The 57,671-nt window shown below is 43.1% G+C and carries 51 protein-coding genes (2 of these 51 only partly in view); 37 read left to right on the top strand and 14 right to left on the bottom strand.

From position 1 onward, the window contains the following. The 7 genes from walK to rlmH form a co-directional block, all read left to right on the top strand. On the top strand, positions 1-1,588 hold the 3' portion of the coding sequence (walK, locus tag M3593_RS14640) for a cell wall metabolism sensor histidine kinase WalK (RefSeq protein ID WP_251542430.1). It extends 239 nt beyond the left edge of the window; the window shows 1,588 of its 1,827 coding nt (coding positions 240-1,827); the start codon falls outside the window, past its left edge; the stop codon is at positions 1,586-1,588. Further along, a complete protein-coding gene (locus tag M3593_RS14635) occupies positions 1,585-2,898 on the top strand; it encodes a YycH family regulatory protein (RefSeq protein ID WP_251542432.1) in 1,314 nt (437 codons plus the stop codon). The genes walK and M3593_RS14635 overlap by 4 nt, the downstream gene beginning before the upstream one ends. Continuing rightward, complete coding sequence (locus tag M3593_RS14630) at positions 2,885-3,679, top strand: two-component system regulatory protein YycI (protein ID WP_251542434.1); 795 nt, start codon at positions 2,885-2,887, stop codon at positions 3,677-3,679. Before M3593_RS14635 ends, M3593_RS14630 begins: the two co-directional genes overlap by 14 nt. 6 nt (positions 3,680-3,685) lie before the next feature. After that, positions 3,686-4,480: an MBL fold metallo-hydrolase gene (locus M3593_RS14625; protein WP_251542436.1), complete on the top strand. Its 795-nt coding sequence runs from the start codon at positions 3,686-3,688 to the stop codon at positions 4,478-4,480. A gap of 170 nt (positions 4,481-4,650) precedes the next feature. Next, positions 4,651-5,889 carry a S1C family serine protease gene (locus M3593_RS14620; protein ID WP_251542438.1) on the top strand — a complete coding sequence of 413 codons (1,239 nt, stop codon included), beginning with the start codon at positions 4,651-4,653 and terminating at the stop codon, positions 5,887-5,889. A gap of 128 nt (positions 5,890-6,017) precedes the next feature. Beyond that, on the top strand, positions 6,018-6,179 hold the full coding sequence (locus M3593_RS14615) for a CxxH/CxxC protein (protein ID WP_251542440.1): 162 nt from the start codon (positions 6,018-6,020) through the stop codon (positions 6,177-6,179). A gap of 100 nt (positions 6,180-6,279) precedes the next feature. Further along, positions 6,280-6,759: a 23S rRNA (pseudouridine(1915)-N(3))-methyltransferase RlmH gene (gene rlmH, locus M3593_RS14610; RefSeq protein ID WP_251542441.1), complete on the top strand. Its 480-nt coding sequence runs from the start codon at positions 6,280-6,282 to the stop codon at positions 6,757-6,759. A gap of 410 nt (positions 6,760-7,169) precedes the next feature. Here rlmH and M3593_RS14605 read toward each other — a convergent pair whose 3' ends face one another. Further along, positions 7,170-8,042 carry a cation diffusion facilitator family transporter gene (locus M3593_RS14605; RefSeq protein WP_251542443.1) on the bottom strand — a complete coding sequence of 291 codons (873 nt, stop codon included), beginning with the start codon at positions 8,040-8,042 and terminating at the stop codon, positions 7,170-7,172. Positions 8,043-8,434: 392 nt separating this feature from the next. Then, positions 8,435-9,058 (bottom strand): DUF2238 domain-containing protein, encoded by a 624-nt coding sequence (locus M3593_RS14600; protein WP_251542445.1) that lies wholly within the window; start codon positions 9,056-9,058, stop codon positions 8,435-8,437. A 225-nt stretch (positions 9,059-9,283) separates the two neighbouring features. Between M3593_RS14600 and M3593_RS14595 the strand changes: the two genes are divergently transcribed. The 5 genes from M3593_RS14595 (at position 9,284) to M3593_RS24045 (ending at position 13,995) form a co-directional block, all read left to right on the top strand. Then, positions 9,284-10,132: an MBL fold metallo-hydrolase gene (locus M3593_RS14595; protein WP_251542447.1), complete on the top strand. Its 849-nt coding sequence runs from the start codon at positions 9,284-9,286 to the stop codon at positions 10,130-10,132. Between the two features lie 171 nt (positions 10,133-10,303). Beyond that, a complete protein-coding gene (locus tag M3593_RS14590; RefSeq protein ID WP_251542449.1) occupies positions 10,304-10,909 on the top strand; it encodes a prolyl hydroxylase family protein in 606 nt (201 codons plus the stop codon). Positions 10,910-11,139: 230 nt separating this feature from the next. Further along, entirely contained in the window at positions 11,140-11,697 is a 558-nt protein-coding gene (locus M3593_RS14585; RefSeq protein WP_144479385.1) for a hypothetical protein, read from the top strand. A 564-nt stretch (positions 11,698-12,261) separates the two neighbouring features. Continuing rightward, positions 12,262-13,761: a malate:quinone oxidoreductase gene (locus M3593_RS14580; protein WP_144479383.1), complete on the top strand. Its 1,500-nt coding sequence runs from the start codon at positions 12,262-12,264 to the stop codon at positions 13,759-13,761. A gap of 105 nt (positions 13,762-13,866) precedes the next feature. After that, a complete protein-coding gene (locus M3593_RS24045; RefSeq protein ID WP_285848014.1) occupies positions 13,867-13,995 on the top strand; it encodes a hypothetical protein in 129 nt (42 codons plus the stop codon). A gap of 715 nt (positions 13,996-14,710) precedes the next feature. Here the strand turns inward: M3593_RS24045 and ahpF are convergent. Then, a complete protein-coding gene (gene ahpF, locus M3593_RS14575) occupies positions 14,711-16,240 on the bottom strand; it encodes an alkyl hydroperoxide reductase subunit F (RefSeq protein WP_144479381.1) in 1,530 nt (509 codons plus the stop codon). Positions 16,241-16,253: 13 nt separating this feature from the next. Next, entirely contained in the window at positions 16,254-16,817 is a 564-nt protein-coding gene (ahpC, locus tag M3593_RS14570) for an alkyl hydroperoxide reductase subunit C (RefSeq protein WP_144479379.1), read from the bottom strand. A gap of 298 nt (positions 16,818-17,115) precedes the next feature. On the opposite strand from ahpC, the gene M3593_RS14565 reads away from it, so the two are divergent. From M3593_RS14565 to M3593_RS14555, 3 genes are read left to right on the top strand one after another with little or no spacing between them, the layout of a single operon-like run. Further along, the gene (locus M3593_RS14565) at positions 17,116-18,066 is read left to right on the top strand and encodes a heme-dependent oxidative N-demethylase family protein (protein ID WP_251542451.1); all 951 of its coding nucleotides are present in this window, start codon (positions 17,116-17,118) and stop codon (positions 18,064-18,066) included. A gap of 20 nt (positions 18,067-18,086) precedes the next feature. Then, a complete protein-coding gene (locus M3593_RS14560) occupies positions 18,087-18,518 on the top strand; it encodes a dimethylamine monooxygenase subunit DmmA family protein (RefSeq protein WP_251542453.1) in 432 nt (143 codons plus the stop codon). A gap of 16 nt (positions 18,519-18,534) precedes the next feature. Next, positions 18,535-19,494 (top strand): PDR/VanB family oxidoreductase, encoded by a 960-nt coding sequence (locus M3593_RS14555; RefSeq protein WP_251542454.1) that lies wholly within the window; start codon positions 18,535-18,537, stop codon positions 19,492-19,494. 62 nt (positions 19,495-19,556) lie between these two features. Here the strand turns inward: M3593_RS14555 and M3593_RS14550 are convergent, their stop codons facing one another. After that, positions 19,557-20,783 carry a dicarboxylate/amino acid:cation symporter gene (locus M3593_RS14550; protein ID WP_251542456.1) on the bottom strand — a complete coding sequence of 409 codons (1,227 nt, stop codon included), beginning with the start codon at positions 20,781-20,783 and terminating at the stop codon, positions 19,557-19,559. 413 nt (positions 20,784-21,196) lie between these two features. On the opposite strand from M3593_RS14550, the gene M3593_RS14540 reads away from it, so the two are divergent. Beyond that, positions 21,197-23,596 (top strand): S8 family serine peptidase, encoded by a 2,400-nt coding sequence (locus M3593_RS14540; RefSeq protein ID WP_144479371.1) that lies wholly within the window; start codon positions 21,197-21,199, stop codon positions 23,594-23,596. Between the two features lie 43 nt (positions 23,597-23,639). On the opposite strand, the gene M3593_RS14535 is transcribed toward M3593_RS14540, so the two are convergent. After that, complete coding sequence (locus M3593_RS14535) at positions 23,640-24,632, bottom strand: DUF3231 family protein (RefSeq protein WP_251542458.1); 993 nt, start codon at positions 24,630-24,632, stop codon at positions 23,640-23,642. Between the two features lie 130 nt (positions 24,633-24,762). Here M3593_RS14535 and M3593_RS14530 point away from each other — a divergent pair, with 130 nt between their 5' ends. The 4 genes from M3593_RS14530 to M3593_RS14515 all read left to right on the top strand — a co-directional run bounded on the left by M3593_RS14530 (position 24,763) and on the right by M3593_RS14515 (position 30,650). Continuing rightward, a complete protein-coding gene (locus M3593_RS14530; RefSeq protein WP_186326820.1) occupies positions 24,763-24,912 on the top strand; it encodes a hypothetical protein in 150 nt (49 codons plus the stop codon). A gap of 120 nt (positions 24,913-25,032) precedes the next feature. Continuing rightward, a complete protein-coding gene (locus tag M3593_RS14525) occupies positions 25,033-28,116 on the top strand; it encodes an efflux RND transporter permease subunit (protein ID WP_144479367.1) in 3,084 nt (1,027 codons plus the stop codon). Positions 28,117-28,872: 756 nt separating this feature from the next. Next, on the top strand, positions 28,873-30,048 hold the full coding sequence (locus M3593_RS14520; protein WP_144479365.1) for a ParM/StbA family protein: 1,176 nt from the start codon (positions 28,873-28,875) through the stop codon (positions 30,046-30,048). Between the two features lie 14 nt (positions 30,049-30,062). Then, entirely contained in the window at positions 30,063-30,650 is a 588-nt protein-coding gene (locus M3593_RS14515) for a hypothetical protein (protein WP_144479363.1), read from the top strand. A gap of 41 nt (positions 30,651-30,691) precedes the next feature. Here the strand turns inward: M3593_RS14515 and pepF are convergent, their stop codons facing one another. Beyond that, positions 30,692-32,509, bottom strand: coding sequence for an oligoendopeptidase F (pepF, locus tag M3593_RS14510; protein ID WP_251542460.1), 1,818 nt, complete (start codon positions 32,507-32,509; stop codon positions 30,692-30,694). A gap of 182 nt (positions 32,510-32,691) precedes the next feature. Here pepF and M3593_RS14505 point away from each other — a divergent pair, with 182 nt between their 5' ends. Next, positions 32,692-34,317, top strand: a complete 1,626-nt coding sequence (locus M3593_RS14505) for an ATP-binding protein (protein WP_251542462.1) — start codon at positions 32,692-32,694, stop codon at positions 34,315-34,317. 52 nt (positions 34,318-34,369) lie between these two features. Here M3593_RS14505 and M3593_RS14500 read toward each other — a convergent pair whose 3' ends face one another. Further along, positions 34,370-35,542, bottom strand: coding sequence for an MFS transporter (locus M3593_RS14500; protein WP_251542464.1), 1,173 nt, complete (start codon positions 35,540-35,542; stop codon positions 34,370-34,372). Positions 35,543-35,936: 394 nt separating this feature from the next. Here M3593_RS14500 and M3593_RS14495 point away from each other — a divergent pair, with 394 nt between their 5' ends. The 6 genes from M3593_RS14495 to M3593_RS14470 all read left to right on the top strand — a co-directional run bounded on the left by M3593_RS14495 (position 35,937) and on the right by M3593_RS14470 (position 40,214). After that, positions 35,937-36,398 carry a DUF2243 domain-containing protein gene (locus M3593_RS14495; RefSeq protein ID WP_144479355.1) on the top strand — a complete coding sequence of 154 codons (462 nt, stop codon included), beginning with the start codon at positions 35,937-35,939 and terminating at the stop codon, positions 36,396-36,398. 129 nt (positions 36,399-36,527) lie between these two features. Next, on the top strand, positions 36,528-37,655 hold the full coding sequence (locus M3593_RS14490; RefSeq protein WP_251542467.1) for an NAD(P)/FAD-dependent oxidoreductase: 1,128 nt from the start codon (positions 36,528-36,530) through the stop codon (positions 37,653-37,655). Positions 37,656-37,867: 212 nt separating this feature from the next. Further along, entirely contained in the window at positions 37,868-38,716 is an 849-nt protein-coding gene (gene ypfJ / locus M3593_RS14485) for a KPN_02809 family neutral zinc metallopeptidase (protein WP_144479351.1), read from the top strand. Between the two features lie 91 nt (positions 38,717-38,807). Further along, complete coding sequence (locus M3593_RS14480) at positions 38,808-39,305, top strand: cupin domain-containing protein (protein ID WP_251542469.1); 498 nt, start codon at positions 38,808-38,810, stop codon at positions 39,303-39,305. A 164-nt stretch (positions 39,306-39,469) separates the two neighbouring features. Next, the gene (locus M3593_RS14475) at positions 39,470-39,817 is read left to right on the top strand and encodes a DsrE/DsrF/DrsH-like family protein (protein ID WP_144479347.1); all 348 of its coding nucleotides are present in this window, start codon (positions 39,470-39,472) and stop codon (positions 39,815-39,817) included. Between the two features lie 16 nt (positions 39,818-39,833). Further along, complete coding sequence (locus M3593_RS14470) at positions 39,834-40,214, top strand: peroxiredoxin family protein (RefSeq protein ID WP_144479345.1); 381 nt, start codon at positions 39,834-39,836, stop codon at positions 40,212-40,214. Between the two features lie 588 nt (positions 40,215-40,802). Here the strand turns inward: M3593_RS14470 and M3593_RS14465 are convergent. Continuing rightward, a complete protein-coding gene (locus tag M3593_RS14465) occupies positions 40,803-42,059 on the bottom strand; it encodes a GGDEF domain-containing protein (RefSeq protein WP_144479343.1) in 1,257 nt (418 codons plus the stop codon). A 260-nt stretch (positions 42,060-42,319) separates the two neighbouring features. Between M3593_RS14465 and M3593_RS14460 the strand changes: the two genes are divergently transcribed. Then, on the top strand, positions 42,320-43,195 hold the full coding sequence (locus tag M3593_RS14460) for an SGNH/GDSL hydrolase family protein (RefSeq protein ID WP_251542471.1): 876 nt from the start codon (positions 42,320-42,322) through the stop codon (positions 43,193-43,195). Positions 43,196-43,319: 124 nt separating this feature from the next. Here M3593_RS14460 and M3593_RS14455 read toward each other — a convergent pair whose 3' ends face one another. Next, positions 43,320-43,697, bottom strand: a complete 378-nt coding sequence (locus tag M3593_RS14455; protein ID WP_144479339.1) for a VOC family protein — start codon at positions 43,695-43,697, stop codon at positions 43,320-43,322. Between the two features lie 413 nt (positions 43,698-44,110). Here M3593_RS14455 and M3593_RS14450 point away from each other — a divergent pair, with 413 nt between their 5' ends. Together M3593_RS14450 and M3593_RS14445 are read left to right on the top strand one after the other, a co-directional pair. Next, the gene (locus tag M3593_RS14450) at positions 44,111-44,644 is read left to right on the top strand and encodes a sigma-70 family RNA polymerase sigma factor (RefSeq protein ID WP_251542473.1); all 534 of its coding nucleotides are present in this window, start codon (positions 44,111-44,113) and stop codon (positions 44,642-44,644) included. Continuing rightward, positions 44,622-45,602 carry a DUF4179 domain-containing protein gene (locus M3593_RS14445; protein ID WP_251542475.1) on the top strand — a complete coding sequence of 327 codons (981 nt, stop codon included), beginning with the start codon at positions 44,622-44,624 and terminating at the stop codon, positions 45,600-45,602. Before M3593_RS14450 ends, M3593_RS14445 begins: the two co-directional genes overlap by 23 nt. A gap of 17 nt (positions 45,603-45,619) precedes the next feature. On the opposite strand, the gene M3593_RS14440 is transcribed toward M3593_RS14445, so the two are convergent. Continuing rightward, positions 45,620-46,156, bottom strand: a complete 537-nt coding sequence (locus M3593_RS14440; protein ID WP_251542476.1) for a dihydrofolate reductase family protein — start codon at positions 46,154-46,156, stop codon at positions 45,620-45,622. Between the two features lie 60 nt (positions 46,157-46,216). Between M3593_RS14440 and M3593_RS14435 the strand changes: the two genes are divergently transcribed. From M3593_RS14435 to M3593_RS14425, 3 genes are all read left to right on the top strand, one after another. Further along, the gene (locus M3593_RS14435) at positions 46,217-46,681 is read left to right on the top strand and encodes an HAD family hydrolase (RefSeq protein WP_251542477.1); all 465 of its coding nucleotides are present in this window, start codon (positions 46,217-46,219) and stop codon (positions 46,679-46,681) included. 472 nt (positions 46,682-47,153) lie between these two features. Further along, entirely contained in the window at positions 47,154-47,846 is a 693-nt protein-coding gene (locus M3593_RS14430) for a response regulator transcription factor (protein ID WP_144479329.1), read from the top strand. After that, a complete protein-coding gene (locus M3593_RS14425) occupies positions 47,824-50,058 on the top strand; it encodes a sensor histidine kinase (protein WP_251542478.1) in 2,235 nt (744 codons plus the stop codon). Before M3593_RS14430 ends, M3593_RS14425 begins: the two co-directional genes overlap by 23 nt. A gap of 18 nt (positions 50,059-50,076) precedes the next feature. Here M3593_RS14425 and M3593_RS14420 read toward each other — a convergent pair whose 3' ends face one another. Beyond that, positions 50,077-50,922: a hypothetical protein gene (locus tag M3593_RS14420; protein WP_251542479.1), complete on the bottom strand. Its 846-nt coding sequence runs from the start codon at positions 50,920-50,922 to the stop codon at positions 50,077-50,079. Positions 50,923-51,126: 204 nt separating this feature from the next. Between M3593_RS14420 and M3593_RS14415 the strand changes: the two genes are divergently transcribed. After that, positions 51,127-52,332, top strand: a complete 1,206-nt coding sequence (locus tag M3593_RS14415) for an MFS transporter (protein WP_251542480.1) — start codon at positions 51,127-51,129, stop codon at positions 52,330-52,332. A 43-nt stretch (positions 52,333-52,375) separates the two neighbouring features. Here the strand turns inward: M3593_RS14415 and M3593_RS14410 are convergent, their stop codons facing one another. Continuing rightward, complete coding sequence (locus tag M3593_RS14410) at positions 52,376-52,744, bottom strand: cytochrome-c oxidase (protein WP_251542481.1); 369 nt, start codon at positions 52,742-52,744, stop codon at positions 52,376-52,378. Positions 52,745-52,976: 232 nt separating this feature from the next. Between M3593_RS14410 and M3593_RS14405 the strand changes: the two genes are divergently transcribed. The 3 genes from M3593_RS14405 (at position 52,977) to M3593_RS14395 (ending at position 57,568) form a co-directional block, all read left to right on the top strand. Then, the gene (locus M3593_RS14405) at positions 52,977-55,268 is read left to right on the top strand and encodes a glycoside hydrolase family 65 protein (protein WP_251542482.1); all 2,292 of its coding nucleotides are present in this window, start codon (positions 52,977-52,979) and stop codon (positions 55,266-55,268) included. A gap of 559 nt (positions 55,269-55,827) precedes the next feature. After that, the gene (gene pgmB / locus M3593_RS14400) at positions 55,828-56,496 is read left to right on the top strand and encodes a beta-phosphoglucomutase (RefSeq protein WP_144479317.1); all 669 of its coding nucleotides are present in this window, start codon (positions 55,828-55,830) and stop codon (positions 56,494-56,496) included. Positions 56,497-56,668: 172 nt separating this feature from the next. Continuing rightward, the gene (locus tag M3593_RS14395; RefSeq protein ID WP_251542483.1) at positions 56,669-57,568 is read left to right on the top strand and encodes an NAD(P)/FAD-dependent oxidoreductase; all 900 of its coding nucleotides are present in this window, start codon (positions 56,669-56,671) and stop codon (positions 57,566-57,568) included. Positions 57,569-57,575: 7 nt separating this feature from the next. On the opposite strand, the gene M3593_RS14390 is transcribed toward M3593_RS14395, so the two are convergent. After that, a protein-coding gene (locus M3593_RS14390) for a hypothetical protein (protein ID WP_251542484.1) crosses the window boundary here: on the bottom strand, positions 57,576-57,671 show its 3' portion. The gene runs 81 nt beyond the window's last position; the window shows 96 of its 177 coding nt (coding positions 82-177); the start codon falls outside the window, past its right edge — the gene reads right to left on this strand; the stop codon is at positions 57,576-57,578.

The raw sequence follows: 57,671 nt of genomic DNA, 5'->3' as shown, positions 1-57,671 counted from the left end.
ACTGATTTTAAAAGATTATAGGGCCACTGATATTTCAGAAATCCGGGTAATCGACGGGAGCAGCTTTAAGATCCTTGGGACATCTAATTCTAGCAATCAGGGGCTGGTTGGCCAGAGGACACCTGATGCCATGATTAAGCGTTCAATCATCTTGGACGCAGACGAAGACGTAATCCAGCTGGATCGGAAAACGGGAGAGAGGGTTTGGGTTCTGTCAACACCAATCATGCATAATAGTGAAGCGATAGGTGCTGTCTATCTTGTAGCCCAGATTAATAATATTTTTGAGCAGATGAATGATATCAATAAAATCCTTGCTACCGGTACGGCTATTGCGTTGGTTTTCACCGCGATTCTTGGAATCTTACTGGCACAAACAATCACCAGGCCGATATCCGATATGCGCAAGCAGGCGCTGGCGATGACACGCGGTAATTTTTCCAGGAAGGTTAAAGTGTATGGCTACGATGAAATTGGTCAACTCGCGATTACTTTTAACAATCTGACGAAGAAGCTGCAGGAGGCTCAGGCCACTACGGAAGGCGAGAAAAGAAAGCTCAGCTCCGTTATTTCCTATATGACGGATGGCGTCATTTCAACTGACCGCAAAGGGCGGATCATCCTGATCAATGATCCTGCTGAGCAAATGCTGGGTGTTTCACGTGAAACAGTGCTTTCACAGCCTTTGGTTTCCGTACTTGGATTGGATGAAAATTATAGCTTTGAAGATTTGCTTCAGGAAAAAGACTCTATCATCCTTGATTACAGTACGAAACGTAAACCATTTATCCTTCGTGCGAATTTTTCGGTTATCCAGAAGGAAAGCGGCTTTGTAAATGGATTGATTGCGGTTCTTTATGATGTTACTGAACAAGAAAAAATCGATTTGGAAAGACGGGAATTCGTTGCGAATGTATCCCATGAATTGCGGACTCCGCTGACAACTATGCGCAGTTATTTGGAGGCATTGGCTGATGGTGCATGGCGTGATGAGGAGATTGCCCCGAACTTCCTGGAGACCACCAGAGGAGAAACAGAGCGGATGATCCGTCTGGTTAACGATTTGCTGCAGCTTTCCAAGCTGGACAGTGTGGATTACCGTCTTTCAAAAGAGTGGGTGGACTTTCCGGTGTTCTTTAACCGAATCATTGATCGGTTTGAAATGACAAAGGAACAAAATGTAGCCTTTGTAAGGGAATTACCCAGTGAAGCCATTTTCGTAGAAATAGACGAAGACAAAATCACCCAGGTGCTGGACAATATCATTTCCAATGCAATGAAGTACTCACCAGAGGGCGGGACGATTACATTTAAGGTAAAAGAACTGGATGATCAGATTGTCGCAAGTATCTCAGATGAAGGTGTCGGCATTCCTAAGGATAATCTTGATAAAATTTTTGATCGTTTCTACCGAGTCGATAAGGCCAGGACACGAAAACTTGGCGGGACTGGTCTTGGACTGGCGATTGCCAAGGAAATGGTCAATGCCCATGGAGGAAAGATATGGGCGGACAGTGTGGAAGGGAAAGGAACAACCGTTCAGTTCACTCTTCCTTATGACCGGAGTGCAGAGGATGATTGGTCATGACATATGAAAATATAAAAACTGTTATTTTAACATTTCTCGTAGCATTAAGTGGTTTTTTAACATGGAATATCTGGACTTATCAGCCGGCCTATGAGCTAGTCAATAATCAAAGGACGGTAGAAGAAGTGAATATAGCCACTCAGAAGGAACTGAAGAAAATAGTCAAGCCACATCAGGTTATTTATCATGTGGGAGGCAAGCAGTTTGGGTCTGTGGATAATGCTTATATTGATGGGGTTATTGGTGTTATTGCAAAGTGGAAGTATTTTGATGTCGAAAAGTATCCTGGACGGGTCACTGAATTTAATGAGAAAATCGTCCAGGGAGACAACACCGAAATAATTTTTCCAGATGAGGTTCCTATCGAACTCTATAAAAGGGTATTGAATATTAACGAAAAGGATATCCCGAAATTTGATTTCGACCGGATTATCATCAATTCCGAGACACAGCAAAAGCAGGAAGGAATTGTCTACTTTTATTCGCAAAAAAACCAGGAAGTCTATGTCAGCAATGTCAGTCCAACCTATATAAATGATTTTACTGACAAATTCTATGAGTCTTCCAGAAGGCTGACTTCGTATTTCCTTTATACGGTATCTGATATCAAGAAGATCTATTTACCAACTGAAAAAGTTGAGATGGTCATGCACACTTATTATCAAAATCCTCTGGATTCAGACCTGTTCAAAGAAGCTCTTTTCACAGATCCAAGCTTTGTACAGCGAAGCGTGGTGGATGGCATTGAGGAATATACCGATGATGCCAGCAAAATGATTGTGGATACGCAGACAAATATGATTAACTATGTGAATCCTGTCCGGAGTGGGGATTCGGTCATCGGTACGAACAATGTTTTACAGAAAAGCATTGAGTTTGTTAACGAGCATGGCGGCTGGACGGAATCGTACCGTTACGTGTATAAGGACGATTTTAGCCAGAATGTCCTTTTCCGTCTGTACAGCAAGGAAGGATATCCTGTATTCAATCAGATCGGCATGTCGGAGATTTACCAGCAGTGGAGGCAATCGGAAATCAGCCGATATGTACGCCCTGGATTCCATCTGGAGCTCCCTTTGAATCCAGAAGTCGTAACGAAAACACTGCCATCCGGTTATCAGGCACTTGATTATCTTCAGCGAAAAAAAGATTTTAAACCAGCTTTGCTGCAGAATATGATGCCGGGTTACTATATGACGCAAGGGCCAGAGAATTCAGTGATTCTTCTTGAGCCAGGATGGTTCTATCTGTATGACCAGGAGTGGCGGCAGCTTATATGGGAGGAGGAATTGAATAATGGATTGGAGTAGGATTAAGACAATCTTTATTCTGACGTTCCTCGTCCTCGATATTTACCTTGTATATCAGTTCATGAATACGAGGGATGCAGCACAGTATGAAATCCCTCAGGAAGCCCCGCTTGAGGAAAAACTGAAGAATGATGATATCAGCTACGGTGAACTTCCTGAGGCGAAAAATAAAGAACAATATCTTAGCGTAAGGGCAAAGGTATTCACCACTGAGGAAACAGAGAAGTTCAAGGGACAGTCTATCAGTCTCGGGGATGGTACATCAATTGAAGCCAAGCTCGAAAAACCGCTGAAATTGACGAGTAAATTCCAGCCCGCTGAACTGTCTGCCTTTATAAAAGCGAATATTTTTGCCGGAGAGCAGTATAAGTTCTGGAGCAAAAATGATGAGGCCGGAACGATTACGTATTATCAGGAGCATAACCAAAAAACGTTTTACTATAACAGCAATGCAAAATTGACTTTCTATTTTAATGAAGATCTTGAAGTGACTTCGTACAAGCAGACCTATTTGGAAATCATTGATGAACTTTCGGATGCAGAGGAATTGCTGCCGCCGCTGAGAGCGCTGGAAACCCTCTATAAAAAAGGTTTGCTTAAGCCCAAAAGCAAAATTACCGACTTTGAACTGGGATATTCCACGCTGGTATCCCTGACAGCTTCCCATGTGGTGACGCCTACTTGGAGAATTGAAGTCAACGGCAAGGAAAACCTGTTTGTACATGCATTCGAAGGTCGGGTCATCCCATTGACAGACGGAGAAAATAAAACGACGGAGTGAAGAGATATGAGTCTGCATTTTAGTGTTCTCGCCAGCGGGAGTACGGGAAATGCGATCTATGTGGAGACGGAGGGCCAATCCTTTTTGGTAGATGCCGGATTGAGCGGCAAACAGATGGAGGCTTTATTCAAGCAAATCGGCCGCGACATGAAAGACCTCTCTGGTATATTAGTGACGCATGAACATAGCGATCATATAAAAGGCATAGGAATCGTTGCCCGTAAATATAAACTGCCAATCTATGCAAATGAAAAGACGTGGAAAGCGATGGACGGATTGATTGGGGAAGTCCCGCTGGACCAGAAGTTTTCTTTTAACATGGAAAGTGTCAAATCATTCGGCGGATTGGACATCGAGTCTTTTGGCGTTTCACACGACGCAGCAGAGCCGATGTTCTATGTATTCCATAAAGACGGCAAAAAATTGGTGCTGATTACTGATACAGGCTATGTCAGTGACAGGATGAAGGGAATCATCTCGAATGCTGATGCGTATGTGTTCGAGAGCAACCATGATGTCCAGATGCTGCGGATGGGAAGGTATCCATGGAGCGTCAAGCGCCGGATCCTGAGTGATTACGGCCATGTTTCGAATGAAGATGCCGCAGTCGCAATGAGCGAAGTAGCAGGAGATCAAACTAAACGGATTTATCTTGCCCATTTGAGCAAGGATAACAATATGAAGGACCTTGCAAGGATGTCAGTCGCGCAAACGTTAGAAGGCAAGGGAATCATTGTAGGCGAACAGTTCGATTTGATTGACACGGATCCAAAGACTCCGACGCCTCTTACTGCCATTTAAAGCGTTTATGGAAATAGATTTATAGGTAAAGGAGTAAAGGCATGAACGGCGTCTTTACTCCTTTTTCAATTATTAAAAAGGCTTATGATTTAGAAATTATCATGACAGGTAGTATAATATTTTGTATAAAAATGATTGTATTTATTGGTCAATGAAAGGATTGGTGGACTTTGGGTTATTACGATGATCAGGATTATCAAGGCAGGTATAAACCGCAAAACGGCAGGAAAGGCGGCTTTTTCTGGGCCAGCCTGGCAGGCGCAGTCATTGGGGCGTTATTGGTGATTTTCTCGATTCCCCTGTTATCGAACTTGGATGTGCTGCCATATAAGATTCAACCAAATAATCAATCAGCCGTAACAGATGAACAGAAGTCTGAAGACGATAAAGAAGATATTACTGCGAAAAAAAATGTTTCGATTGATGTTTATTCCCAGATTACCGATGCTGTCGACAAGGCCGGAGATGCGGTTGTCGGCATCACGAATATCCAGGAAAGCACGAACTTCTGGGGACAAACCCAGGAAGCAGGCGGAACAGGGTCAGGCGTGGTTTATAAAAAGGCAGGAGATAAAGCCTATATTGTCACGAATCATCATGTTGTTGCAGAGGCTTCTGAGCTTGAGGTCAGCCTTAGCGACGGGACAAAAATCCCAGCCAAACTTTTAGGAAGCGATATTTGGACGGATCTGGCGGTGTTGGAAGTGCCTGCGGAACAAATAAAGGTCGTAGCTGAGTTTGGGAATTCTGAGAAGCTGAAGCCTGGTGAACCCGTCATCGCCATCGGAAATCCGCTGGGCCTTACTTTTTCAGGATCCGTTACTCAGGGAATTATCTCAGGCCTGGAGCGTGCCATTCCGGTCGACGTCAACCAGGACGGGACTCCTGACTGGCAGGCTGAAGTGCTTCAGACAGATGCAGCCATCAATCCTGGCAATAGCGGCGGAGCCTTGATCAATATCGAGGGACAGGTCATTGGCATCAACTCGATGAAAATTGCCCAGAGTGCTGTAGAAGGAATCGGATTATCGATTCCTATCAATTACGCCGCTCCCATCATTGATGACCTTGAGAAGACCGGTGAAGTGAAAAGACCATTCATGGGCGTCGAATTGGCTTCTGTTAATGAGATTTCATCCTATCATCAACAGAATACATTGAAGCTTCCTAAGGAAGTGAATTATGGTGTTGCGGTCAGAGGCGTTGAGCCGAATTCCCCAGCAGACAAGGCTGGCCTGAAGGAATATGATGTCATTGTCGAAATGGACGGCGAGGAAATTCGTGATGTCGTCGATTTGCGAAAGCATCTGTATAACAAAAAGAAGGTCGGCGACGATATGCAGGTCAAGTACTACCGAGATGGCCAGCTGCAAGAAACAACAATGAAGCTGGGCGGAGAAACTTTATAGTCGTTGTCAATAAAAACAGGAGGCGAAAGCTTCCTGTTTTTTATGTTAAAATGGTCCTTGTGGATAAATTTAATAATGAATTTAAGCAAATGATAATCTTATAAAAAGAAGCAGAAAGGAAGAGAAAAATGAAGTATTGCTGCGCTGAACATGTAGAGTTGGCACTGGATGAGGCAGTTGATGAGTTTGAAGCTGCGCCTCAATTAACGAAGATAGAGGTTGTTGATAAGTCGGGGTTTGTCTGTGGATACTGTGGACAACCTGCTATATATATTGTGGCGAACGAATGATCGCCTACTAAATGTGGATATCGGTGTGAATATGTGGATAACTATTGTGGATAGATTGTTTGTAAACTGTTTGTAATCTGTTTGTAAAGTGGGGATGCCTGTGAATATCTCAATCGTGACGGTTGGCAAATTGAAAGAAAAATACCTCAAACAGGGAATAGAAGAATATCTTAAACGACTCGGAAGCTACGCAAAAGTAGACGTTTTCGAAGTGCCAGATGAAAAAGCGCCGGAGGAATTAAGTGATACTGAAATGGCCCATGTCAAGCAAAAAGAAGGAGAGCGCATCCTCTCTAAAATTGGCCAGGATACCTATGTCATCGCCCTGGCCATTAACGGCAAGCTGAAATCCTCCGAAGAACTTGCAGACAGCCTGGACAAACTCGCCACCTATGGGAAAAGTAAAATCGCCTTTGTTATCGGCGGGTCTCTGGGACTGAGCGATGAAGTGTTGAAAAGGGGGGATGAACAGTTATCTTTTTCAAAAATGACCTTTCCACACCAGCTGATGAGGCTGATATTAGTGGAACAGATTTATCGTGCATTTCGGATTAATCGGGGTGAACCGTACCATAAGTAAATGAGGTTTTTTAAGAGCTGTCCAATAAGCCTTTTTGAAGTGAATTTATGCGAAATTGAAAAGCAGAAATGTTGTTAAAACAACGTTTCTGCTTTCGCTATTTCTGCATTTTTTGTTAAATCCCTTTTTAAACGAAAATTTATATACATCGGAAGTTTATATACGAATTATATAGAAATAAGTGAGGCAACTGTATGTCCAGATCACATACATATGTTTGGTAAGTATTCTATCGAAGTAAATTGTATTTGCTTTTAAGGGTTATTTAAAAGGAAAGAGTAGCCCGATGAATTTCGGTCGACATAAAAAAGTAATTCAAGAGTACATATGATACCTGCAGCTCAACATCCTTTTTCAAGTGTCCTAACTACAGCTATACAGGTTTCAATTAGGCAGTTCACTTTCTATTTCTACCACTTTTCAATTTGAATTGTCATATGATGCACGTTAAATTCATCATGAAGTAATGTTTGAATTTTACGCAATACGACCTGTTCATCTACATCTTGTCCTACGCTTACGTGACATGTTAATGATGGAAAATCAGATGTAATAGACCAAATATGAAGGTCCGTTACTCTTATTACTTCTTTTACAGATAATAATTTTTCTTCAATTTTGTCTTTATTTAAATCTTCTGGAGCACCTTCCATTAAAATATGAAAAGAGTCGCGCGTTACGCGATATCCACTAATAATAATTAAAATAGCCACAATGATACTAGCAATTGGATCGGCTAGATTCCATTGGAAAAATAAAATAAGTAATGCAGCTGTAATCGCGCCAACAGAGCCAAGAATATCACCAATAACATGTAAAAATGCACTCTTTACATTTAAATTTTCATTATCGCCTTGATTTAAAATAAATGCCGCCGCAATATTTACCACTAGACCGAGAACAGCTACTATTAGCATGCCTGTACTCGCAACAGTTGGAGGTGCTGAAAAACGTTTTACAGCTTCAAAAAAAATATAGATAGAAATTGCAATTAACGTTAAACCGTTTATAAATGCTGCAAATATTTCAAAGCGTCGGTATCCAAATGTTTTTTGCCCTGATACAGCACGTTGACCAATAATAAGTGCTGCATAGCTAAGCCCTAATGCCGCAGAATCACTCAGCATATGCCCTGCATCTGATAAAAGTGCCAGGCTATTTGTCATAAACCCGCCAATAACTTCAACAATCATAAATGATGTTATAAGTAAAAACGTCCACATGATTACTTTTCGATTGTTATTTTCGCTTTGTTGTTGCCCATGATTATTATAATGCTCCATAATTTGAATACACCTTCCTTGACCTATTATATCCATTTTAAATGATTTCATTTATAAAGCCATTGTTCCAGGCCCTGCGCATATCACTGATTAATGTTCAAGTTGAAAATCCATTAGCCTACGACAATGCTTTAGATAACTCGCATATAACAGGGGATTATGAAGACTAGCTAGCTGCAAATGAAGCTTCGTTGGTTTTATCTTGAAGTGCTGTATAAAAACTGCCTTTAGCCATGTTAGGGTGAACCTTACCATAAGTAGTTGAGGTCTAGATGTGTAAAATAGTAACAATGCCAAATAAGCCAAGTTATGAATAATAACTCGGCTTATTTGGCCATCTATCTTGTTGCTCAAATGTTGTACCTGGGTTATTTTAAATAGATATCAACCCATTATCTGGATCTTTCTAATTCTTTATAAAGGATTTTTATAATAAATAGCGAAAGAATGGAACCTACAAGTAAAAGTGCCATATCCCACTGGGCATCCCATATGTCTCCCTGCATCCCTAAAAAATCTTTTGTGACTTTCCCTTCTTTCCCTATTTTTGCACTTGCCCACTCAATGATTTCGTAGAAAGCCCCGATTGCTAGGGTTATACATAAAGCAATAAAATTTGTGGTTTTACTTTTCGATAAAGCCGTTTTCCTTAATAATATCTCTATTATCACTATCACAATAGACCCCTTAAGAAAATGACCAAACCGATCGTAGTGGTTTCTCTGTAAATCAAAATAATCTTTGATCCATGTAAAGAGTGGAACTTTTGAATAAGAATAATGCCCCCCTACAAACGTCAAAATGACAAGAAAGGTAATGATGACATAGGAAACAGTGGTGAGGCGAAACTGATTATATGTTAATACTAAAAACAGTATTGCCAATATTGAAGGTAAAACCTCCACCAACAAAACCATATATCCTTCTTCCGGTTTAATCAGGGACCAAATAAGTACAAGTAAAACAACCAATAACAAGAAAAAATGAATCGAAGAACTATTCATTTTATGTGACATTCAAATCACTCCATGAAAAACAAGTTGCATTTAGTATTTGCTTAACATTTATGTATTATAGAAAATGGGATGAGTTTTAAATTATATAACCTCATGTAGTAGATTGCAGTGAACTATACCATAAAGGATTGGAGTTTTATTTTTAAAAAAAGTGCAGTTGCTGAATGTCACAAATGGGCTAGGGAAAATTCACTAAATATAAAATAAAGAAGGTAGGAATCCTATATGCATTCAATAAACAAGATAGGCAATAGTTTTTGGTATATCACTCCAGTTTCGCTGACCGACCGGCCAATTTTAGGGATGGTTGTGGGCAAGAAAAAGACCTTAATGATTGATGCAGGCAACTCGGAGGACCATGCAAATTATTTTCTGGAAGAACTTTTAAAAAGGGGAATCCCTGATCCTGATATGGTCGTTCTTACTCACTGGCATTGGGATCATATTTTTGGGCTTTCAGCATTCCCTAAAATAGTTTCTATTGCTTCCAAAGAAACGAAACAAGAAATGGAGAAGCTAATCCCGCTTTCATGGTCAGATGAAGCATTAGATGCACGAGTTAGGGAAGGATCGGAAATTGAATTTTGTGCGAAAGCAATCAAGGAGGAATTCCCGGATCACAGGGATATTACCATTGTCTTGCCGGATTTAACGTTTGAAAAACGCGTTGAAATCGACCTTGGGGGTGTAACTTGCGTCGTACAGCACGTTGGAGGAGATCACGCTGCTGATTCAGTAGTCGTGTATATTAAAGAAGAAAAGATCCTCTTTCTTGGTGATTGTATTTATCCAGATATTTTTTCCGAAAAACAAAACTACACAATTAATGAAACGATGCGTCTTTTGAATGAATTAGAAGCATTTGACGCAGAAACATATATACTTTCGCATCAAAGGGCTATTTCGAAAGCTGAATTTAATAAGGAAGCTGCTAAGCTAAGAACCATTGCCAAATATACAGATAGTTGCCTTGGTGATCGGCAAAAAATCATTGAAGAATACGAAAAGCATGTAAAAAGGGAACTTACAGAAGATGAAATAGAAACAATTGCCGACTTTGTAAATGGTTATTAGATAAGGATTCGGTCAGCAATGTAGGTATGAATATCGTTACTGGACAAGAGAGTAGTAATTGTACTGCTCTCTTTTTTATTGAGTTATAGGGATGGTTCATTAAGTTATTCACATTAAACACTTCCATTACATAATTTAAAGAATAGATTAATTACAATGGAGGTGAATTTAATGAAGGAGCCGACTATTATGTACCATGATAAAAGCCCCTTTATAGCTTATTATGAAAATGTGCTAAACGAGGAAGAATGTAAAGAACTGATAGATTTAGCCAAAGGAATACTAAAACCGTCAGCTGTTGTCGGAGACTCGAAAAAGTCATTTTCAAGTGCACGGAAGTCAGAACATGCCTGGTTACATCACAATATCAACGAAAATGTTCTGCACATATCTGAGCGGATTGCTTCCATTGTAGGGCAGCCACTTAATTATGCGGAGAAGCTGCAAATTGTCAGATATCAACCTGGTGGTAAGTTCAATACGCATTTGGATACTTTTCAATCCTCTGGCAAACTTGGGAGAGAGTACTTACTTAAAGGTGGGCAACGAACCTATACAGCACTTCTTTACTTAAATAGTGTGGATGCTGGAGGAGAAACCTTCTTTCCTGCTCTTTCTCTCGATATTACCCCAATCCAGGGAAACTTATTGGTTTTTGAAAATTTTAGTAAAGAAACAAATCAAGTCCATTTACTCTCAAAGCATGGATCCCGTCCTTTAATAGCTGGAGAGAAATGGATTGCGACCCTATGGTTTCGAGAAAAACCACAGTATTGAATATAAACTATAGAAGAGATACTGTGTCAAAACAGTATCTTTAACTTTTTTTGCCATTTTTAAGGCGAAGAAGGAGTAGGCTATATGGAGACAATTGCTTTTATAATCATCATACCTGCCGGGTCCGTTAGATTACGTCGAATTATGTCAGCGCTTGGTATATAACCTCCATCTTTAGCGGAAACTTACTAAAAGAGGACTATTGCCTGTATGATTTGGGGGTTATTTCATTGAGTTACCAGGATTATTGGAAGCAAATAACTGAAAAAAATGATGAGATGACAAAGTTAATCTCCTCATATTGGCATCAATACTCCGATATGGGGAACTGGCAGTTCTGGATGGTTTTGGCTTTTTTGCTGCTGCCATTGATCTTATTGTATTTTTTACTCGATCGAAAAAGATTATTTGAGATTTTTTTCTTTGGTTATACGGTTCATATCCTATGGACATACGTCGAACAGGTCCTTGCAAATTACAGTCATTTTATTCATACATACTTTCTCTCGCCCTGGTTCCCTCCAGCTCTTAGTATGACAGCCTCTGCATTGCCAGTGGGTTTTTTGCTTGTATATCAATATTGTACGAATCATCATAAGAATTTTTATGTTTATTCCGCGTTGCTAAGCGCTGTTTTTGCATTTGTCTTTGCTTCTTTCGAAAAGTATATGGGTTTGGTGAAAATCGAGAGAGGCATGCATCAATTTTATATTTTTCTTATAGACATCGCTATTGCGTACACTGCTTATTGGTTTACAAAGTTTATGCTGAAATTCAGGGATAAATGAACGAGGAGTTAATCCAACTACAACCTCTAGCAGAAAGGCCGGTTCTCTTACGAATCCGTCCTTTTAATATAATCGGACAATCCCCTGGGAAATTCACGGAAGGGCAGTGGGAGCAGATAATGGAATACATAAACCTGTTGTTATAAACCAATTCAATTTTACGATTTCTGTTTTCAAACAGGATAAATTAAACTAGCTGAACTATTTTATATAAGTTCGGCCTTTTCTTTGTATAAAACCAAAATGTTTTTTCCTGACCAAGTAATCGCTGTAATCTATACCCTTATGCTTTTTGGAGCTCTAACTATAGTTCTGTTATTTCAATATAGGCTCTTAAAATTCCCTTTGTGTAAACGGGGATTTATCGGGCTTTGGCGGCCAATAAAACCGTTGGGAAGACTTCACACTTTTTTACAGTGGCAAAATAGTTTATAATTATCAGTAAATAGTAGAAATTTTAATCCTCAAATCATTATAATAGATTATGTTACGGTTTTAACAAAGGCAGAAGGTGTGTCCCAATCCGACGCGCCTACTCAAATATATGGGACAAGGAAGGATAAAATGAGCAACGTACAGAAAGCTACAGACGTTATCTTAATTGGTGCCGGAGTCATGAGTGCGACGTTGGGGTCATTACTGAAAGAGTTAGCACCAGAGTGGGAAATCAAAGTTTTCGAAAAACTTCCTTCAGCAGGTGAAGAGAGCTCCAATGAGTGGAATAACGCGGGTACTGGACATGCAGCCCTTTGTGAGTTGAACTATACACCTGAAAAACCTGATGGATCGATCGATATAACTAAGGCCATCAATGTAAATGAACAATTTCAGCTTACAAGACAATTTTGGTCTTATCTTGTAAAGAGCAATTTAATTCGCAATCCCCAGGATTTCATTAGGCCGCTGCCACATATGAGCCTGGTAGAAGGCGAGAAAAATGTTACCTTCTTGAAAAAACGATTTAAAGCGCTTTCAGCTATTCCGATGTTTGAGGGAATGGAGTACTCAGAGGACCCAGAGAAGCTCAAGGAGTGGATTCCTTTAGTCATGGAGGGCCGCACATCTAATGACCCGATTGCAGCAACCAAAATTGACTCGGGAACAGATGTTAACTTTGGCGCCTTGACGCGGATGTTATTTGAGCATTTGGAGAGCAAGAATGTTGAGATTAACTATAAGCATAGTGTGAAGGATATCAAACGTGCCAGCGATGGGACATGGGAAGTCAAGGTGAAAAACCTTGATAGCGGCAAAGAGGAACTCCATAAAACCAAGTTCGTCTTCATCGGAGGCGGTGGAGGAAGCCTGCCATTGCTGCAAAAAACAGGCATTCCTGAATCAAAGCAGATTGGCGGATTCCCTGTGAGCGGCTTATTCTTGGTTTGCAACAACCCTGAAGTTGTCGAGCGACACCACGCAAAAGTTTATGGAAAAGCGAAGGTGGGAGCACCACCGATGTCTGTGCCGCACCTGGACACAAGATTCATCGATAACAAAAAGTCCTTGCTGTTTGGACCTTTTGCAGGCTTCTCGCCTAAATTCCTGAAGACAGGATCTAATTTGGATTTGATTGCTTCTGTAAAACCGAATAACGTCATGACTATGCTTGCTGCAGGAATGAAGGAGATGGCTTTGACGAAATACCTGATTGAACAAGTGATGCTTTCCCATGAAAAGCGCATGGAAGAACTGCGCGAATTCATTCCGAACGCCAAGAACGAGGACTGGGGAGTCGTAGTCGCGGGACAACGTGTACAAGTCATCAAAGACACAGATTCCGGCAAAGGCACACTACAATTCGGCACAGAGGTCGTAAGTGCTTCGGATGGCTCTGTTGCTGCATTACTGGGAGCATCCCCTGGTGCATCAACTGCTGTAAACGTCATGCTTGAAGTGCTGGAAAAATGCTTCCCAGAAAAAATGTTCGAATGGAAAGATAAAATTAAGGAAATGGTCCCTTCGTATGGAGTATCTTTAGCGGCCAATCCCGAACTATTCCATGAAATCCATGAATCCACAGCACAAACGCTGGGATTGAGCGATAAAGAGCGAGTTTACAGCTGATTTATTTTAAATGGATAATAAATCAAAACCTTCAATCCAGGGTGGGATTGGAGGTTTTTTTGTTGGTTAGAGATTAATCAGGCATTTGCCTGGGAGGGGGGATAATTGGGATATACGTTCGTTATTTTGACAGGTTTGTGGGTGATGGGCGGAAAGTTGTCAAGAAAGCGTCGTTATTTTGACAGGTTTGCAGTTGATGAGCGGAAAGCTGTCAAGAATCCGTCGTTATCTTGACAGGTTTGCGGGTGAAGAGAGTAAAGCTGTCAAGAAACGGTCGTTATTTTGACAGGTTTGCGGGTGAAGAGAGTAAAGTTGTCAAGAAAGCGTCGTTATTTTGACAGGTTTGCGGGTGAAGAGAGTAAAGCTGTCAAGAATTTTGACAGGTTTGCGGGTGAAGATCGTAAAGTTGTCAAGAAACCCTCGTTATTTTGACAGGTTTGCAGGTGTAGAGAGTAAAGTTGTCAAGAAACCCTCGTTATTTTGACAGGTTTGCGGGTGAAGATCGTAAAGTTGTCAAGAAACCCTCGTTATTTTGACAGGTTTGCAGGTCTAGAGAGTAAAGTTGTCAAGAAAGCGTCGTTATTTTGACAGGTTTGTGGGTGATGGGCGGAAAGTTGTCAAGAAACCATCGTTATCTTGACAGGTTTGCGGGTGGCGAGCATAAAGTTGTCAAGAAACCCTCGTTATTTTGACAGGTTCGGAGATGGAGAGCGTAAAGCTGTCAAGAAAGCGTCGTTATTTTGACAGGTTTGTGGGTGAAGAGAGTAAAGCTGTCAAGAAACGGTCGTTATTTTGACAGGTTTGCGGGTGAAGATCGTAAAGTTGTCAAGAAAGCATCGTTATTTTGACAGGTTTGCGGGTGGCGAGCGTAAAGCTGTAAAGAAAACCTGTCAGCCCACAAAAAAAACCGCTCCACTGCCATCAATCCAGGCAGTAAAGCGGCTTCCTATTAGTTACGAATCAAGTAATCAAACGCACCTAATGCTGCGGTTGCACCTGATCCCATTGAAATGATGATTTGTTTGTATGCACTGTCCGTGCAATCGCCAGCAGCGAAAACGCCAGGCAGGTCTGTGGCACCTTGCTTGTCTACGACAATCTCACCGAAGCGAGTGCGTTCAAGCGTGTCACCGAGCCATTCTGTGTTTGGTACGAGACCGATTTGTACGAATACCCCTTGTAATTCAACATGGTGTTCTTCGCCTGATGCACGGTCAATGTACGTAATACCGTTCACTTTGTCAGTTCCGGTAATTTCGCTTGTTTGTGCGTTTGTCACTACTGTGACGTTTGGAAGGCTGTGCAGGCGATCTTGTAGAACAGCATCAGCTTTGAGTTCAGGATTGAACTCGATCACTGTTACATGCTTTACGATACCTGCAAGGTCGATTGCTGCTTCAACGCCAGAGTTTCCTCCGCCGATGACAGCTACATCTTTTCCTTCGAACAATGGTCCATCACAGTGAGGGCAGTAGGCAACGCCTTTGTTCTTGAATTCAGCTTCTCCTGGTACGTTGACATTGCGCCAGCGGGCACCAGTCGAAATGATGACAGTTTTACTCTTCAGGACTGCACCATTTTCAAGTTCCAGCTCGATAAGGTCTTTTTTCTCCAGGCGTGTGGCACGCTGAAGGTTCATGATATCGACGCCATACTCTTTCACATGCTCTTCAAGGCTGGCAACAAGCTTAGGGCCTTCAGTGTGCTTGACACTGATGAAGTTCTCGATGCCTAAAGTATCCATTACCTGGCCACCGAAGCGCTCAGCAACGATCCCTGTACGGATGCCTTTTCGCGCTGCATAGATGGCTGCACTTGAACCAGCTGGTCCGCCGCCAACAACAAGGACATCATAAGGATCTTTGTCCGCCAATTCGGAAGCATCTGGACCAGAACCCAATTTTGCAAGAATCTCCTCAAGGGACATACGTCCGCTTCCGAATGGCTCGCCATTCAGGAATACCGTTGGTACGGCCATGATATCCTTGCTTTCAACTTCTTCCTTGTACGCTGCACCATCAATCATGGTATGTGAAATGCCAGGATTCAAAGTGCTCATCACGTTCAAGGCTTGTACTACATCAGGGCAATTGTGGCAGCTAAGGCTGACATATGTCTCAAAACGATATTCGTCCTTGATCGCTTTAATTTGGTCAATGACTTTCTGATCAACTTTTGGCGCTCTGCCGCTGACCTGGAGCAGGGCAAGGACTAATGAAGTGAATTCATGTCCTAAAGGAATGCCCGCAAAAGTCACTCCAGTGTCTTCACCGACACGGTTGACACTAAAGCTAGGTGTTCTATTTAATTCGGCATGCTCCACTTTAATATGGGATGACATTGTTGCCAATTCATCGACTAAAGCCAGCATGTCTCGTGATACATCATCCGATCCTGCGCTAACTTTAAGCAGCACATCGCCCTCCATCATTTGAAGATATTGGGCTAATTGTGCCTTAATTTCTGCATCTAATAACATGGGAGTGTTCCCCTTAAATCTTTCCTACAAGATCAAGGCTTGGCTTAAGAGTTTCGCCGCCTTCTTTCCATTTAGCAGGGCAAACTTCGCCTGGGTTGTTGCGTACATATTGAGCTGCTTTCAGCTTGTTTACTACCTGGCTAGCGTCACGGCCGATTCCGCCTGCGTTGATTTCAACAGTCTGGATAACGCCGTCTGGATCGATGATGAAAGTTCCGCGCTCTGCAAGACCATCTTCTTCATTCAATACATCGAAGTTGCGAGTAAGTCTTTGAGATGGATCGCCAATCATGATGTACTCGATTTTGCTGATTGCTTCAGAGTGGTCGTGCCATGCTTTGTGAGTGAAGTGTGTATCAGTTGATACAGAATATACTTCTGCTCCCATTTCTTTTAATGTAGCATATTCGTTTTGCATGTCTTCAAGCTCTGTAGGGCATACGAAAGTGAAGTCTGCTGGGTAGAATACAACTACGCTCCACTTGCCTTTGAAGTTTTCTTCAGAAACAGTGATGAATTCTCCGTTGTGGAATGCGTTTGCTGTGAATGGTAAAACTTGAGTACCGATTAATGCCATGATTAATTTCCTCCTTAAAATGGTTGAATTATTTTTGAAATAGTTTTCCTGAATGAATTCAGTTAACTATTCGGTAAACTAGAATAATTCTAATACAGTAACGATTATTATATAAAACTTATTAAGTGTCAAGTGATAAACACCGGTTTTTAGTTCTTAATAATTATTTCAAAAAAAAGATAGATTTATACAGCATTGCACTAGATTAGCTTGTCCAACTTTTCCTTGTGTAATGAATTCCTCATTGAACTTCTGTATAGTAATAAGTAGATGAAAAATTCTGAAAAGGAGGAATTAGATGGTCTCTATTGAGAATAAGCACCCTTTTCCTTATCCTTTTGGTGAACAGGATGTATATAGATATTCTAACAATGCGGTACCATTAAATCCACCAATTGCCATCGAAGTGACAAAATCTTATTTAGAGGACATCAAGCTGAAGAGAGAATTGCTGATAAATCACCCCAAACGCTGTTACCACTCCATGCCACATACATTGGATGCCCAGTGGGAAGTGTTGGATTTAATCCTGCACCAGCTGGCCAGTTTCTATCCTGAGAACTACCAGCTTGTTGCAAACAATGACCATTGGATTTTCACTAACCAGTTAACAGGTGAGAATCATTCCTTCATATTTGGAAATCAGGCAACACTGGACGTTGAACCGCTGGATTTTGTCGGCCGGCATGTGCAGGAAGATTTGATCCTGATGATGCAGCGGGACGGGGATTTATTTCTGGATGCAGGTCAGCTCTGCTTTCCAGCCAATTGGTCGTTGTATTTTGATGCTGGAATGTCGTTCAAAGAAATCCATACGCCAATTCCCGGGTTCAAGTATGGATCACTTGATGAGCGCATTCTCCAGTTTTTAATGAGAATCGAGGCAGGCAGTCCATGGTGGAGGAAAAATTGGTCACTTATGGCAGGGGACCGGCTGGATACCTCGCTTGAAACATTCGCTGAATGGGGCAAGGCCCGAAAAAATGTGACAAAAGAAAATGCAGGTGAACTGGTCCACTTGCGGGTAGAAGTACAGAAACTTTTCCGGCTGCCAAAAAGCAATGGGATTTTATTTACCATCCATACACATATGCTGCCCCTTGAATCACTCATCCAGCATACCCCATGGCTAAAGCAATTTTCGGCAATCTTGAAGGAACTTCCTGAATTCATCGCAGAATATAAAGGTATTTCCTTGTACCGGAACTCGGTCCTTGAATATCTGGAGGTGGAACTGAAAAAGAGATGAGTGAAAGCAGCTTTAAAATAGTGAGTGGGAAAAGAAAATTCTTGTTTTGTACGGATTCGGGGGGTGCCGGGGATTTTTACGACCTTTTACAACAGGCATTGTCTGAAAAAATCCCTTTTGATTTTCATATTTTCGCTGAGGGACAGGAACCCATGCTGAAAACCTGGTTCTGCACGCAAAAAATGGGGACCTACCTATACATATCCGGTTCGGCGGAATTTGTGAAAATGGTAAAGGAGCTGGCATTTGAAACAGGTTTTTCCGAACAGGAAATACAGACTGCAACAAAGGTTTTTTTACCGAAAAAATTAATATGCTGTACTTGTCATGGCGAGAATGAAGCCTGGGAAAACCAGATTGTCATATGCAGGCTCTGTGGGCAGGAACTCGAGGTTTCGGATCATTATTCCCGCCGTTTGGATGCTTACTTGGGATATGTAACGATCAAATGAGACAGGGGGACTGAGATTGCAGCAGGGCAATACAATACAAGTACGAGTGAAATCTATAAAAATGGAAACGGAAACCATTAAAAGGTTCACCCTGGAAGCAGTGAACGGCGTCAAGCTCCCGCTCTTTGGCGGCGGCTCCCATATAATCACTTATTTGCCGCAGCCTTCAGGCATAATGGAAAGACATTATTCAGTTTTTAACCTTTCAGAGCCAGGTGTCATGGAGATCGCCGTACGTCTGGCCGAGCCTTCAAATGGCGGCTCCGCTTACTGGCATCATAGTGTCATTGAAGGGGATATTGTTAAGATCAGTTATCCGAAAAACCATTTTCCAATGAGTTTTCAAGCTAAACACCATGTTTTTTATGCAGCCGGCATTGGGATCACGCCTTTTTTATCAATGATGGCTGAACTCGCCGAAAAGAACCAATCTTTCGAGCTGCATTATGGAGCGAAAACAAAGGAACAATGCGCTTTTTACAATGCGTTAAGGGAACGTTATCCAGAGCAATGCTATTTTTATTTTTCAGAGGATGAGAATTCTAATAGATTATCTCCAGCTTCTCTTCAAGATCACCGGATTGGGACCCATGTATATTTTTGCGGGCCTGAAAACATGATTGAAGAATTCACCGAAACGGCAAAAAGCTATGGATATCCTTCTTTCAATATTCATTTCGAGCGATTTGCTCCATCCGAGAATAGAGAAGCCAGGCCATTTACCGTGACTCTGCAAAATAGCGGAATGCAGCTGGAAATTCCAAAGGATCGTTCATTGCTGGATGTGATCCGTGAAAATGGAATCAATCTGCCTTTTTCCTGCAAGGTTGGCGGCTGTGGGACATGCGAAGTGAAAGTAGCAGAGGGGGAAGTCGCCCATTTCGATTCCTTCCTCACTGAAGAACAACAACGTACAAATCAGTCGATTCTATGCTGTGTTTCCCGGGGGGAAAGGCATTTAGTATTAGATTTATAGAAACTAGAAAACCGCACCTTATTCCAGATGCGGTTTTCTACTTGTTATGATTCTTGCTAGTATCAAGCTAATTCTGCTTTCTTTTCAGATTGGTCAACTACAGCGGCTCCTACGACGTCCCCGACGACATTGGAAGCCGTCCCGGCCATGCCGATGATCGCATCGACGCCAGCGATCAGTGCGATGACTTCAAGCGGCAGGTCGAACATCGTCAGTACCACTGACAGGGTGACAAGCCCTGCTGCAGGAATGCCTGCTGTTCCGATGGAAAGCAATGTACCAACAAGAATGATGGTAACGAAATCAACCAGCGAGAAATTGGCACCAGTGACATTGGCGGCAAAAACAATCGATGCACCCATTCTTAGTGCTCCGCCATCAGAGTTGAACACAGCGCCAAGCGGCAAACTGAAGTTCACCATCTTCTCGGAAATTCCAGCCTTTTTCGCACTTTCGATGGCTACTGGAAGGGAAGCGATGCTGCTCGAAGTAAAGAAAGCCGTTGTATATGCATCCTTCGTGTTCGCGAAAAAGCTCCTGACCGGGATCTTGAACAGTTTAAGAGTCCCGCTGTACACGAAAACCCAGAGGATGATGATTCCAATATAAAAAACCGCTGTAAATTCCAGTAGTGACGTTAATGTATCCCACCCTTGTGTGCCAAAAGTGGATGCGCTGATGGCAAAAATACCGATCGGTGCGTAAAGAAGGATTCCCTTTAAAATCCTGAAGAACAGCTCATTGGCTGCCTCAAGGAAAGTTTGCAGCTGTACCCCGTATTGCTGGGTTTTCTCCTCACCGGAAAACCTCATTCCTGAAATCGTGAAGCCGATGATGATCGCCAGAAACAGAATCGCCATCAAGTTCCCGGTTGTGAAAGCTGAAAAGAAATTATCAGGGACGATGCTGAAAATGACATCAGAAATGGATGGTGTCGCAGGTTTCTCTACGGTCGTATTCGGGAGTGTCAAGGATTCCCCGGGATTGATCCATAACGCAAGACCCAGACCAATCAACACAGCCGCAGCAGTTGTTGCCCCATAATACAGGATCAATTTACCTCCGGTCCTGCCAAGCTGTGCAGGGTTCATTTGATTGACTGCCAGCACAACCGTCAAGAACACTACTGGAGTAGCAATAAGACTAAGAAGCTTGATCAACAGCGTGCCAAATGGCTTCAAGAACTCCGCATCAGCCCCCAGCAGAACACCAGCTAATATCCCCAGAACAAAGCCGATGGTCATTTTTAAAATAAATGATGAATTTTTGTATGAATTCCATAGATTCACTTTATGTACCGCCTCTTTTTGTGAAATTGTTTTTCTTATAACCCCTATAAGAATGAAGAAAATGCACTTAATTATAAACTACACCTGTTAACTGAAACAGACAATAGTGAAATTGGAAAGAGTGTCCAGAAAAGTAATGCTAGTTGAAGAATCGGACTTTGATGAATCTTTAATAAAAAAAGCTCGTTTTGTCTATTAACCAACTATTTTGGACATTTGTGTTCAATAATTCGGCGAGATTAGTCGGAATTTTTAGATAACTAATTGAAGGGAAATTTGAGAGATTAGTTAATTAGTAATAGGTAGGGGATTTATAGATACTTACTCACTCTTTTTACTGAAGGAGGTGCCAAATTTTAAGACAAAGGAGTGAGGTTTTATATTATTCAAAATTGAGAGGATGACGCTTAGGAATGAAGAGGTATTTCCCAAGGTTTTTACTCACGGTAGTAGCATTTGTTTTAATTTTATCAACATTTGGTTTTGGAGCAGCGGCAAATGAAGGAACAGCTTCCAGGGCGAAATTGACTGAATTGCCGTTAGCGGAATTGTTCGGGGATATAGAACTTTCCTCCAAACGGCCGACATCAGTCATTGTTGAACTGAAAGCAGAATCGATTGTTGAAGCGAAGCATAAAGGAAAGAAGCAAACGAAGGCGAGCCTGAAAACTGAAAGAAACAAAGTTATTGGAGCACTTAAGAACTCGGTGAAAGGGGCGGAAGTGAATAGGGAATACGATTATGTATTTTCAGGATTCTCAGCAAAGCTTCCAGCGAATGAAATTATTAAATTGATGGCGCTTCCTGGCGTCAAGGCGGTCTATCCGAATATTCATTACACTGCTGAAGTCATCTCTGCAGAGAAAGTTTCCGCGGAGGAATTCAGTCCGAACATGATGAACAGCGCTCCATTTATTGGTGCGAACGAAGCGTGGGATGCCGGGTACACAGGTGAGGGTGTGACGGTAGCAGTCATCGATACGGGTGTTGATTACACTCATCCTGATCTTGCGCATGCATTTGGTGAGTACAAAGGGCATGATTTCGTTGACGATGATAATGACCCAATGGAAGGTGCGGGCCAATATCACGGAACTCACGTATCAGGTACAGTAGCGGCGAATGGTGCGATAAAGGGGGTTGCTCCAGATGCGAAATTATTGGGCTATCGAGTTCTTGGTGCGGAAGGCGGTACAACAGAAGATGTAGTGGCAGGGATTGAAATGGCTGTTCAAGATGGTGCAGACGTCATGAACCTGTCTCTTGGAAACTCACTGAATAACCCTGACTGGGCGACTTCCATTGCGCTGGATTGGGCAATGGCTGAAGGTGTAGTAGCAGTCACTTCCAACGGAAACTCTGGTCCTAATAACTGGACAGTTGGATCCCCTGGTACCTCCCGTGAGGCAATTTCTGTAGGGGCGACACAATTGCCTTACAATCAATATAAAGCTTCAATCTCCACATCTGAGGGCGCGGATTACCCGACAGCTAAAGTTATGGGTTTCCCATCAGATAAAGAATTACTTGCATTGAATGATGATGAATACGAGTTTGTGTTTGTGGGAAAAGCCTACCCAGAAGACTTTAATGGCAAGGACCTTACTGGAAAAATCGCGTTAATCAGCCGTGGTGACTTAGCGTTCGTTGACAAAGCTGAAAATGCCAAAAAGGCTGGGGCAGTCGGTGCTATTATTTTCAACAATATTCCTGGTGAGCATGCGGATGTTCCTGGAATGGCCATACCGACAATTAAAACCGAACTTTCGGATGGCCAAAAGCTGCTTGAAGAATTAAAAGCAGGTAATAATAAAATTTCATTTAATATAGAGTTTGATAAGGAAATCGGCGAAACAATGGCCGCCTTCTCTTCCCGCGGCCCGGTTACCCTGACATGGATGATCAAACCGGATGTTTCGGCTCCAGGCGTGAATATCGTAAGTACTTACCCAGGTAATGGATACGCATCATTACAAGGCACGAGCATGGCATCTCCTCACGTAGCAGGTGCTGCAGCATTGCTGTTAGAAAAGAACCCGGAATGGAGTACCGAAGATGTAAAGGCTGCATTGATGAACACTGCAGCTGATGTCATTGACCCTGCTACGGGTAAAGTTTATGCCCATAACACGCAAGGCGCAGGAAGTATCCGAGTTGTTAATGCTTTGAATACAAAGACACTCGTCGCTCCAGGCAGCCACTCTTTCGGCAAGTTTGTGAAGGATAGCGGCAAGCAAGTTGAAAAGAATAGCTTTGAAATCAAAAACCTTTCAGGAAAAAGCAAGACCTATAGCTTTGATGTAGAATTTGCCGCAAATCCAGCTGGCATCAAGATAATGACAAGCAACAACCTGAAAGTGAATGCAGGCAAGTCCCAGCAAGTGAACTTCAATGTCCAGGTCGATACTTCAAAACTGGACCCAGGATATTATGAAGGAACCATTAAAGTCTCTGATGGGTCTGAGACATTTGACGTGCCAACGATCCTTTTCATCGGAGAGCCGGATTACCCTCGTGTAACAGGTGCATTCATGGATAAAGTCGATCATGGTTATTATGTTGGTGCCTATCTTCCGGGCGGGGCAGAAGTTTTAGAATATGATCTTTATGTGTTCAATCCAAATGGCACCATTGGTGGCTTTGTAGACACAATTGGCTCTTTCACGAATGCCCCGGTTCCATACCACGAATTCCTATGGGACGGCACAGTTCAAAATGGTATTGAACTTCCTAACGGAGACTGGGTGTTGGGAGTATATGTAGAACAAGCAGGAAAAGCAGAGTACAAAGCCTACCTTGTTACAAAGGAATAATTAAATTAAGGATTCCTACTGGATTGCTCAGTAGGAATCCTTTTTATGACTTTCGGTTGAAAACCTGAGGCGGCTGTTCGAGCCATTTTTCGGTAATCATGAGCAACAGGCCTTTTCCGTAAAATTTTTTCATTTGAGCTGAGATCAGAGTGAATTTGGTTACAATATCTGACCGTAAACTTGAGGTTAAAGCCTGATTGATCATAATGAAGCAGAACATTCCGAGGCAGGTATTAACGAAAAACAGCATCAGTTTATCAGAAAAAGGTGAATGATTCACTTCGAAAAAGTTGAAATCACCGGAAGCTGAATAAGGAATATTTTCTTTATTAAATGTATCCTCAAGCGTATCCATCACTTTATTGAGTGCATCAACTCCTTTGCTTAAATGTTGTTTTACTTCCTTATGGCTGGCGAGCTTACTAAAGGATAATAGAACCATTTTTGAAAAGTGCGCCCGATGGAGAATTCTTGAGAGGTTTGCAATTTCAGGTGCATTTACAGGCCTGGAGTGCCCAAATAGGCCGTTCAAGTATTTCATTTCATCCACCAGGTCAATGGTATGGTCCATAGCTACCTGGGGGGATTTCAGAAAAATTCCCTGCTGCAGCATCAGGTCTGTAATTTCATTTTGAATACTGATGGTGAATTCTATGGCCCCTTGAAAATAATCCCTTGTATCATTGCGCGTGCAATCCGGAAAAGCGCTCGGATAGGTAGTCAGTGAAAGCATTGTAATATCATGGCAAATATATAATATAAAAGTGTCAGAAAAAAACTTTTCAACGTCGAGTCTGACATCTTTTTCCGTAAACCCTACCGGTATAGGGAGATTCTCTTTTAAAAAAATATTTTTTAGGTCGTTCAGGCTATTCTCAGAGAAAACGACCATTTTTTCTAATATCTTTTTCAGTTCCAAATCATCAGCTGTCCTATAAAAATATTGAAAAAAACGAAGTTCCATACTGCTTTTTAAGTAAGATGACCATATATTCGATATTTCTGTTGAGGTTAAACCCACATTTATTTCTCCCATCGATGATACACTCCTTTCCCAATAGTGTTTGTATTTTTTAGATATTTATTACAAATCATCATTGATTTTTATCCCAATTACATAGAATCCCCATATACCAGGACATACTTTTCAAAAGGAGGTTTGTTTCATGAGAAAGTACCTGGCTATGCTATTATTAGCGATTTCAATGTTCTCTATTACAGGGTGTGGCAACGATGCTCCTCCTGAAGATGATGAACAGCTGGAAGATGTGGAAGAAGAAGATGAGATTGGTGATGGCGAAATAGATGATGAATAATACCAAAGACCCACTTTCCATGTTGAGTGGGTCTTTTAATGTGCATACAGAATTGACAAATGACCGGTCAGTCATTAACATTATAATGTGTGTAAATGATTAATTAAGGTAGGTGCAATAGTGAAAAATCTGGTCAATTTTGTGCTTGGAAATAAACTGGCGGTTTGGCTGCTTACGATCATCATTACAGTCTCAGGAATTTATTCAGGTACGCGGATGAACATGGAGACGATTCCGAATATCTCCATCCCCTATTTAATGGTCATGGATGTTTATCCCGGAGCCACTCCTGAGAAGGTAATGGATGATGTGTCCATCCCGATTGAAAAAGCGGTGGAAGGACTGGAAGATGTAAAGTACGTCTATTCCAATTCATATTCCAATATGTCCAGTATCCAGGTTGAGTATGAATATGGCATTGATATGGATGAAGCCAAGCGGGCTTTACAGTCGGCATTGGATACGGTTCAGCTTCCGGAAGGTGCACAGGAGCCAACCATTACGGCCATCAGCATGAACATGATGCCGATCGCTGCACTGAGTGTCAGCAGCACGAAAGAGGATATTGTTGAGCTTACATCAACAGTCGAGGATATCCTGCTTCCGAAGATCGATAAAATCGATGGTGTGGCTTCCGTAACGATAACAGGACAGCATATCGAAGAAGTGAATCTTGCGTATAATGAAGCGAAAATGGCTCAGTTCGGTTTGACGGAAGACAAAGTGAAGGAAATGATTCAGGCCAGCAATTTAGGCGTATCGCTGGGGCTTTTTGAATTTAAGGAAGGCGAGCAGGCAGTTGCTGTTGATGGCAAGTTCACCACTGCTGAACAACTGAAGAACATGCTGATTCCGGTAACTCCATCAGAATCAAATCCATCACCTTTTGTAAAGCTTAGTGATATTGCTGAGATTGAGCTGGTAGGCAAGGTGCAGTCCATTTCCCGTACAAACGGCAATGATGCGATTGCCATCCAGATTGTCAAGGAACAGCAAGCAAACACAGTTGATGTTGTGAATGAGATAAAGGATTTAATAAAAGAAGAACAGGATAAAATTGATGGCCTATCCATTGATGTATCACTGGACCAGGGTAAGCCAATTGAAGAATCTGTAACAACAATGATTGAAAAAGCTTTATTTGGCGGATTGATTGCGGTCCTGGTTATTCTGCTGTTTTTACGAGACTTCAAGTCTACGATTATATCAATTGTGTCAATTCCAGTTTCGATTTTTATGGCATTGCTGCTGTTGAATTGGATGGAAATCACGCTTAATATCATGACACTTGGCGCGATTACGGTTGCCATTGGGCGTGTAATAGATGACTCGATCGTCGTTGTGGAAAATATATACCGACGCCTCCACTTGAAGGAAGAAAAATTAACAGGCCGTGCATTAGTACGTGAAGCAACCATTGAAATGTTCAAGCCAATTTTATCATCTACACTTGTAACGGTTGCTGTTTTTGCACCGCTGATTTTTGTAGGAGGCATGGTAGGCGAATTGTTCGCGCCATTTGCATTGACAATGACTTTTGCCCTTGGTGCTTCATTGATTGTTGCCATTACAATCGTTCCGGCCTTGTCACACTTCTTGTTCAAAAAGAAACTTTATGGTGAAAAAACAGAAAGCAGCCACAAAGAAGTTGGCAAACTGGCAAGCTGGTATAAAGGCGTCTTGAACAAGTCGCTTAACCATAAAATCATCACTTCCCTTATTGCTGTTGTACTTTTAGCTGGAAGCCTTGCCCTCACACCGATTATTGGCTTTAGCTTCATGGGCAGCGAGGAAGATAAGGTTATGTACCTTACTTATACTCCTGCAGCAGGCGAACTTAAAGAAGAAACAATCGAGAGTATCGCTGAAGTCGAAGAAAAGATGCTCAAACGTGATGATATTGACATCGTTCAAGTATCGATTAGCGATGAAGCTGACCAGATGTCGGCAATGATGGGCGGGGGATCAGGCGGAGGCTTGATGTACCTGATTTTTGATCCTGATATGGAAAATTTTCCAGACGTCAAGAAAGAAATTGAAGAGTATGTATTCAAAATTGGACAAAGCGGCGAGTGGAAGAGCCAGAATTTCGGCGGCATGTCGATGCCGGAGAACGAAATCAGCTACACATTCTACAGTGAAGATCTAGACAAACTTACTGATGCTGTGAAAATGGCTGAGGGTGAGATGAAAGGTATTAAAGGCTTGGAAGATGTAAGTTCCAGTGCAGAGGAAGCATACGTGGAATACACATTTAAAGTCGAACAGGACGAATTGCTGCAATATGGTTTAACAGCCGGACAAATTGTCATGATGTTAAACCCAAACAAAACTAAAGATACATTGACGACGATTGAAAAAGATGGTGAATCACTAGATGTCATCGTCCAGCAGGAGCAGGAAAAGCAGCCTGAGTCAGTTGATGATATCCTGGATACAGAAGTCCCAACAGCCATGGGAACAACGATGCCATTATCAGAACTGGTAACCGTTGAAAAAGGTACAACGATGAATACACTCGCCCGCAGTAAAGGGCAGTACTATGCATCCGTTTCAGGAACGGTTACAGATGATGATATTTCAAAAGCATCTGCTGAAACCCAAGAGGCAATCGATGCTTTAGATATGCCAAAGGGTGTAGAAGTTGGTGTTGCAGGCGTACAGGCGGACATGACCGAAACATTTACACAGCTAGGTGCTGCAATGCTTGCTGCTATCGCGATAGTTTACTTCATCCTGGTGGTAACCTTCCGTGAAGGTGTAGCGCCATTCGCCATTCTGTTCTCGCTCCCATTTGCGGTTATCGGATCGTTTGTTGGATTGTTGATTGCAGATGAAACGATTTCTGTTTCAGTCATGATGGGTCTCTTGATGCTGATTGGTATTGTTGTAACGAATGCAATCGTACTCGTAGACCGGATCATCCACATGGAACGTGATGGAATGACGATGCGTGAAGCCGTTCTTGAGGCAGGAGCAACGCGTTTACGTCCAATCCTTATGACAGCAATAGCCACTGTTGGTGCCCTGATTCCATTGGCCATGGGCTCAGGAGGCGGAGGCTTGATTTCAAAAGGCCTTGCCATTACTGTAATAGGCGGTTTAACAAGCTCGACACTGTTAACACTGATTGTTGTGCCAATTGTTTATGAAGTTCTGTCGAAAATTTTTAAGAAAAATCGACGAGAAATACAAGAGGATTAATACAATAGCCCCTGCGGATGACCAGTCGTCCACAGGGGCCTTTTTTACCTTTTATCATTGATAGTGGGTGATCAGAAGGTAACCATTACTTCTTTTTATGGAAAAATGCGGAAATACACCTGTTATTTCTTTCTTTCTTCCTTCCTCTTTCTCCATGTTCCGACAATTCCCTGCTTTTTTCAACTTCCTTTTTCAAGTCTCTTGGGTAGGTGTGGTGGATTCATATTACTCATCTGCATATTGAAGCCTTTTTAAAAATTGGCACTGTTATACATGCATACTTTTATGGTGCGGTTATTTACTTCCTGGAACCTTTTTCATGTCCGTTGTGTTATTTGCCTCCAATGACTCTTTCATCTTCAACTCTTACCAATCAAATTCATTCATTAAAATTCAAATCTTTTAAAATCTTTTCAACGGCAGGGGAGGGGAGGGGGCTCTGATAGGTCTGTTAAAAGGTAAAATAAGGTAAATATTTTAATGTGTACAAATATGTATACATGTATACGTTTTGTAAACAATGGGTGTACAATTATGTTTACACGTATACAAATCTGTATACATACTGATATATAGGCATGTATACAGATTTGTATTCGTTGTGTACAATTATGTATACAATACTCGTCAGGTTTACATCTCGTTTACATGTTTACAATTACATTTCTTTTTACTCGTATATCTTGCAGTATCTATTATTTCCCTTTACCTTTAGAATAGTAGGTAAGTATACATAAATGAAAAGGAATGATAAGAATGACGAAATCCAGAATTGCAGCAGTTGATGTTGGTAACGATTCTATTAAAGCTATTTTTGGAGAATTTGATAACGAACTGAATATCCCTAACATCGTGGCAAGGGACACTGAAGACCGTCCTGTAATCGGCATCGAGGAGCTTGATGCGAAGGATCCGCTTGATGGAATCCATATTCGTGTCCACTCCCCTGCCCTGAAAGAAAATAACGCAATCTATCGTGTCGGAAACCTGGCTACTAAAAGTGACAATGCTACCGAACTTGATCCTGGCAGCAGCAAGTCGGAGGAAGATCAGACCTTGATTATGCTTTTCGCTACTCTAGCATTGGATGCTGTCAATGAAGACAATGCCAAGCTTTTCCCGAAAAGCAAGAATGTCATTGATGCGAATTATACGCTTGGTACCGGCCTTCCGCTTCGCGAGGTCAAGGAAGGAAAAGATGCTGGCTACCGTTCCAAGCTGGTAGGATCCGTTCACCAGGTTGAATTCCTTGTTACCCCGAAATACCAGGGACTGAAAGTAAATATCAAATTCGATGAAGTGAAGGTTTATCCTGAAGGCTTCGCAGCATATATCAATCTAGTAATGGATAACAGCCTGAAAATCATCAATAAGGACTTGATTGATAGAAGAATCCTGATCCAGGATATCGGCGGATTATCAACAGATATCGCTGTCATCAAGAATCGCAATGTCGATGATGACAAGGCACAGGGCTTCAACCTTGGTGTGTCTGAAGCACTCGAACAAATCAGGGAAGAAATCCGCAGCAAGCATGGCGTCGAGTTAGACAGCCGTACGGACGTTGTAGAGATCATCACGCGCAAGAATGACCGGAACCATATCATGGTCAAAGGAAGCCGTACAAGCGTTCATGACATCACAGACCGTATCCTGCTTGAACTGGCTAAAAAGCAATACCGCCTGCTTCGCAATGTGTGGGCAAAGAATTCCCAGACTGAAATCTGCTATTTTGTTGGCGGAGGAGCAACAGTTTTAAAAGAATATATCAAAACATTGAACAATAATCTTGATGGCTATAACATTGAATTTTTCGAGGATGAAAAAGAAAGCATCTGGATGATGGCGAACGCTTATTATAAGCTCATCATGGACTTTGTGAAAAAATCAGAGAAGAGCAGCAAAGCCGCTTCTGAACCTGTTAAAAGCTAAAATAAGGTGATCCTATGAAAAAAACCAACCCAAATGAGATTAAGAGAGGACAAGCATTGTCATTTCGTGTTCCCTCTGATACACCAGACCATATCTTAAGGCATCTCCAGAACTTAAAGGAAACAGAGCGAAGGAACTTTTCGAGCAAGATTGCCGAATTTGTCGTCAAAGGTGTGGGGAATTCCTATTCAAGGGAACGCGAAACGATTACAATCCCTCTCCCTCGGAGTCTCAGCAAATCGCAGCGGGATTGGATCAAGCATGAGCATTCAGAAGCTTTGCTGGGCAATATCGTCTATCATCTGTTGACGGATCCCTTGAGGGCAACCGCACTGCTGGCCTCATTGAACAGCAAGTCTACTGAAATAGATGAGGCTCTTTACCTGCAGGAAAAGGATATGAACATGCACCCGACAGCATTAGAAGAGGAATCACCGGTAACACAGGAAACGGCCTCTGGTGCTGAAATCGACGACTTGGACGATGATTTGGATTCATTTGAATGGGAATCAGCCCAACAAACTGAAACACCGGACCAGGAAGAGACAGAAGAAGATCTGGATGACCTGTTAGGAGATTTCCTTGCCAAAATGAATAAGTGAGCATGAAGAAACCCCATGGACCTCCATGGGGTTTCTTAGTTTTACTGATAGGATGCTTCCAATTGGTCGATCAGTGATCCAACATAACCGACAGCCTTGCGTACAGGTTCCGGAGTCGACATATCGATGCCGGCATGCTTCAGCAATTCCAGCGGCTTCATGGTTCCGCCTGCACGGAGTACCTCAAGCCAGCGGTCAACAGCCGGCTGCCCTTCCTCCTGGATCAACTGGGAAACGGCGGTCGATGCAGTCAGGCCGGCAGAGTAGGTGTATGGATACAAGCCCATATAGTAATGTGGCTGGCGCATCCAGGTGAGACCCGCCCCTTCGTCGATTTCGACTGTATCGCCCCAGAAGCCAGTCAGGACATCTGTTTTCATTTCAGTAAGTGTTTTTGCCGTAAGTGCATTCCCAGCTTCAGCATGCGCGTAAACACGGCGCTGGAACTCAGCCTCCAGCAGGTGGGTCACGAAATTATGATAATAAGTTCCCAGCAGCTGCAAGACCACCCAGCGAATCATCTTCGGGTTTTCCTTATTTTTATCAAGAAGATATTGGGCTAAAAGCATTTCATTCATTGTCGATGGTGCTTCAATGAAATACATGGATGGACGCACATTCATGATGCGCTGATTTTTATTGGCCAGGTAAAAATGGCCCGCATGGCCGAATTCATGTGCCAGCGTGAAGCAGCCGCGCATATTGTCCGCCCATGTGATCAGGATATATGGGTGTGATCCATAAGGACTTGAGCAAAATGCACCTGTTGATTTTCCAACATTATCAGCAAGGTCTACCCATCTGTCTTCAAAGCCCTTTTCAACCATTGCTGTATAATCCGCTCCCATTACCTTCAATGAATCGGTAATCAGCTGTCGTGCCTCATCATAAGTGATTTGAGGATCAAAATCCGGATCAAATGGAGCCTTCAAGTCACAGAACATCATTTTATCCAGGCCCAGCACCTTCTTCTTTAACTGAGCAAAACGGCGCATATGCGGGGCCAGTTCCTTGTAGATGATATCAATTTGGTTATTATACATTTCCTTTGTTACCTGCTGTGGCTCCAAAAGCATATCGGTAACGGATTCATATTTCCTCAGCTTTGCAAGGGTCACCTGTTTTTTTACCTCGGTGGCATAGGTGGCGGCGATGGTATTTTTATATTGTTTGAGGGTTGAAACAAATGAATCATAGGCTTTTCTGCGGACATAAGTATCCGGCGAAAATTCATACCTGCTCTCGAACAGCGCAAATGAAACTGGCAAATCGTTATCTTGTTCGTCCCTGATAGACGAAAATTCCATATCCGCTAGTTTGGCCATATTGTATATGTTGTAAGGTGCTGAATGGACTTCTCCTAAAGCAGCAAGGACTTCTTCTGTTTCAGGCGATAGTTTATGCTTTTTCGTTTCCAGAAGCTCAAGAAGCGTCTTTTTGAAAGGCTGGAGTCCTTCCTCAGCCTCGATGAACTCTTCTGCTTTGCCTTCATCAAACTCAAGGATTTCAGATGAAATAAAGGATAGTGCAGCCATCGCCTTTGTGCCAACGGCCCCAACCTTTGCTGAATTTGCCTGGTTCACCGGGTCAGTGCCGTCAGCGGATTGCTTCAGGCTTGCGTATGTTCGAACCTTTACCAATTTCTTTGTTAACTCTTCCTGGGCAGTAAGGCATTCCAGTAAAGCTTTCGGCCCTGTATGTAAGGTTCCTCTGAAGCTATCGAATTTTTTAACATCAGCCTCGATCTCTTTCAGTGCATCCTCCCACTCTTTGTCAGATGGATATAAATCATTAAGATTCCAGGTCAGTGATTCATGAACTTCTGAGCGGGCAAGACGTTTTTCAACAGTTTTATTCATGGATATCTCCTCCTTTATCCTTTCATATTACTACGAAAACCGAAATAATTAAATTATAATTTAACTATTTTAAAAATTTAAAAATAATACTGAACTGCTAGTATTAAAATGTTATGGAAAAGGTTGAATCTCTGGTTTATGATAATTAGTAAATTCGGAAATTTACAATAGGTGGGAGCCAGTTGATTTTAATAGACTACATAATTAATCTCTCAATGCTTTCTTTAATGGTCAGTACTCCTTTAGTCATTCGCTCTTACCTGAATCATAAGCCATTAAAACAACTGTGGCTCTGGGTAGGATTATACGGGGGTATTGTTTCCTCTGTACTTGTAATGTTATCTTTCCAGGATGAAGGTTACTCATATGATATTCGGTATGCCGTCATCATTTTGGTCTTCGCGTATCTTGGGCCTGCTGCAGGAATTATTACCGGCAGCATGGCGTTGGCATCAAGGTTAATGGTCTCTGTAAACTGGTTTCCGGCAATAGTTGGCTGGTTAGTGGTGATGGCCATTCTGGTCGTTATTCACAAAGCAACTACCCATTTTAAACCAGTCAAGAGAGTTATGATTTTACTGTTTTCTTACATTGTCACTTATATAATTACTGTACCGATTGTTTTCAACATAATAAGAGACAATCCAATATTTCACTTCCAATACTTATTGTTTGTGTCAATAGGAGTACTTATTGGAGGAATCTTGATCGAGTCATATGAAAAGTTATACAGGATTATTAAGGAACGAAAGAGGATGGAGCAGACGCTGGAGGAAAGTGAATCAAAATACCGCCTCATAGCGGAGAATACATCAGACCTCATCATGGTAATGGACAAAGAGCATGCCATAACTTATTTTTCACCCTCTCATGAGATGGTGTTGGGATACAAGGCAGCAGAGCTTGAAAAGATTGATATATGTAAGTTAATTCATCCAGATGACGTTGTGGCTTTCAGAGAAACAATCACAAAGATTATGAAAAATAAAGAATCGATGCCATTAGAGTTTCGCTTTCAAGATAAAAGAGGAAAATGGATGGATTTTGAGTCCCGCTGGATGCCGGTAATGAGTGATGAGCGGGTGATTGAGCACATTGTAATAATAAGCCGGGATATTTCTGAACGGAAAAAAGCGGAGGAGATTCTTTTGCAATCTGAAAAGCTATCGATTGTAGGAGAACTGGCAGCAGGAGTAGCCCATGAAATACGTAATCCTCTTACAACAATAAAGGGGTTTATCCAGCTATATGGAAAAGAAGATGAATTAAATGAAATTAACAACTTGCTTCTAAGTGAATTAGAAAGAATTGAGACAATAACCAGTGAAATGCTTTCTTTAGGAAAACCTCAGGCTATCCAGCTCAACCGGGCCAATCTATGTGATTTGATCGATCATACGGTCGAATTCTTATCCCCACAGGCGAATATGAAGAATATCCAAATTAGCCGAAGTTATCTGGGGACAGATTTTTTCATAACCTGCGAGAAAAACCAGATTAAACAGGTGTTCCTGAATATTTTAAAAAACGCTATGGAAGCCATGCCTAAGGGAGGAAATATTGATATAAAGCTGCAAAAGGGCCTGGATGGTGAATGCATTATTTCCATTCAGGATGAAGGCAGCGGAATTCCAGAAGAATTACTCCCTCGTTTAGGAGAACCGTTTTATTCATTGAAGGAGAAAGGAACAGGTCTAGGATTGATGATTTGCCATAAAATCATTAAACAGCATAGTGGGACGATTTCCTATCAAAGTAAGCTAAACAAAGGGACTTTGGTTGAAATAAAACTTCCCTTAACGGATTAAGAACTCTATATAAGAGGAGGAGGATGGCAATATGCCATCCTCCTCTTTACATTTATTGATTTATCGAATGGGATGTTTTTGTCCGTGCTTGATAGAATTGATATAGCATCAGAGCAATAATTGAGAGTACAATCCCTGAAATATACGGCAACCCAATAGCAATCGAGAACAGCCATCCTCCTAGAGGAGGCCCGATAATCCTGCCGAGGGAGTCAAAGGATGAGAGCAGCCCAGTTGTTCCGCCATGACCAGTCGTCGACTTTTTTGTCAGTAATGAAGATACACTTGGCCGGATCAATCCGTTGCCGATTCCGAAAATGGTCAGGAATAATGCGGCTGTGCCAAAACCTTCAGTCAGGAGAATCAATCCAAAACCTATTGCAGAAATGACAATGCCGAGCTGTATGACCTTTCCTTCGCCTAGTGTCTTCGTCAATCTGCCGACTAATCCGCCTTGCACAACAGCACCGGCAAGTCCCATGATCATGAAAATATAGCCCAATTCAACTGAGCCGAGTTCTGCTTTTTCCGCAGCGAAATAGGCAAAAGTTGCCTCAAGCCCCGATAGCGAAAGGGAAACGAACAACTGAAGCAAAAACAACATGGACAAAGGTCCAGTGAAAGCTTTCATTAATGAAGTGCGCTCCCGTTCCTCACTATTGCGCTGATCCGCAGAAAGGGACTCTTTTAATACAAAGGTGACAACTAAGAACGTGATAAGTGAAGTGGCACCAGCAATGTAAAATGGTGTACTCAAACTTGTTTTGGAAAATACACCGCCGATCGCTGGACCAAAGATGAAGCCCAGTCCAACAGCAGCACCGATGATTCCCATCCCTTTTCCGCGGTCCTCTTCAGAGGTGATGTCCGCGACATAGGCCATTACCGTCGGCATATTGGCCGATGACAGAAAACCGCCGATAATCCGTGCTGCAAACAGCATCCACAGCTGGGTTGATATGGCCATCAGGAAAAAGGATAGAGACAATCCAAGAATACCAATCATGATGACCGGCTTCCTGCCAATCCTATCTGAAATGCGGCCCCACATTGGCGCGAATAAAAACTGCATCAGCGAGTAAACGGCCATCAACAGTCCAAGTTGTGTGGGTGTCGCCCCGATTTCCTCCGCATAGAAAGGGATGACTGGAATGATGATCCCAAATCCGACCATCACTAGGAACATGACTAAAAATAAAATAGGCAGAGCCTTTTTTGTATTCATTTTCGTTTTCACTCCATTATTTTAACTAAGCTCTTTTCTCAAACTTTGTTGCTTTTGGCAACATAATTGGGATTGAATGACCTGTTTTTGTCCACAAAATTAAAGCTAATGATGAGAAAAGAGCCTGCACACTTAATTCCGAACTGCAAATGGCTTTTTACCACGTTAAAATCGGCTTTATAGGATTTTAACAACAATCTTTACGAAAACAGCCTTTAACGATAACTTTTAACGATAAAGAAAATTATATCAGAAACCGTGGGGGTATAGCGAAAAGAGAGTCTTAAAAACTTTTTCATTATCAAAACCTTTTTCATCCTGATAAAAGGTTAGTTGCCGGTCAGTTTGGATAAATAAATCAAAAGTTGAAATATATCCCGAGAGGAGTTTTGCAATGAGCCCAAAAACGAAAAAAAATTTCCTTGGAATAGGCAGTTTTATTCTTGGCTTTGGGTTTATGGGGGCGATGGACGGCATTATTTTTCACCAATTGCTCCAGTGGCATAGCGTTGTAACGGATACAACCAGGCCTGGGCAGATAGCAAGTGATGGAATCTTCCATTTTGGTGTGACAGTCGCTCTGGTCATAGGAGGGATCCTCTTGTGGCTGGCAGGCAGACCGTCAGAGGTATCACGGGGGGTTAACCGGCTTGTTGGCGGATTTTTAACCGGAGCAGGCATTTTCAATTTGGTTGAGGGTTTGATAAACCATCACCTTTTAAAAATCCATCGTGTAAAACCAGGCGATCCAAACGCTCTATTTTATGATATTTCCTTCCTGGCGTTAGGATTGTTGCTGGTGATCGCCGGAGAGGCAATTCGAAGAAAACGTCCTGCCAATGGCAAGGTTGAATGAGGTATAAATCATGTACAGAACGATCCCTCTGTACATACCTTTGAGTTCAATTGACATAAGCCTTTTGAGTCTGTAACGGAATTTCTGTAGAATGGTAAACAGGAAACTTTTACAGAAAAAGGTGTTTGGATGGAAAAATATGTAGTCATCGGGGCAGGAATTCTGGGTGCCTCTACTGCTTATCATTTAGCGAAGGCCGGAAAGAGTGTGACAATCATTGATCGAGGAGAGCCGGGGCAGGCAACAGACGCTGCTGCCGGGATCATCTGTCCGTGGCTGAGCCAGCGGCGAAACAAGGCGTGGTATTTCCTAGCGAAAAATGGGGCTGCCTATTATAAATCGCTGATAGAACAGCTAGAACAAGATGGTGAACATGAAACCGGCTATAAGCGAACAGGTTCGATAAGCCTCCATACCGTTTCAGAGAAATTAGTCAAAATGGAAGAAAGAGCGATACAAAGAAGGGGGGAAGCACCTGATATAGGAAATATCCAGCAGCTTGGTACGGAGGAAACAAGAGCGTTGTTCCCGCCGCTATCCGAGGCGTTTTCTTCTGTCCATGTAAGCGGGGCTGCACGTGTGAATGGGCGTCTGCTTCGGCAGGCATTATTAGCGTCTGCACAAAAACACGGTGCCAGGTGGATAGAAGGAAGTGCGGACCTTGATTTTTCCAACGGCAAGGTAACAGGGGCCATTGTCAGCGGAACGAGATATGTAGCGGATAAGTTGATCATCACAGCAGGTGCATGGGCGCCTGAGCTGTTAAGGCCGCTTGGGATGGAGCTGAAAATCACTCCTCAAAAAGCCCAAATCGTCCATCTGCAACTCGAAAACAAGAAAACGGGAGACTGGCCTGTTGTGATGCCGCCGAATAATCAATATATAGTGGCTTTCGATGCCGGAAAAGTAGTGATTGGCGCCACACATGAAAACGATATGGGATATGATCGGCGGCCGACCCTGGGCGGTATGCATGAAATACTTGATAAAGGCTTGGAGGCAGCACCTGGCCTGGCAGATGGGACTTTTATTGAAACGAAAGTAGGCTTCCGCCCTGTCGCTCCAAACTTCCTCCCGATCATTGGGCAGGTTCCAGGGTTCGAGAATCTGTTCGTGGCAAATGGACTCGGGTCCTCAGGCCTGACAGTCGGTCCATATCTTGGGTACCAGCTTGCCCAACTTGCATCAGGCAGAAAATTGGATATTGATCTTGCCTTGTACGATCTATCAGAAGCAATAGTCATGGATATTTCCTAGGCAATGACGGGAAGCAGTTCACTTTTGGGTGAACTGCTTTAATTTTTTTAAGTTACCCCTGCAGGTTATTCTTTGATTTTCTGGAAACCATTGCTGCTGCAAAAAATATTCCTGGAAACGCAAATAAATCGCCTCATAGCGGGTATAACACTAAGGAAATCAATTAGCATGTCCAATCATTGTTTTTTATAAAGCAGGGAGGAACCATCAACATGGAATGGAAAGGCAGAAGAGCGAGCAGCAATGTAGAAGATAGAAGGGGTAGAGGCGGCGGAGGCATGCTCATGGGCGGCGGCATTGGCGGGATCATCCTACTGGTAGTCATGACCTTCCTCGGAGGGGGCGATATGGGTGATGTCCTCAACAATATGACGAATGGCGGTAACCAGTCGCCCGCTCCTTACCAGCAAACAGCAGAGGAAGAGGAGCTTGCCCAATTCGTTTCAGTCGTCCTGGCCGATACAGAGGAAGTGTGGTCCGATGTATTCAGGGAACAAGGAATGGAATATCAGGAGCCTACTCTCGTGCTGTATTCCGGGAGTGTTCAGTCAGCCTGCGGAATGGCGGGTTCACAGGTAGGGCCGTTTTACTGTCCGGGTGATCAGAAGCTGTATATCGACCTGAGCTTTTATGATGAACTACAGACTAAATTCCAGGCGCCTGGTGATTTCGCGATGGCATATGTCATTGCCCATGAGGTCGGCCACCATGTGCAAACATTATTGGGAACATCCGATAAACTGAATTCACTTCGCGGCAAGCTGGATCAGACGGAATTCAATAAATATCAAGTGCGTTTTGAACTGCAGGCCGATTATTTGGCAGGCGTATGGGCGCACCATGCCCAGGGGATGGGTGTGGTTGAAGAAGGCGACCTTGAGGAAGCACTGAATGCAGCAAGTGCCGTCGGGGATGACACCATCCAGAAACGGTCACAGGGCTATGTCGTTCCGGAAAGCTTCACACACGGTACATCCGAACAAAGAAAGAGCTGGTTCTACAAAGGTTATAAAGCAGGCAACCTTGAACAGGGAGACACGTTTAACACACGAGGATTTTAGGTAGAGATAAGCAGAGGCCTTTTTGGCCGATGCCATCATTGTGGGTGGCACTTAACTTTTAACCTTTTAAAAGAAAGGAGCAGATTCCACAATGGGAACACAAATACAATCGTTTTTTGCACAGGACACAGGTGATATTCCAAACAATCCGACATTGCCGGTCATTGTCTACCAGGGTGTTTTTGACGGCAACTTAAGCATGGAGGAACAATTCGAGCAGCATAACTGGACAGGAACCTGGACGGGTGATATTTACGATTACCACCACTATCATACCAACACCCATGAGGTGTTAGGCGTGAAAGCAGGCAGCGCAACCGTGCAAATCGGCGGGGACAGCGGAGAGCGTCTTGAGCTGAAAGCCGGAGATGTAGTTGTCCTCCCGGCTGGGACTGGCCACAAGAAGATTGACAGCAGCCAGGATTTTGCAGTCGTGGGTGCCTATCCCAACGGAAGGAAGCCGGATTTGAAAACAGAAGACCCTGGCACACGGGCGCAGGCTCTCTCCCAAATTAAAAACGTACCCGTGCCGGAAACGGATCCGGTATATGGGGAATCAGGACCACTTCTTCAAAAATGGGTAAAATAAGGAAAGGTGGACAGGCAGCAGGGAATTGTAACCCAGGGCTGTCTGTTTTTTTTGCTTCTAAATATACCATATTGGGTATATAATAATAGTGTGAACTGTTCATGTTAAATCGTCGTTTGGACAAATTAAATAGTTGTAGCAAACTAACGAAAGAAGGGTCGCCGATGGCCAAAAAGAAATTTGTTTATTTCGTTTCATTGAGCTCAAATGTTCCTTATGTTTTGAAAAAAGCCCTGAAAAAAGCAGAGGAAGACAATGAGGTAGCGATTTTCTTTGATTTGGACGGCGCCAGGGTGCTGGATAAACGATATTTGAAGATCATGGAAAGAACCCACAATATCGATTTGCAAAAACAGATGAAGCAGGCGATGGATTTGGGAATCAAGTTCTTTGGCTGCCAGATGAATGTGCTGATCGCTGATGGGCTGGAACTTGTTGAAGGAGCAGAGTTGTCAGGTGTTGCAACTTTTTTAGAAGCCGCTTACCAGGCAGATGCGGTGCTAAGTTACTGATGGAGGTGAAGGCCTGATGGAGAAGAAGAAGGTAGTTGTGATGGCCATGCATGATGAACTGGAGTCGGCGTACCCTCCCCTGAATGTAGCGGTCGGGGCTGCCTCCTCAGGTGCGGATGTCATCCTTGCATTTTCCCGCAAAGGAGTGAATATCCTCGATAAACGGTATATATCAGTCCCGTCCGAGGATTTGGAGTATCTATCAAACGCATTGAATGACTTTGGTGTGGCATCCGTCCATGACCTCCTTGGAATCGCCGTCGAAATGGGAGCCCAACTGTATGTCGTGGATCTCGATGTGAAAGACAATTTCGAGTTTATCTACCCCGCCGAACAAGTACCAATCAAGTGGCTATTAAACGAAGCAGCATCCGCAGATTTATTCATGCATTTTTAAGATGATGCTGAATGCAGGGGAATTCAGACAGGTTTGAGGCGCAGAGCAGAAAAGCTGTCAAATAAGCTCTGGATTTAGACAGGTTTGAGGCGCAGAGCAGAAAAGCTGTCAAAAAAAGTCCTGGATTCTGACAGGTTCGAGGAGCAGAGCAGAAAAGCTGTCAAAAAAAGCTCTGGATTTGGGCAGGTTTGAGGCGCAAGGCCTAAAAGCTGTCAAAAAAAGCCCTGGATCCTGACAGGTTCGAGGAGCAGAGCAGAAAAGCTGTCAAAAAAACAACTGGATTTAGACAGGTTTGAGGCGCAAGGCCAAAAAGCTGTCAAAAAAAGCTCTGAATTTAGACAGGTTTGAGGCGCAGAGCAGAAAAGCTGTCAAAAAAACAACTGGATTTAGACAAGTTTGAGGCGGAAGGCCCAAAAGCTGTCAAAAAAAGCTCGGAATTCAGACAGGTTCGAGGCGCAAAGCAGAAAAGCTGTCAAAAAAAGCCCTGAATTCAGACAGGTTTGAGGTGCACAACATCAAAGTTGTCAAAATCAGCACCTGGCCACACTTCAAACGAAAAAAAGACAGAGATACGCGTTCTCTGTCTTTTTACATGGCATTCACCGGGGTCTTCTGAGGTAGCTCGTCCTTGACGGTGACTTTGTTTTTGCCGAGCTCCTTCGATTGCAGCAGGAGCTGGTCAGCGTAGATGTAGCCTTTTTCCATGGAGGTATACTGGTTTACTTTGAAGTAATACAGCCCAAAGGAAGAGGTGATGCTAACTTTATGTTTCTCGGATTGATAATCGACTTCGACTGAGCTTGTTTCGACTCCATGACGGATTTTTTCAACGAGATCGATGGTTTGGTTAAGGGATTTATTCCTCAGGATCAAGGTGAACTCTTCTCCCCCGCTGCGGAAAACGTAGTCGTCCGCAGATAAATAGCTTTTGAGAGTATTGGCAAAATGCTGGATGACCCGGTCTCCCACCGCATGATTGTACGAGTCATTGATCAGCTTGAATTTATCGATATCGGCTACGACGATGCCGACTGTTTCACCAGCCTTGTTTAATTCGGACATTTTTTTATCCATGAATGCTCTGTTTGGAATCCTGGTCAGGAAGTCCGTATAGGCCATTTGTTCGAACTTGTCCCGTTCAATCTTGTTTTTGATGCTTTGCGACTTCGAGTGGAAGGAGCGGCTCACAAGGTAGTTCAGGATGAACAGGCCGACGACCATGTCCCATTTCTGTTCTGTCAGCAACAGCAGCAGCAGGCCATTCGTGAACGCTGTTTTACCCAGGTCAAGCCAGTTATTGCTTTCCCGGAAAAACCTGACGGCCTGCTTGACATTCTTGATTTCGCCCATGATAAAAAAGGCAGTCGATAAAAAAGTATAGGAAATTAAAGTAGTTGTCACAGTCAGGATGCACATCAAGAGCCAGAAACCAAATGGTATGTTATTGAACGCCTCGTATCCCCATTGAAACAAAAAGTAACCAATGGAGTAAATCAGCGCATGTGCGCCTATATTGTAAAATGTATCCCAGAATTCATCTTCATCAGCGGTTTTTGAACTTTTCCTTGAAAAGTAAACAGTGAATCGGAGGATGGTCTCGAAAATAAATAGTCCAATCGGTCCCGCGAAAATCCCGAAGGATAAACTATAGCTGATTCCGTAGTCGAATTTCAGTGTCCCGTTTTGCGCGGTGATCCGTAAATGATTGTAAAGGGTTGAGAATAACCAATAAATGAATAATGCGATTAAAAACACATTTTTATCTAATGTAAAGACACCCAGACCAAAAGCAACGGCAATAGCAGCAAAAAATAATGTAAAATCATACAACCTAGCTTTCAGCATAGGTAAAAATTCCCCTCTCCCAAACTCTACCATCCTAATTTTATCCTAATTCTAAATAAAGTTGCAAAGTAATTTTTTGATTTGTGCAAATTTTTGTGCCATTTCATTGTCTGTCACATATCATAAAGGGCTATAATGGATTTATAATCTTTTAATGTCAGGAGACAACCCTCAGAAAAGGGATTATTCTGCTTTTTGTCGAATATTTTATTATATATATTCAGAATATTTAATTAATATATAATGAAGAGGGGTTTTACATGGAATTACTATTTGGCGGAATTTTAGTGCTTTTGTTGACCGCTGCGGTAAGTTTATCACTGTACTACCAGCGGAAGAGCAGGTTGAAACACTTGCCTGCCAATAATCCGCATGCTTTTCTGGAAAAAGGCCTGCACCAGGAAGGCAAAAGGCTGGTGGCTGTGGTCGGCGGCGATGTAGTCCATGGAAATATCAGCTACAATTTCGTTGATGACGCAGCCAGGAGGCGGAGCTGCCAGGATTACCAATTTATCAACGCAGGCGTGAATGGCAGTACGGCTTATGACGTCCTCCAGCGCCTGGACAGCGTGATTGCATGCCAGCCGGATTATGTAGTGCTCCTGGTCGGCTTGAATGACGCCTCAGCTAAAATAGCTCCTGAGTTTGCCAGGAAGAATATCAAGCTTGCGGAGCAATTAGAAAAGCCGTCATTACTGGTGTATGAAAAGAACCTTGCCCTGATTGTTGCAAGACTGAAAGCAGAAACACATGCCAATATCGGGCTTTTGTCACTGCCGGTGGCTGGTGAGAACCTCTTTTCCAAAGCGAATAAGGAAATTGACCAGTACAATGACGTCATCAAGAAAATCGCGGAAATACACAATGTTTCCTACCTTCCATTCAATGAAAAATTAAAAGCCTATCTAAAGGGAAAAGGCCAGACGAGGGGACGCTCGCTGAAAAACAGCATGAAGCTGTACGAAAAAGCGGTCACCGACCATTTCGTGTACGGTTACAGCCTTGACCGCATATCGGTCCGAAACGGATACTTGCTGGTGACGGACGGCATCCATTTGAACAGCACAGCTGGGATGATGGCCGCTCATCAAATCGAGCTATTCCTTAAAAAGAATGAACTGAAAGCAATCCAGTAAAAAGGGGTCCTGCGAATGTGGCAGTATCCTTTTTTGTTTTTAAGAAGATACTTTTCGCATATCCGATACAAAAGGATCATCGAAGAACCCCCAGGTCAGTAAAAATCCATACGAAAACAACTTTCTATGCAACAACCTCAGAAATAAAGGCGTGGGTGTTTTCTTCAGAGTCCATAAAAAACACCATCCACGTTTCTGTATTGCCGATTTTCGCTACAACATGCGGTTCACCTGCGAAATTCACCCCAATTGACAGAAGCTCCTCATATTTTGCTCTGATATTTTCAACCTGGAAGTAAAGTACGGAACTCGGGTGGGCAAATTGCTCATTTTCCGGGATGCTTAACAAGAGTCTGACACCGCCACAATCGAAAAATGCCATTGTATCGGTATTGAATAAAAGTGGCAGCCCTAATTTTTCCTGATAAAAGGCAGTGGCTCTTTCAATATTTTTAACAGGGATGCCGATTTGACCAATTTTTTTAATTTGGTTTGATTGCATGACTTGTCTCCTAATAGTGTTTTTTCAGAAAGGCCCTTATGTCTGTATCAATTTTTTCAAGGTTTTCAGGTGATGGAAAATGGCCCATCTGATAACTTTTTATTTCTAGTTGCTGGCCGAAAAATCCTTCCTCTTTCTGGAAATTCTTTTCGCCTAACAAATCCTTAGTTCCGACAATCACATGTGTGGGGGTGTGATTCTTTTCGACTCGTCCAAAGTGGTCAGGGGTTTGGCGTCTCCTGCAAGGCTTTTATAAATGCTTGCGAAGAAGATAGTCATAACTTCACATTGTAAGGTAGTCTATCAATATAAATGAATTCGTGGTAATCTCCAAACTATTAGAAAAATAATCTCGGAAATGTTGAAACTTTTTTAACCTGATTCTGCTCTAAAAAGTGAAAGGAGGTCAGGAAATGAAAGAAGAAAGGCTAGTGAAGAAAGCAGTGAAGGGGAATGCCAGGGCTTTCGAAGAGCTGTTGATTTTACATAGTGAGCGATTATACCGAACCGCTTTTTTATATGCGGGGAACAGAGAGGATGCCCTTGATATTGTCCAGGAAACCTCATGCAAGGCATTTCTGGCGATTGGGCAGCTGAAGAATGAACAATACTTTTTAACCTGGCTGACGAGGATTTTGATTCATTGTGCTTATGACATTTTGAAAAAAAGGAAAAAAGAAATGCCGGTGAACGAACTGGTTGAGCTGCCTTCGAGCAGTGATAATAGGGTCGCGGAGAACCTGGATTTGATGGAGGCCATTACTCTGCTGAAAGAACAGCATAGAACAGCGATTATCCTGTTTTACTATCATGACCTGTCAATCAGCGAGATTGCCAGAATGATGGACATACCCGAGAATACCGTTAAGACCTATCTGCAGCGTGGCCGAAAGGAATTGAAAAATAGATTGGGAGGCGAGGTAAATGGAAAAGAAAACGTTTCTTGAATTCGTCGGCGAGATTGATGTGCCTGAAGAAGATGTCGTAAGCGCAATTCAGGCGGGTGTTCGGAAAGGAAGCAAAATGAAACCTAAACGGCGGCCGCTATTTAAAGCAGGGGCAGTATCAGCAGCTGCTGCAGCTCTTTTCATCTCATCAGGTTTCATGTTCCCATCTATGGCAAGTGTGATGGCTGAAATCCCTTTACTGGCAAAATTGTATGAGCATGACAAGGTAGCTGAAAACCTGGCCTCTCAACAACTGATTACCGAATTGGACGAAAAGGCAACATATGATGGTATTGATGTGACAGTTACAGAAGCCTACTATGATGGGGCGATTATCGGGGTGACTTTTGATGTTAAGGGTGAAGTCAAAGGAGATAAGGATGATATTTACGCATTCTATGAAATCTTCGACCGTGACCCTAATATAGAAGAAACAATGGAACTGGTGAAATTGGTGCCGGATGGAGCTGGCTATAAAGGGCATATCCAATTGAGCTACCCGAGAAGCGGGCTGCCGGCAGAAATGAATTTGCCGTTGAACTTCCTCGGTATTGGTGAAATTGATGACAGCTGGAAGGACGAAGAGGGGAAATGGAATTTTGATGTACCGATTTTGCAGCTGCCGTATGAAACGGTCGAACTAGGTCAGTCAACTGAACTTGGTCAGCATAAAGTCACGCTCGAAAAACTGATTACGGGAAAATCCTCGACAGCAATTGAATATACAATGAGCTATCCAGAAGGCGGACAAAGCGTCATGATTGATCTTTTCGATGGTAAGGGCAAGGAAATCATTGGAGGGACTTCGGATACCAAGATTGGAAGGGAAATCGAAAATGGCTTGGTTACGGAGAAGAGACGGGTCACAATCCCAATGGTATTAGAGTCGGATTTTATTGAAGTCAAGCCAGCATTGGAATCAGGAGAAGAACTAGAGTCAGTCAAAATTGAATTATAAAGAAAAGGCGCTGGATATCATTCAGCGCCTTTTTTCAATTTATAGTTCAGTGCCGCAATCTGACCGTAGCGCCCTGTGCTGGCTAATTCCCAATCAGAAGGTGGTGTGCCATCGGGAAACAGCGGGATTCCTTCGCCAATGGTTTTAGGTATGATATAAAGCTCGATTTCGTCGATCAGCTTTTTTTCAAGGAATTGTCTCACAAGCACTCCGCCGCCGACAAGCCAGACATACCCATCAGAAACTTTTTTGACACGGGAGACCAGTGTTTCCGGGTCTTCATCGGTAAACGTGACATGAGGAGTGCTTTCCTGGGACTGCCGCGTTAGAACATAGCAGTCATTATCGGCATAAGGGAACTCATCCGTCAGTTTCAGAACTTCCTCATACGTTTTCCGCCCCATGATCACCGTTCCAACCTGGGCGTAAAATTTACCGTAACCATTATCGCCAACACCTTCGACATCATCCAGCCAATCAACAGTCCCATCCGGCCTGGCAATATAGCCATCCAGGCTCATTGCGATATAAAGTATGACTTTGTTATTTTTCATCGATATCCTCCATGCAGGTGTATAATAACGTTATTCTATCAAATTTGAGGGGGCATCTGCATGCTTGACTTGAACATTCCAGGGAGAGGCCAGTTCAACCTGCATCATCTGGTCCTGGATTTTAACGGAACGATTGCTTTTGGCGGCGAGCTGATCTCTGGCGTAGGTGAAAGAATCCAGCTGCTTAGCAGGGAAATGGAGATTCATGTCATTACAGCGGATACAAACGGCAGTGTGGTCCGGCAGTGTGAAGGACTGCCTGTCACTGTACAGATTCTGCAGTCAGAGAATCATACAGACGAGAAGGGGGAATTTGTCCGGGGGCTGGATGGCGTAATCTGCATGGGGAATGGAGCAAATGATGAAGCGATGTTCGCGGAATCCGACCTCGCCATTGCCATAGCCGGAAGAGAAGGCTGCGCAACGGCAACACTGTTGAAAAGCGATCTGATGATCCAAGATATCATTGACGGGTTGGATTTGCTGCTGTATCCCAAGCGGTTGATCGCTACGCTGCGAAAATAACCATGAATTTTTACAAAGCTTGCGCAAATAACAGGGCTAAAATGGCTCCTAATTACCGACCCTAAAATGGGAAAAAACGACCGAAATTTCCAGTTCGCCAATAAAATCTGATTTTCGCCAAAAAGTAGGGTGAATTCGCCAATAAATTTGTTTTTTCGCCAATAAAACAAAAAAATCGCCAATAAAATTGTGAAAACCGCCAATAAAAAGATTCAACAATAATAAAAAGGCATGAAACTTATCCAACCGGCTCACTATCCTGGGGATTGAGCCGATTTCTTCTGTAAGATTTATAAAAAACATCTTCAAAAATCCCTTTCCTCTCATCCTTCACAAAAATATATAATAGATTCACACACCACTTTTACCATTATTAAGAAAATCTTAAGATTTATGCTCAGTGAATATTAAGGTTCACTGCCTAGAATAGAAAATATCAAAGTTTGCCTGTTAGGGAAGGGGGTTTTCAAACTTGGAACAATACAATGTGCTTGTCGTGGATGATGAGAAAGAGATACGGGATGCGATCGAGATTTATTTAAAGAACGAAGGAATCAAGGTCATCAAGGCGGCGGATGGAATCGAAGCGATCGAGAAGCTGAATGAGCAGCCGGTCCATTTGATCCTGCTCGATGTAATGATGCCGCGTCAGGACGGGATTACCACGACGTTCAGAATCCGGGAAGACAAGAACATCCCGATCATCATTTTGAGTGCAAAGGCGGAGGATACAGATAAAATTCTCGGGCTTCAGGTTGGTGCGGATGATTATGTGACGAAGCCGTTCAATCCGCTTGAACTGATCGCCAGGGTGAAGTCGCAGCTCAGGAGATATGTCACGCTCGGTACATACGAAGGGAAGGCGAAGGTGATTGACCTGAATGGCCTGACACTTGACCAGGCCTCGAAGGAGGTCACCGCTCACGGTGAACCGGTAAAACTGACGCCAATCGAGTACAAAATCCTCGAACTGCTGATGACGAATGCCGGCAGAGTGTTCTCTATCAATGATATTTATGAGCGCGTGTGGAAGGAGCCAAGCTACAATGCTGAAAACACAGTGGCCGTCCATATCCGCAAGATCCGTGAAAAAATAGAGATCGATCCGAAGAATCCAAGATTTTTGAAGGTGGTGTGGGGGATTGGATATAAAATCGAAAAGTAAGTATTTATTTGTAACCTGGGTACTTCTGATTGCATTTGGTTTAAGCGGTATTTTTTCAGTTCTGACAAACGGAAGCAGGTTTATGCAAGGCGATTATTTTGAGTCGGAAGAATATAACTCGCAAATGGATCAATTTGTTTCCATGCTGAATATGTTTGAGCTCTATAAAATGCCGAAAGAAGAAATGAAAAAGCAAATCACTGTTTCTGATGAGGAAATTGAAGAGCATCGTACTAGATACGGCAATCTCAGTGATCAAATTTCTAATATTAGCATGCAATATGAAGACCAGATCCGGGCGGCCATCGATTCAGAAAACAAGGCAGCAGAAGCTGTCCTTAAGAAGGAAAGAGACGAAAAGATTGCGGATATCACGGAGAATTTTAATAGTGATGAATATGTCCGCGCTAAAATCGTCAAAGAAAAAGAGAAGAAGATTGATGAGTTTTACCGGGACCTGGAAAATTACCGCCGCGAGTTCAACAATCTTGGGAATGCCTTCAAATATTACCTTAAAGACAACACAACAGGAGAAGTGATTACGAACCTTAATCTATCAAAAGGTGAATCGGCCTCTGACTACCTGAATAAAAAAAATATGTATTATGTGCTGGATTACGAGGGTTTGCAAAAAAACTATATGTTCACTGGTTATAATGAAAACTTCCTGCCCTTTAATGAAGTGGCTGAAACGATCCTCGAGAATCAAAAAGACCGGGATATGATCGGCCAAATCGGGCTTTCTAAGCACGCATCAGAAAAAAACATCGCCATCATGAATTATAAAGACTATCAGAAAAGCCAAAAACTCTTTTTCGGTTATCTTTTAGCGAGTATTGCGGCCTTGATTGCAAGTTATTTTCTGGCAAAACGGAAACCGGCAACTGTTTTAGGCTCATTCGACAAGTGGAAGCCCTTCTATGGGAGAATCCCGCTTGATGTAAGGGCAGTCATTCTTTTAACGACAGCGTTTTTCCTTTTGCTGGCCATGACTCTGATCAGTGAACAATTTGTTTATTATCATTCAAATGTATTCGCTACCCTTACCGAGCTGTTCGTCAGTCTGGTTGCTGCAGCTTCATTGCTGGCATTCGGGTGGATTCAGCTGAGGTTCCTATCAGAGTACCGCAAGGATTGGCCAAAGCTGAAAGAGGACCTGAATAACAGCTTGTTAGTAAAAAGCTATCACTCCATTCTAAATGCGTTTTTAATCAAGAGCATCGGATTCCAGCTGCTTTTAATCCTCGGGCTTGTTTTTGTGATGGGCATGCTGTTTGTTGCAGTCCTTGTAGCAGGCGGCGGAGAAATAATCGTCATTGCATTCGCTTTTGGTGTCATCAGTCTTCCGATTTTCATCATGATCATGAGGAAAGCTGGCTACCTGAATAAAGTAATGAAGCATACAGAAGAATTGGCTGCAGGCAATTTAGGTGCGGACATACCGGTGAAAGGGAAATCTGCAATCGCGAAACATGCAGCAAATATCAATGCGCTCAGAAACACTGTGAAATCCTCCCACAAAGAGCAGGCTAAAAGTGAACGCCTGAAAACGGAATTGATTACGAATGTAAGCCATGATCTAAGGACTCCGCTTACTTCTATTATTACCTACACTGAGCTGCTGAAGACACCTGAGCTCGCACATGAAGACCGTGATTCCTACATCGAAATCCTCGACCGTAAATCAAAGCGGCTCAAGGTGCTGATCGATGACTTGTTCGAAGCAACGAAAATGGCGAGCGGCAATATCGAGCTGAATAAGGAGAAGGTCGACCTTAACCAGCTGCTGCAGCAGGCATTGGCCGAACATAACGAAGCGCTGAGCCAGTCTTCATTAAAGCTGCGCGTTTCCCAGCCGGATCATCCGGTTTATGCATTTGTTGACGGGCAAAAACTCTGGAGGGTGTTCGATAATCTGATCGGCAATATCCTGAAGTATGCACTGGAGAATACGAGGGTCTATATTTCGGTAAAAGAAGAGCAAAACCAGGTGGTGCTCACTTTTAAAAATATCACCAAATATGAGCTAGGAGAAGACCTGGATGAACTGTTCGAGCGCTTCAAACGCGGAGACAAGTCCCGCCATACAGAAGGTTCCGGGCTAGGGCTGGCAATCGCCAAATCGATCGTCGATCTGCACGAAGGCTCGCTTGACATCGAGGTAGACGGAGATCTGTTCAAGGTAACAGTCGTCCTTGACCAATTAGCTTAACACCAGCACCCCCTTTTGCTATGCAGAGGGGGGCTTTGGCTGTTTTTGGCGGATTATTATATACAAATACCTTGATACCAGGACCATCATTGCATTGAATGGAATATTCCAGAGCTTATGCAACTTCAAGAGACCGGTCCTCACCAGAACCCAATCCATGCCGGTCAATCCTATGAACATGTTCAGCCTTGGAAGGATCCCTTGTCTTGAAGAGGTGATGACAAGGAAAACTGCCCGGACCAGGCTGTAGAGGGGAGCGATGATAAAATGTTCGCGCCATGAGTGGTAGATTCCCCGTCCAAAGCGGACTTTCCTGCCAACCGCAGATATATAGAGCAATGTAACACAGATGACTTCAGTTGACAGGTATTGGGCTATCACTAGTGCCCATTTTTTCTCCGCATTCAAGGCTTTGTAAAACCAATCGCTGATATAAAAGTAGATATTCATAAAGAATACCGTATAGGATGGCTTCCACCAGTAGGCTTTATAGATTTTCAAATGCAGGAAATATCGTTCAATACCATAATAAATAAGCGTGCTGCCGAGCTTCCAGTACTTATTTTTTCGGTACAAAGTAAGGAGGGTGGCCGTGATGGGAACATAAAATCCCTGTGATAAAATAGCCCCGAGGATTTGATCATGGGCTCTTTTCTTAAGGACCTTTGGCTTATAGGAGTACCCTTTGAACAAATTTAGGACCGGGTACTCGAATAAATAAGCCAATCCAATATTGGTGAGCAGCAAGGTCCATATATTCTTTTGGCGGCTTCTTTTAGTGAATATGAAAAAAAGCAAGACATGAACGACAGCCAGCAGCAGAAAAGGAATAGCGTACTTTGAAGCGAGTTTGTTTTTTTTCATATCCAACACTCCAGTTTTTACAAAGTATATAGCTATAATGTTTGCTAATTCTTTGAAATTATTTACCGGAACAGAACCTGTAAATTTATATCATGACTAGTGTAAAGACACATGGTAATATAAAGAAGCAGCACAAAAATTTATGTTAAAACAACCCATTTTAGGGAAACTATTTGTATCTCGCTAGTGTTGCAGGAGGGTTTTATGAAAAAGTCACAGGAGATTTCAGAAAAGAAGCTATTAGGGATTGCCGGGCTCGGCTGGATGTTTGATGCAATGGATGTGGGGATTCTGTCCTTTGTCATTGCTGCCCTGCAGGTGGACTGGGGATTAACAGGCAAGGAAATGGGGTGGATTGGCAGCGTAAACTCAATTGGTATGGCAGTCGGTGCCTTCGTATTTGGATTGCTTGCTGACCGGATCGGCCGGAAAAACGTCTTTATCATTACTTTATTGCTTTTCTCTGCTGGAAGCGGAATATCTGCGATGGCAACGACCTTGTCATTCTTTTTACTGCTGAGGTTTTTTATCGGAATGGGGCTTGGCGGTGAATTGCCGGTTGCATCCACACTTGTTTCTGAAAGTGTGCCTGCGGAGAAACGCGGGCGTGTCGTTGTACTGCTTGAAAGCTTCTGGGCGGCAGGCTGGCTAGTTGCAGCGTTGATTTCATATTTCATCATTCCGAAGTTTGGCTGGCAAATGGCGTTAATCCTAAGTGCATTGCCGGCATTGTATGCATTGTATCTTCGTATCAACTTGCCTGATTCACCAAGATTCCTTGCGGTTTCCAAGAAAGAACGGCTGACGATGAGGGAGAGCATCGCAGAGGTCTGGTCAAGGGAACATTTCAAGAGAACGGCGATGCTATGGATTCTATGGTTCAGTGTTGTATTTTCCTACTATGGAATGTTCCTCTGGCTGCCGAGCGTGATGGTCATGAAGGGATTCACATTGATCAAGAGTTTCCAATACGTCTTGATCATGACTCTCGCCCAGCTTCCGGGGTATTTTACCGCAGCATGGCTGATTGAAAAAGCGGGAAGGAAGTTCGTGCTGGTTGTTTATTTAATTGGAACTGCCCTCAGCGCCTATTTCTTTGGGACGGCAGATTCGCTGGCATTGCTGATTACGGCTGGAATTTTGCTGTCATTCTTCAACCTTGGTGCCTGGGGCGCATTGTACGCCTACACACCAGAACAATATCCAACGACAATCCGCGGTTCAGGAGCGGGAATGGCCGCATCCTTTGGCCGCATCGGCGGAATTGCCGGACCGCTGATGGTCCCGTATCTTTCAGCGCAAAATCTATCGATCACAGCCATCTTCACGATCTTCTGTATCGCGATCCTGATTGGTGCCGCGGCAGTATTTTTCTGGGGTACGGAGACGAAGCAGAAAGAGCTGGCTTAAAAGAAAAAGTTCGCCTTCGAGGAGGCGAACTTTTTCATCTTAATCATGCATGAACATATTTGAACACATTCACAAGAAAGAGAATGCCCCCAATGACCACGACTAATGATCCCACAATGGCAAAGACGGTGAAAATGACTCCCCCTGCCAACATGGATAATGTAATCCCGCCCTGCATGACCGGAACTCCAATGTTATGAAGCCAGAAGTGCGTTGAAGCAAGCTTGCTGTCACCAGCCTGTGGAAATAAATAATAAATCGTCCCGAACAGGGCCATTGAGACCCAGCCTAACAAGTTTAAGTGTGCATGCACTGAGGACATGGTGAAATCATGGACGATCCCCATAACAATTCCTAGAATGATGGCAATAACAAAATAGACCGCAGCGACCTTGAAAAACCGTATGCTCAAAGCTATTTTCCTCCTCTCTAATTAGTTCTTTTAGATTATATAAAAGTTCTGAAAATTTATAACATATGTACTAATGAAATAGGTAAATTTATTTTTCCTATCGACGATGATAGTAAAATAATAATAAGTTCCCCATGACACAAAAATATCACCTTTGTTTTCGTCATTTTTACGGATATTCATGATATAATAGTGCAAACGTTTGTACAACTTCTAAAAGGGAGATAAAGCTATGAAAAGATTATTTGGAATTGATAGCTGGAAGATCGTCGAAACGGACTTGAATAAAGAGGATTTCCGCCTGGCTGAAAGCATCATGAGCCTTGGGAATGGACATATGGGCATGCGCGGGAATTTTGAAGAAACATACTCTGGGGATTTCCATCGCGGATCTTATATTGCCGGTGTCTGGTTCCCGGATAAAACACGTGTAGGCTGGTGGAAAAATGGCTATCCGAATTATTTTGGAAAGGTCATCAACTCCACGAACTTTATCGGCATCAAAGTACTAATTGATGGTGAAGAATTGGATTTGCACAATGCTGAAGTAAGCGATTACTATCGCGAGCTTGATATGCAGCATGGTATTTTGACACGAAAATTTACCGTCACTCTAAACGGAAATGAAACAGAAGTGGAAGCCGTTCGCTTCCTGTCAGTAGCTGATCAGGAGCTGGCCGCTATTCGTTACTCTGTCACTGCCAAAAACTATAATGGAAACGTTACCTTTGTTCCTTATCTTGATGGGGACGTCCGCAATGAAGACTCCAACTATGAAGAGGACTTCTGGTATGAAGTCAGCAGGGATGCTGCAGACTACAGCGGCAGCCTTGTCATGAAGACGAAAGACAATCCATTCGGCACTCCGACTTTCCAGGTAGCGACAACTATGCAAACGGTTGTCGAAGGCGATGTGTCAAAGGTTGAAGTAAATGAAAAAGCAGAATACGTAGAAAATGTCATCGAAGTGAAAGCTGAACAGGGACAAACTGTAACCCTTTATAAATATGTTGCTGTTACAACCGACCGTGACTATGAAGCTGGCGAACTGGTTTCAAAAGGGCGTGAAGTGCTTGATCGTTCTGTTGAAAAAGGGTTCGAACAGTTATTGGAAGAGCATAGAAATGGCTGGCTGAGCCGCTGGGAAATTGCTGATATCGAAATTGCCGGTGATGACTCTGCACAGCAGGGAATCCGCTTTAACCTGTTCCAGTTATTCTCAACTTATTATGGAGAAGATTCGCGCCTGAACATCGGCCCTAAAGGTTTCACAGGTGAAAAATATGGCGGTGCTACTTACTGGGATACAGAAGCTTACGCAATTCCGCTCTACCTTTCTACTGCAGAGTCAGAGGTTGCACGCAACCTGCTTGTCTATCGCCACAACCAGCTGGAAGGAGCCTACCATAATGCGAAGCAGCAGGGACTGAAGGGTGCACTTTACCCAATGGTTACTTTTACAGGCGTGGAGTGCCACAATGAGTGGGAGATCACGTTCGAGGAGATTCATCGTAACGGTGCGATCGCCTATGCGATATATAACTATGTGAATTACACTGGGGATAAAGATTATCTCCACGAATACGGAATTGATGTGCTCGCTGGCATCTCTCGTTTCTGGGCTGACCGAGTTCACTTCAATAAGAGCAAGAATGTCTATATGATCCATGGCGTAACAGGTCCGAATGAATACGAAAACAATGTTAACAACAACTGGTATACAAACCGTATCGCTGTATGGACACTGCGATACACGCTTGAAGTCATCGATTTACTTAAGCAGAATGGCCATGAGGCGCGCCTCGAAGGCCTTGAATTCTCTACTGAAGAACTTGCTAAGTGGCAGGATATCGTTGAAAGAATGTATTTCCCTTACGATGAAGAAAAAGGTGTCTTCGTTCAGCACGATACATTCCTTGATAAAGATTTGATGACGGTGGATGAGCTTGCAGCCGAAGATCGCCCAATCAACCAGAACTGGTCATGGGATAAAATCCTGCGCAGCTGCTTCATCAAGCAGGCAGATGTTCTTCAGGGTCTATACTTCTTCAACCATGAATTCTCGGAAGAAGAGAAGCGCCGCAACTTTGAATTCTATGAGCCAATGACCGTCCACGAGTCATCATTGTCACCAAGTATTCACGCAGTACTTGCAGCAGAGCTTGGCATGGAAGAAAAGGCATACGAAATGTACAACCGCACGGCGCGCCTTGACCTAGATAACTACAACAACGATACAGAAGACGGGCTGCACATCACAAGCATGACAGGTGCATGGCTGGCGATCGTCCAGGGCTTCGCAGGCATGCGCACAGCAGAAGGCACATTGTCATTCGCACCATTCATCCCGAAAGCCTGGGAGCAATACAGCTTCAAGATTATCTACCGCGACCACTACATCAAGGTAGAAGTGAACCAGGAAAACGTCGTCCTCACACAGCAAGGACCAGAACTCGCCATGAAACTTTACGGCGAGGACGTAACCATCCCTGCAGAAGGCAAGCTTTCTGTAAAATTGAAATAAGTTGATGAAGAGATCTTTAGGCAAGCCTGAAGGTCTCTCTCATTGGGGAAAGATTTTACTGTGTGAATTGCAGTGAAATGGCCAAAAAGGGTGGATTTAATAGACATTTTGAAGAGCGGAAGGTGTAGAAATGTCCAAGAAAGGTGCTTTAATGGACATTTTGGAGAGTGTGAAGGGTTGAAATGTCCAAGAAAAGCGGTTTAATGGACATTTTGGAGAGTGTGAAGGGTTGAAATGTCCAAGAAAAGTGGTTTAATGGACATTTTGGAGAGTGTGAAGGGATGAAATGTCCAAGAAAAGCGGTTTAATAGACATTTTGAAGAGCAGAAGCTGTTGAAATGTCCAAGAAAGGTGCTTTAATGGACATTTTGGAGAGTAGAAAGCGTTGAAATGTCCAAGAACCGAGTCTTAATAGACATTTTGGATAGTGAATGGCGAAGAGAAGTCAAGAAAAGCAATTATATAGACATTTGCGTGTTTGAGTGGGAATGAAATGTCCAATGATTCTCAGAATCTGCTTCTGAGACTGCATGGATGACTCGTGAAAGGAGTTTTGGCAATGACTAGACCACTAAAAGCTTTTATTTTTGACCTTGATGGGGTCATTACGGATACAGCGGAATACCACTTTTTAGCGTGGAAGGCGCTGGCTGAGGATTTGGGAATTACTTTTACCCGTGAGGACAACGAGGAGCTGAAGGGTGTTTCCCGGATGGATTCTCTCGAAAAGATTCTTGAGCTTGGCGGCCGGATGGGGGATTTTTCAGTTGATGAAAAAGAAGCATTGGCTGAGAAGAAAAATGAGCACTACCTGACATTGATCCAGAACATCACTCCTGTTGACCTGTTGCCGGCGATCAAGGAATTGATCAGGGACATCAAAGATAATGGGCTAAAACTAGGCCTTGCGTCAGCAAGCAAGAACGCGTTCACCGTAATGGAGTCGCTCGGGATGAAATCTGAATTTGATATCATCGTTGACGCAAAAACAGTCGTAAACGGCAAGCCGCATCCAGAAGTCTTCCTGCGTGCTGCCGAAATGCTAGGCGTTGAGCCTGAAGCCTGCATCGGTGTCGAGGATGCAGCAGCTGGCGTACAGGCCATCAAAGCTGCCGGAATGTATGCAGTTGCTGTCGGTCCTAAGGAAAGCTTTGAAAATGCTGATATTGTCTATACCAGCACTTCTAAGCTTTCATTTGAGAAAATCGTAGAAGTTTATAATAGTTAACACTCCAAAACCCAGTCGCAGCTATGCGGCTGGTTTTTTTAAAAGAGCCATTTTGTTGGTTTCGTCATAACTAGTATTAGTAAAAACATTCAGAAAGTAATTGTTGGATTATCCGCTCTTTAACAGGGAAATATGCTACTATGGGAATTTTTAAAAAGGACGGTGTAGTAGTATGTACGATTGCCTTATAGTTGGAGGGGGGATTGCCGGACTGCAGGCGGCGATTCAACTCGGACGTTACAATCATAAAACAATGGTGCTTGATGCAGGAGATGGAAGGTCCGCATTATGCCAAAGTTATCATAATATTCTTGGCTACCCAGATGGAGTAAGCGGTCCACAGTTAAGGGAAATCGGCCGAAAACAGGCTGCTCAGTATGGCGTGGAGTTCGTGATCGGAAAAGCTGAGGCTGCAAAAAAAACAGGGGCTGGTTTTGAAGTCAAAGCGGAGAGTGGAGATACTTACGAGGCGAAGACATTGCTCCTGGCCACAGGAGTCATGGACCGGATGCCTCCTTTCCCGGAGCTGATGCCTACTCTGGGAATCAGTGTGTATATCTGTCCGGATTGTGATGGACATGAAGTGAAAGACAAGTCGACAATCGTAATGGGCTCGGGGAATCCTGGCGCAAATATGGCACTGACCCTGAATTATTTCACAGATAAACTCACTTATGTGAATCATGAAAACAAAGAAGTGGACGAGGATATAATGTCCGCCATGAAGAAAAAGGGAATTAAGTATGTTGAAGGGCCAATTGAAAAGGTGCTGGCGGATGGTCCGGATTTCAGGGGGATTATGCTTGCAAATGGTGAGAAGCTGACGTCGGAACGCGGCTTCATGGCCTTTGGAGGAAATGAAGTAAAATCGCAGCTCGCGCAACAGCTTGGCGTCGACATTCATAAAAACAAGCATGTATTAGTGGACCCACGGACCAAGATGACCAATGTCGAAAATGTTTGGGCGGCAGGTGACCTTGTAGCCCATTCCGAGCAAACAACAATCGCGATGGGAGACGGCATGCAGGCCAGCATCTGGATCCATAAGACACTTTTAGCGGAAAAGGAATAATTAGCTGTTATAAGGTTATTTCATCCTTGTGAAAGTAATCTGTCCCGGTTGGGCGAAGAAATTGCAGGTTGGAAGGGAGGATATCTCCAGTTGAGGGGAAGAT

The sequence above is a fragment of the Mesobacillus sp. MER 48 genome (assembly GCF_023714225.1).
GTDB classification, from domain to species: domain Bacteria; phylum Bacillota; class Bacilli; order Bacillales; family Cytobacillaceae; genus Mesobacillus; species Mesobacillus oceanisediminis_A.
Note: the sequence above shows the minus strand (reverse complement) of the source record. Positions and strands in the feature narration are given on the sequence as shown.

Coding starts and splice junctions, on each gene's coding strand:
- M3593_RS14635 (WP_251542432.1), top strand. CDS start 1,585: ATGACATATGAAAATATAAAAACTGTTATTTTAACATTTCTCGTAGCA.
- M3593_RS14630 (WP_251542434.1), top strand. CDS start 2,885: ATGGATTGGAGTAGGATTAAGACAATCTTTATTCTGACGTTCCTCGTC.
- M3593_RS14625 (WP_251542436.1), top strand. CDS start 3,686: ATGAGTCTGCATTTTAGTGTTCTCGCCAGCGGGAGTACGGGAAATGCG.
- M3593_RS14615 (WP_251542440.1), top strand. CDS start 6,018: ATGAAGTATTGCTGCGCTGAACATGTAGAGTTGGCACTGGATGAGGCA.
- M3593_RS14605 (WP_251542443.1), bottom strand. CDS start 8,042: ATGGAGCATTATAATAATCATGGGCAACAACAAAGCGAAAATAACAAT.
- M3593_RS14600 (WP_251542445.1), bottom strand. CDS start 9,058: ATGTCACATAAAATGAATAGTTCTTCGATTCATTTTTTCTTGTTATTG.
- M3593_RS14595 (WP_251542447.1), top strand. CDS start 9,284: ATGCATTCAATAAACAAGATAGGCAATAGTTTTTGGTATATCACTCCA.
- M3593_RS14590 (WP_251542449.1), top strand. CDS start 10,304: ATGAAGGAGCCGACTATTATGTACCATGATAAAAGCCCCTTTATAGCT.
- M3593_RS14580 (WP_144479383.1), top strand. CDS start 12,262: ATGAGCAACGTACAGAAAGCTACAGACGTTATCTTAATTGGTGCCGGA.
- ahpF (WP_144479381.1), bottom strand. CDS start 16,240: ATGTTATTAGATGCAGAAATTAAGGCACAATTAGCCCAATATCTTCAA.
- ahpC (WP_144479379.1), bottom strand. CDS start 16,817: ATGGCATTAATCGGTACTCAAGTTTTACCATTCACAGCAAACGCATTC.
- M3593_RS14565 (WP_251542451.1), top strand. CDS start 17,116: ATGGTCTCTATTGAGAATAAGCACCCTTTTCCTTATCCTTTTGGTGAA.
- M3593_RS14540 (WP_144479371.1), top strand. CDS start 21,197: ATGAAGAGGTATTTCCCAAGGTTTTTACTCACGGTAGTAGCATTTGTT.
- M3593_RS14535 (WP_251542458.1), bottom strand. CDS start 24,632: ATGGGAGAAATAAATGTGGGTTTAACCTCAACAGAAATATCGAATATA.
- M3593_RS14530 (WP_186326820.1), top strand. CDS start 24,763: ATGAGAAAGTACCTGGCTATGCTATTATTAGCGATTTCAATGTTCTCT.
- M3593_RS14520 (WP_144479365.1), top strand. CDS start 28,873: ATGACGAAATCCAGAATTGCAGCAGTTGATGTTGGTAACGATTCTATT.
- M3593_RS14515 (WP_144479363.1), top strand. CDS start 30,063: ATGAAAAAAACCAACCCAAATGAGATTAAGAGAGGACAAGCATTGTCA.
- pepF (WP_251542460.1), bottom strand. CDS start 32,509: ATGAATAAAACTGTTGAAAAACGTCTTGCCCGCTCAGAAGTTCATGAA.
- M3593_RS14500 (WP_251542464.1), bottom strand. CDS start 35,542: ATGAATACAAAAAAGGCTCTGCCTATTTTATTTTTAGTCATGTTCCTA.
- M3593_RS14495 (WP_144479355.1), top strand. CDS start 35,937: ATGAGCCCAAAAACGAAAAAAAATTTCCTTGGAATAGGCAGTTTTATT.
- M3593_RS14490 (WP_251542467.1), top strand. CDS start 36,528: ATGGAAAAATATGTAGTCATCGGGGCAGGAATTCTGGGTGCCTCTACT.
- ypfJ (WP_144479351.1), top strand. CDS start 37,868: ATGGAATGGAAAGGCAGAAGAGCGAGCAGCAATGTAGAAGATAGAAGG.
- M3593_RS14480 (WP_251542469.1), top strand. CDS start 38,808: ATGGGAACACAAATACAATCGTTTTTTGCACAGGACACAGGTGATATT.
- M3593_RS14475 (WP_144479347.1), top strand. CDS start 39,470: ATGGCCAAAAAGAAATTTGTTTATTTCGTTTCATTGAGCTCAAATGTT.
- M3593_RS14470 (WP_144479345.1), top strand. CDS start 39,834: ATGGAGAAGAAGAAGGTAGTTGTGATGGCCATGCATGATGAACTGGAG.
- M3593_RS14465 (WP_144479343.1), bottom strand. CDS start 42,059: ATGCTGAAAGCTAGGTTGTATGATTTTACATTATTTTTTGCTGCTATT.
- M3593_RS14460 (WP_251542471.1), top strand. CDS start 42,320: ATGGAATTACTATTTGGCGGAATTTTAGTGCTTTTGTTGACCGCTGCG.
- M3593_RS14455 (WP_144479339.1), bottom strand. CDS start 43,697: ATGCAATCAAACCAAATTAAAAAAATTGGTCAAATCGGCATCCCTGTT.
- M3593_RS14450 (WP_251542473.1), top strand. CDS start 44,111: ATGAAAGAAGAAAGGCTAGTGAAGAAAGCAGTGAAGGGGAATGCCAGG.
- M3593_RS14445 (WP_251542475.1), top strand. CDS start 44,622: ATGGAAAAGAAAACGTTTCTTGAATTCGTCGGCGAGATTGATGTGCCT.
- M3593_RS14440 (WP_251542476.1), bottom strand. CDS start 46,156: ATGAAAAATAACAAAGTCATACTTTATATCGCAATGAGCCTGGATGGC.
- M3593_RS14435 (WP_251542477.1), top strand. CDS start 46,217: ATGCTTGACTTGAACATTCCAGGGAGAGGCCAGTTCAACCTGCATCAT.
- M3593_RS14420 (WP_251542479.1), bottom strand. CDS start 50,922: ATGAAAAAAAACAAACTCGCTTCAAAGTACGCTATTCCTTTTCTGCTG.
- M3593_RS14415 (WP_251542480.1), top strand. CDS start 51,127: ATGAAAAAGTCACAGGAGATTTCAGAAAAGAAGCTATTAGGGATTGCC.
- M3593_RS14405 (WP_251542482.1), top strand. CDS start 52,977: ATGAAAAGATTATTTGGAATTGATAGCTGGAAGATCGTCGAAACGGAC.
- pgmB (WP_144479317.1), top strand. CDS start 55,828: ATGACTAGACCACTAAAAGCTTTTATTTTTGACCTTGATGGGGTCATT.
- M3593_RS14395 (WP_251542483.1), top strand. CDS start 56,669: ATGTACGATTGCCTTATAGTTGGAGGGGGGATTGCCGGACTGCAGGCG.